The 57,671-nt window shown below is 60.3% G+C and carries 47 protein-coding genes (1 of these 47 running past the window's edge); 20 read left to right on the top strand and 27 right to left on the bottom strand.

Features of this window, described 5'->3' with window-relative positions; genetic code table 11:
- From DPM33_RS17570 to DPM33_RS17555, 4 genes are all read left to right on the top strand, one after another.
- Nucleotides 1–160, top strand: partial view of an ABC transporter substrate-binding protein gene (locus DPM33_RS17570; RefSeq protein ID WP_167449114.1) — the end only. It extends 692 nt beyond the left edge of the window; the window shows 160 of its 852 coding nt (coding positions 693–852); its start codon lies off the left edge, out of view; it ends in the stop codon at nt 158–160.
- A complete protein-coding gene (locus DPM33_RS17565) occupies nt 139–2,172 on the top strand; it encodes an ABC transporter permease (protein WP_112098714.1) in 2,034 nt (677 codons plus the stop codon). Before DPM33_RS17570 ends, DPM33_RS17565 begins: the two co-directional genes overlap by 22 nt.
- Before the next feature lie 214 nt (nt 2,173–2,386).
- Nucleotides 2,387–3,427, top strand: coding sequence for an agmatinase (gene speB / locus DPM33_RS17560; protein ID WP_112098713.1), 1,041 nt, complete (start codon nt 2,387–2,389; stop codon nt 3,425–3,427).
- A 40-nt stretch (nt 3,428–3,467) separates the two neighbouring features.
- The gene (locus DPM33_RS17555; RefSeq protein WP_112098712.1) at nt 3,468–4,898 is read left to right on the top strand and encodes an aldehyde dehydrogenase family protein; all 1,431 of its coding nucleotides are present in this window, start codon (nt 3,468–3,470) and stop codon (nt 4,896–4,898) included.
- A 183-nt stretch (nt 4,899–5,081) separates the two neighbouring features.
- Here DPM33_RS17555 and DPM33_RS17550 read toward each other — a convergent pair whose 3' ends face one another.
- A complete protein-coding gene (locus tag DPM33_RS17550; protein ID WP_146770274.1) occupies nt 5,082–5,501 on the bottom strand; it encodes a hypothetical protein in 420 nt (139 codons plus the stop codon).
- A 562-nt stretch (nt 5,502–6,063) separates the two neighbouring features.
- Between DPM33_RS17550 and DPM33_RS17545 the strand changes: the two genes are divergently transcribed.
- The 7 genes from DPM33_RS17545 to DPM33_RS37760 all read left to right on the top strand — a co-directional run bounded on the left by DPM33_RS17545 (nt 6,064) and on the right by DPM33_RS37760 (nt 11,573).
- Nucleotides 6,064–7,269, top strand: coding sequence for a quaternary amine ABC transporter ATP-binding protein (locus DPM33_RS17545; protein WP_167449112.1), 1,206 nt, complete (start codon nt 6,064–6,066; stop codon nt 7,267–7,269).
- Nucleotides 7,181–8,185, top strand: a complete 1,005-nt coding sequence (locus DPM33_RS17540) for an ABC transporter permease (protein ID WP_245442206.1) — start codon at nt 7,181–7,183, stop codon at nt 8,183–8,185. The genes DPM33_RS17545 and DPM33_RS17540 overlap by 89 nt, the downstream gene beginning before the upstream one ends.
- Nucleotides 8,182–9,366, top strand: a complete 1,185-nt coding sequence (gene proX / locus DPM33_RS17535; protein ID WP_245442204.1) for a glycine betaine/L-proline ABC transporter substrate-binding protein ProX — start codon at nt 8,182–8,184, stop codon at nt 9,364–9,366. Before DPM33_RS17540 ends, proX begins: the two co-directional genes overlap by 4 nt.
- Nucleotides 9,366–9,587 carry an amidohydrolase gene (locus DPM33_RS36280; protein WP_167449108.1) on the top strand — a complete coding sequence of 74 codons (222 nt, stop codon included), beginning with the start codon at nt 9,366–9,368 and terminating at the stop codon, nt 9,585–9,587. Before proX ends, DPM33_RS36280 begins: the two co-directional genes overlap by 1 nt.
- A 16-nt stretch (nt 9,588–9,603) precedes the next feature.
- Nucleotides 9,604–9,783: a hypothetical protein gene (locus DPM33_RS17530; protein WP_425373532.1), complete on the top strand. Its 180-nt coding sequence runs from the start codon at nt 9,604–9,606 to the stop codon at nt 9,781–9,783.
- Between the two features lie 13 nt (nt 9,784–9,796).
- The gene (locus tag DPM33_RS17525; protein WP_112098707.1) at nt 9,797–11,203 is read left to right on the top strand and encodes an aspartate aminotransferase family protein; all 1,407 of its coding nucleotides are present in this window, start codon (nt 9,797–9,799) and stop codon (nt 11,201–11,203) included.
- Nucleotides 11,204–11,435: 232 nt separating this feature from the next.
- Nucleotides 11,436–11,573 (top strand): hypothetical protein, encoded by a 138-nt coding sequence (locus tag DPM33_RS37760; protein WP_281004795.1) that lies wholly within the window; start codon nt 11,436–11,438, stop codon nt 11,571–11,573.
- Between the two features lie 46 nt (nt 11,574–11,619).
- Here DPM33_RS37760 and gabT read toward each other — a convergent pair whose 3' ends face one another.
- The 10 genes from gabT to DPM33_RS17470 form a co-directional block, all read right to left on the bottom strand.
- On the bottom strand, nt 11,620–12,900 hold the full coding sequence (gene gabT / locus DPM33_RS17515; RefSeq protein ID WP_112098706.1) for a 4-aminobutyrate--2-oxoglutarate transaminase: 1,281 nt from the start codon (nt 12,898–12,900) through the stop codon (nt 11,620–11,622).
- 38 nt (nt 12,901–12,938) lie between these two features.
- A complete protein-coding gene (locus DPM33_RS17510; RefSeq protein ID WP_112098705.1) occupies nt 12,939–14,396 on the bottom strand; it encodes an NAD-dependent succinate-semialdehyde dehydrogenase in 1,458 nt (485 codons plus the stop codon).
- A 17-nt stretch (nt 14,397–14,413) separates the two neighbouring features.
- Nucleotides 14,414–15,340 (bottom strand): 2-hydroxyacid dehydrogenase, encoded by a 927-nt coding sequence (locus DPM33_RS17505; RefSeq protein WP_112098704.1) that lies wholly within the window; start codon nt 15,338–15,340, stop codon nt 14,414–14,416.
- Between the two features lie 72 nt (nt 15,341–15,412).
- Nucleotides 15,413–16,021, bottom strand: coding sequence for an amino acid synthesis family protein (locus DPM33_RS17500; RefSeq protein ID WP_112098703.1), 609 nt, complete (start codon nt 16,019–16,021; stop codon nt 15,413–15,415).
- Between the two features lie 64 nt (nt 16,022–16,085).
- Nucleotides 16,086–16,400, bottom strand: coding sequence for an NIPSNAP family protein (locus DPM33_RS17495; protein WP_112098702.1), 315 nt, complete (start codon nt 16,398–16,400; stop codon nt 16,086–16,088).
- Nucleotides 16,397–16,786 (bottom strand): carboxymuconolactone decarboxylase family protein, encoded by a 390-nt coding sequence (locus DPM33_RS17490; RefSeq protein WP_112098701.1) that lies wholly within the window; start codon nt 16,784–16,786, stop codon nt 16,397–16,399. Before DPM33_RS17490 ends, DPM33_RS17495 begins: the two co-directional genes overlap by 4 nt.
- The gene (locus DPM33_RS17485; protein WP_112098700.1) at nt 16,779–17,591 is read right to left on the bottom strand and encodes an alpha/beta fold hydrolase; all 813 of its coding nucleotides are present in this window, start codon (nt 17,589–17,591) and stop codon (nt 16,779–16,781) included. The genes DPM33_RS17490 and DPM33_RS17485 overlap by 8 nt, the downstream gene beginning before the upstream one ends.
- A gap of 2 nt (nt 17,592–17,593) precedes the next feature.
- Nucleotides 17,594–18,670, bottom strand: coding sequence for an LLM class flavin-dependent oxidoreductase (locus tag DPM33_RS17480; protein ID WP_112098699.1), 1,077 nt, complete (start codon nt 18,668–18,670; stop codon nt 17,594–17,596).
- A 30-nt stretch (nt 18,671–18,700) separates the two neighbouring features.
- Nucleotides 18,701–20,212, bottom strand: a complete 1,512-nt coding sequence (locus DPM33_RS17475) for an aldehyde dehydrogenase (RefSeq protein WP_112098698.1) — start codon at nt 20,210–20,212, stop codon at nt 18,701–18,703.
- Nucleotides 20,213–20,234: 22 nt separating this feature from the next.
- Nucleotides 20,235–21,206 carry a flavin reductase gene (locus DPM33_RS17470; RefSeq protein WP_112098697.1) on the bottom strand — a complete coding sequence of 324 codons (972 nt, stop codon included), beginning with the start codon at nt 21,204–21,206 and terminating at the stop codon, nt 20,235–20,237.
- Between the two features lie 476 nt (nt 21,207–21,682).
- Between DPM33_RS17470 and DPM33_RS17465 the strand changes: the two genes are divergently transcribed.
- Nucleotides 21,683–23,488, top strand: a complete 1,806-nt coding sequence (locus DPM33_RS17465; RefSeq protein ID WP_112098696.1) for a helix-turn-helix domain-containing protein — start codon at nt 21,683–21,685, stop codon at nt 23,486–23,488.
- 362 nt (nt 23,489–23,850) lie between these two features.
- Here DPM33_RS17465 and DPM33_RS17455 read toward each other — a convergent pair whose 3' ends face one another.
- The 4 genes from DPM33_RS17455 to DPM33_RS17440 all read right to left on the bottom strand — a co-directional run bounded on the left by DPM33_RS17455 (nt 23,851) and on the right by DPM33_RS17440 (nt 27,739).
- Complete coding sequence (locus DPM33_RS17455) at nt 23,851–24,876, bottom strand: zinc-binding alcohol dehydrogenase family protein (protein WP_112098695.1); 1,026 nt, start codon at nt 24,874–24,876, stop codon at nt 23,851–23,853.
- A 136-nt stretch (nt 24,877–25,012) separates the two neighbouring features.
- The gene (locus tag DPM33_RS17450; protein WP_112098694.1) at nt 25,013–25,933 is read right to left on the bottom strand and encodes a sugar ABC transporter substrate-binding protein; all 921 of its coding nucleotides are present in this window, start codon (nt 25,931–25,933) and stop codon (nt 25,013–25,015) included.
- Nucleotides 25,934–26,021: 88 nt separating this feature from the next.
- On the bottom strand, nt 26,022–26,810 hold the full coding sequence (locus DPM33_RS17445) for an ATP-binding cassette domain-containing protein (protein ID WP_112098693.1): 789 nt from the start codon (nt 26,808–26,810) through the stop codon (nt 26,022–26,024).
- Nucleotides 26,807–27,739: an ABC transporter permease gene (locus tag DPM33_RS17440; protein WP_342634355.1), complete on the bottom strand. Its 933-nt coding sequence runs from the start codon at nt 27,737–27,739 to the stop codon at nt 26,807–26,809. Before DPM33_RS17440 ends, DPM33_RS17445 begins: the two co-directional genes overlap by 4 nt.
- Nucleotides 27,740–28,020: 281 nt before the next feature.
- Between DPM33_RS17440 and DPM33_RS17435 the strand changes: the two genes are divergently transcribed.
- Nucleotides 28,021–28,929 (top strand): GntR family transcriptional regulator, encoded by a 909-nt coding sequence (locus DPM33_RS17435; protein WP_112098691.1) that lies wholly within the window; start codon nt 28,021–28,023, stop codon nt 28,927–28,929.
- Between the two features lie 25 nt (nt 28,930–28,954).
- Here DPM33_RS17435 and DPM33_RS17430 read toward each other — a convergent pair whose 3' ends face one another.
- From DPM33_RS17430 to DPM33_RS17405, 6 genes are all read right to left on the bottom strand, one after another.
- Complete coding sequence (locus tag DPM33_RS17430) at nt 28,955–29,689, bottom strand: ribonuclease activity regulator RraA (protein ID WP_112098690.1); 735 nt, start codon at nt 29,687–29,689, stop codon at nt 28,955–28,957.
- A 24-nt stretch (nt 29,690–29,713) separates the two neighbouring features.
- Nucleotides 29,714–30,877 carry a mandelate racemase/muconate lactonizing enzyme family protein gene (locus DPM33_RS17425; protein WP_112098689.1) on the bottom strand — a complete coding sequence of 388 codons (1,164 nt, stop codon included), beginning with the start codon at nt 30,875–30,877 and terminating at the stop codon, nt 29,714–29,716.
- A gap of 29 nt (nt 30,878–30,906) precedes the next feature.
- Nucleotides 30,907–32,004: an ABC transporter ATP-binding protein gene (locus tag DPM33_RS17420; protein WP_112098688.1), complete on the bottom strand. Its 1,098-nt coding sequence runs from the start codon at nt 32,002–32,004 to the stop codon at nt 30,907–30,909.
- Between the two features lie 10 nt (nt 32,005–32,014).
- Complete coding sequence (locus DPM33_RS17415) at nt 32,015–32,905, bottom strand: carbohydrate ABC transporter permease (RefSeq protein WP_112098687.1); 891 nt, start codon at nt 32,903–32,905, stop codon at nt 32,015–32,017.
- Complete coding sequence (locus DPM33_RS17410) at nt 32,902–33,861, bottom strand: carbohydrate ABC transporter permease (RefSeq protein WP_112098686.1); 960 nt, start codon at nt 33,859–33,861, stop codon at nt 32,902–32,904. Before DPM33_RS17410 ends, DPM33_RS17415 begins: the two co-directional genes overlap by 4 nt.
- A gap of 77 nt (nt 33,862–33,938) precedes the next feature.
- A complete protein-coding gene (locus DPM33_RS17405) occupies nt 33,939–35,420 on the bottom strand; it encodes an ABC transporter substrate-binding protein (RefSeq protein WP_112098685.1) in 1,482 nt (493 codons plus the stop codon).
- A gap of 210 nt (nt 35,421–35,630) precedes the next feature.
- Between DPM33_RS17405 and DPM33_RS17400 the strand changes: the two genes are divergently transcribed.
- From DPM33_RS17400 to DPM33_RS17380, 5 genes are all read left to right on the top strand, one after another.
- Nucleotides 35,631–36,341, top strand: a complete 711-nt coding sequence (locus DPM33_RS17400) for a GntR family transcriptional regulator (RefSeq protein ID WP_112098684.1) — start codon at nt 35,631–35,633, stop codon at nt 36,339–36,341.
- Nucleotides 36,342–36,386: 45 nt separating this feature from the next.
- Complete coding sequence (locus DPM33_RS17395; RefSeq protein WP_112098683.1) at nt 36,387–37,553, top strand: mandelate racemase/muconate lactonizing enzyme family protein; 1,167 nt, start codon at nt 36,387–36,389, stop codon at nt 37,551–37,553.
- Nucleotides 37,554–37,610: 57 nt separating this feature from the next.
- On the top strand, nt 37,611–38,969 hold the full coding sequence (locus DPM33_RS17390) for a mandelate racemase/muconate lactonizing enzyme family protein (protein ID WP_112098682.1): 1,359 nt from the start codon (nt 37,611–37,613) through the stop codon (nt 38,967–38,969).
- A gap of 103 nt (nt 38,970–39,072) precedes the next feature.
- Complete coding sequence (locus DPM33_RS17385) at nt 39,073–39,399, top strand: NIPSNAP family protein (RefSeq protein WP_112098681.1); 327 nt, start codon at nt 39,073–39,075, stop codon at nt 39,397–39,399.
- Between the two features lie 9 nt (nt 39,400–39,408).
- Complete coding sequence (locus tag DPM33_RS17380) at nt 39,409–40,608, top strand: mandelate racemase/muconate lactonizing enzyme family protein (RefSeq protein WP_112098680.1); 1,200 nt, start codon at nt 39,409–39,411, stop codon at nt 40,606–40,608.
- A gap of 1,820 nt (nt 40,609–42,428) precedes the next feature.
- Here DPM33_RS17380 and DPM33_RS17370 read toward each other — a convergent pair.
- The 6 genes from DPM33_RS17370 to DPM33_RS17345 all read right to left on the bottom strand — a co-directional run bounded on the left by DPM33_RS17370 (nt 42,429) and on the right by DPM33_RS17345 (nt 53,106).
- Complete coding sequence (locus tag DPM33_RS17370) at nt 42,429–43,379, bottom strand: hypothetical protein (protein WP_245442201.1); 951 nt, start codon at nt 43,377–43,379, stop codon at nt 42,429–42,431.
- A 58-nt stretch (nt 43,380–43,437) separates the two neighbouring features.
- Nucleotides 43,438–45,651 (bottom strand): hypothetical protein, encoded by a 2,214-nt coding sequence (locus tag DPM33_RS17365; RefSeq protein WP_167449111.1) that lies wholly within the window; start codon nt 45,649–45,651, stop codon nt 43,438–43,440.
- Nucleotides 45,652–45,714: 63 nt separating this feature from the next.
- Nucleotides 45,715–47,187: a glycosyltransferase gene (locus tag DPM33_RS17360; RefSeq protein ID WP_112098678.1), complete on the bottom strand. Its 1,473-nt coding sequence runs from the start codon at nt 47,185–47,187 to the stop codon at nt 45,715–45,717.
- Entirely contained in the window at nt 47,184–48,260 is a 1,077-nt protein-coding gene (locus DPM33_RS17355; protein WP_112098677.1) for a tetratricopeptide repeat-containing glycosyltransferase, read from the bottom strand. Before DPM33_RS17355 ends, DPM33_RS17360 begins: the two co-directional genes overlap by 4 nt.
- Nucleotides 48,257–49,366 carry a tetratricopeptide repeat-containing glycosyltransferase gene (locus DPM33_RS17350; protein WP_146770271.1) on the bottom strand — a complete coding sequence of 370 codons (1,110 nt, stop codon included), beginning with the start codon at nt 49,364–49,366 and terminating at the stop codon, nt 48,257–48,259. The genes DPM33_RS17355 and DPM33_RS17350 overlap by 4 nt, the downstream gene beginning before the upstream one ends.
- A gap of 5 nt (nt 49,367–49,371) precedes the next feature.
- Nucleotides 49,372–53,106, bottom strand: coding sequence for a glycosyltransferase (locus DPM33_RS17345; RefSeq protein WP_146770270.1), 3,735 nt, complete (start codon nt 53,104–53,106; stop codon nt 49,372–49,374).
- Between the two features lie 788 nt (nt 53,107–53,894).
- On the opposite strand from DPM33_RS17345, the gene DPM33_RS17340 reads away from it, so the two are divergent.
- Both DPM33_RS17340 and DPM33_RS17335 read left to right on the top strand, forming a co-directional pair.
- Nucleotides 53,895–54,881, top strand: coding sequence for a DUF4347 domain-containing protein (locus DPM33_RS17340; protein ID WP_167449110.1), 987 nt, complete (start codon nt 53,895–53,897; stop codon nt 54,879–54,881).
- Nucleotides 54,785–57,671, top strand: a 2,887-nt coding sequence (locus DPM33_RS17335) for a DUF4347 domain-containing protein (RefSeq protein ID WP_342634349.1), incomplete at its 3' end; no start/stop codon positions are given. The genes DPM33_RS17340 and DPM33_RS17335, both read left to right, overlap by 97 nt.

Genomic DNA, 57,671 nt, shown 5'->3' with positions numbered 1-57,671 from the left:
AGAGCCCAACGTAACCGGTCTCTTGAAGAAATTTGTTCTGACCAATGACGATGTAGCATGGGGTATCCTCAAGCAGGATAAGGGCGGGCTTACTCCCGAAGCTGCCGCGGCTGAGTGGATTTCCGCCAACGAGAAAACGTGGTCGCCGTGGCTTCAATAGGCTTCGGCGCGACATCGGTGACGCCGCTGCTTCGCCCCAAATGGCTGCGGAGCAGCCGTTTGTGGGTGGCATTCGGCCTTATTTTGCTGCTCGCCGCCTATGTCGGGCGGGGTGTGCTGCCCGAAGGGTTGTATGTATGGCCGACGCAATGGCTGTTGCCATTGCTCAAGATGTCCAATGATGTGCTCAACCAGTTGCTTCGCCGAACTGAAGTTTTTGGCGAGCCACTCCGGATGTGGACGCGCGCGGGCGGGGAGGCGATCGGTCTTCCGATGCGTGGCCTTCAGAACCTATTGACCACCGGCTGGACCTTTCCGGGAAGCACCCCCGCCGAAACGCTTACGCTGCCGCCATTGTCGTGGGTGTCGGTCGTTCTTGCGGCAACCTACCTGGGTTGGCTCGCCGGCGGGCGTCGCCTGGCGGTCCTGGCCTTCGCTACTTTCGCGTATTTTCTTATCTTCGACCTTTGGGCTGCAGCAACATTGACGCTCGCATCCGTGGCTTTTGCAATCGTCGTCGGCGTGGTCTTTGGCCTGGTGCTTGGCGTGATGCTGTTTCGCTGGGGTTGGCTTGAAGCTGTATTGAACCCCGTCTTCGATGTCATGCAGACGATTCCGCCATTTAGCTATCTGGTGCCGGTCCTGATCCTCTTCGGCTTCGGCCCCGTCGCCGCACTCGTGGCAACGCTGATCTTCGCCTTGCCGCCGATGGCGCGAGCGGTGGTCTATGGCCTGCGCCGGCTACCGGACCATGCGTTCGAACTGTCCAGCATGACCGGCGCCTCCCGCTGGCAGGGCACGTCGAAGATACTCTTGCCAAGCGCGAGGGACGACCTCCTCCTGGGGGTCAATCAACTGGTGATGATGGCGCTGGCTATGGTCATTCTGGCTTCCATGATCGGCGCAGGTGGTCTGGGAGCGGAAGTGCTTCGCGCGATCCAATCCCTCAAGATCGGTCGCGGTTTGGAGGCGGGGATTGCGATAACTCTTCTCGCCGTCCTGCTCTACGGCTACGGACATTCCATCGCCGTGCGTCGGCCTTCTCATCTGTCTCGACCGCAACCGGTGAGGCACCTCGCGATCCTAGCCGCCATCCTGATCATTCCGACGGTCGCGGGAATCGCAATCGCACCTCTGGCGCAATATCCCGCCGCCTTGACGATCTCGACCGCCGATTTCTGGTCACGCGTCATCAGCTGGCTGAACAGCAATTGGGGCGATGGTTTCGAAGCCACCCGGTTGATCATCACGCTCGGCGTCATCCGGCCCTTGTTGACGATACTGAGAGATCTCGGCTGGGCGTCGATTGCTGCCTGCATCCTGTGTTTCGGTTTCGCGTTGCGGCGGCCCTCTCTTGCTGTCTTGTCTTGCGCCACACTCGTCCTCATCGCCGCCATCGGCTATTGGGACAAGTTGCTGATCACTTTCAATCTGGTGACGGTCGGAACGCTGCTCTCGCTTTTTGTCGGAGCGCCTTTGGGAATATGGGCCGGGTCTTCTCGCCGCGTACACGCGGTGTCGGAGGTTGTCGTCACGACCCTGCAGACGTTGCCTTCCTTCGTATACCTGGTGCCGGTCGTGATGCTTCTGGGTCCGGGCGATGCAACCGCGGTGATTGCCATTGCCCTCTACTCCGTGGCGACGACGGTCCGATACACCGACCATGCAATCCGCAATGTCGATCCGGCCACGATCGAAGCCGCGGTGGCGTTCGGGGCAACCCCACTTCAAACGTTCTGGAAGGTTCGTCTGCCTCTTGCCCGACCTGGTCTGATGCTGGGTCTCAACCAGACCATTCTCATGTGCGTTGGGATGGTGGTCATCACGGCGCTTGTTGGCTCGCAGGGGCTTGAACTGGAGACCGTGGATGCCATCGCCCGCGTCGAGGCCGGCAGAGGATTGGTTGCGGGCCTCGCAATTTCCGCGCTGGCAATCATCCTGGACCGTTATGTCGGCGCGGTCGCGCAGAGCTTGAACGCACCGGGGTCGTCAACCCGCGCCAAATCATCATGATCATCCACGCTACGGCTGCGGAAATGAGCGTTGAGGCTGGCCCACAAGAGAAACATTGAAGGCTGCGTCCGCGGGAAGGGCACGGCTGATCGGAGCCAGCGGAGAAGCAAGGGCAAGGGCAAGTCATTCCGGGCCTGATGGCGGGACGCGCCGTCGGCCAGTTTCATGTCTTTTGATACTTGGGCACAAAGCGACACAAGGAGAGGGTTTCGCAATGGTTGAGTTTAATGAGCGCCTTGCAGCGCTGCGGGCGCAGTTCGCCGACAGTCTCGAGTTTCATGATCCAAAATTTCGCAAGGTCGGTGAGAAGATATTCAGCGGGGGAACCCGTCTGGCGCCGTATTCCGGCATCTCAACCTTTGCCAGCCTGCCATTGAAGACAATCGATTTCAACGCGCCGGACTTCGGCGAACTCCAGGTGGCGGTGGTCGGCGTGCCAATGGACCTTGGCGTAAGCAACCGTCCCGGATCGCGTTTCGGGCCGCGGGCGATACGGGCAATCGAGCGGATTGGGCCGTACAATCATGTCCTCGAATGCGCTCCTGCGTTCGATCTCAGGATCGCCGACATAGGCGACGTTCCTTTCAAAAGCCGCTATCGCCTGGAGCAAAGTCACGATGATATCCAGACGGCGATTGCGACGGTCGTCGCTGCGGGCGTAATTCCCGTCTCGGTTGGAGGCGATCACTCGATCACTCATCCTATCCTGAGGGCCGTCGGCCGCGATCGCCCTGTTGGATTGATTCATATCGATGCGCATTGCGACACCGGCGGCCCCTTCGATCAGACCAAGTTCCATCACGGCGGCCCGATGCGTAACGCGGTCCTGGACGGCGTGCTCGATCCCGCCCGGACAATCCAGATCGGGATTCGCGGCCCCTCGGAGTATTTGTGGGAATTCTCCTATGCCTCCGGCATGACGGTCATCCACGCCGAAGAAATTTCGGGCCTTGCAATCAAAGCCGTGATCCGCAAGGCGAGGGAGATTGTCGGCGACGGCCCGACCTACCTTTCTTTTGATGTCGACAGCGTCGATCCGGCCTTCGCGCCGGGGACAGGCACTCCAGAGATTGGCGGGCTCACGACGCGCGAGGTGTTGGAGCTGATCAGGGGACTGAAGGGCGTCAATCTTGTCGGCGCAGACGTGGTCGAAGTGGCTCCGCAATACGATGCGACAACCAACACAGCGCAGGTCGGGGCTCAGGTGCTCTTTGAAATTCTGAGCCTGCTGACGTTTAGCCCTTCGCTCGCATGAGTCGGCCGTGAGCCTTTTCGAATTGCGCAGGAGCGTTGTCATGCTCGACAAGCGGAAGTTCTATATTGGTGGCGAGTGGGTATCCCCAATCGCGGCGCTGGACCTGGAAGTCCTCAACCCGGCAACCGAAAAGCCGATTGCCGCCATTTCCATGGGTTCGAAAGAGGATATCGCCAAGGCTGTCGAGGCAGCAAAGACTGCGTTCGCGTCCTACAGCCGAACTACTCTTGAAGAGCGACTCCGGTTGCTCGAAAGATTTCTGGCTATTTACAAGCGTCGTTACGACGAGATGGCGGAAACGATCACTTTGGAGCTTGGCGCCCCAATCACCATGAGCCGCGAGCAGCAGGCCGATGTCGGTGTTGGCCATCTGCAGGGGTTCATCGATGCGCTGCGCGATCTGAAAGTTCGCGAGGCGCTGCCGAATGGCGATATCGTTCTGCGAGAACCTATCGGCGTCTGTGGTCTGATAACGCCATGGAATTGGCCGATCAATCAAATCGCACTGAAGGTGCTGCCCGCCCTCGCGACAGGGTGCACCTGCATCCTGAAGCCCAGCGAATTCACGCCTCTCAATGCCATGTTGTATGCCGAGATGATTGATGAGGCAGGCTTTCCCTCGGGTGTCTTCAATTTGGTCAATGGTGGCGCCGATTGTGGCGCGGCACTTTCGAAGCACAAGGACGTCGACATGATGTCCTTCACAGGCTCAACGAGGGCAGGGATCGCAGTCAGCAAAGATGCCGCCGACACAGTAAAAAGAGTGACTCTGGAACTTGGTGGCAAGTCCCCGAACATCGTTTTCGAAGATGCGGATCTCGAAGAGCGCATTTCCGCCAGCGTCGCTGACTGCTTTAACAACTCAGGGCAGTCTTGCGATGCGCCGACGCGCCTTCTCGTGCAGCGCTCGGTCTATCAACGGTCAATCGAGATCGCGCGTCGCGCCGGCCTGGCTGCCGAAGTTGGAGATCCCATGAAGGAAGGACCCCACATTGGGCCTCTGGCGAGCGCCATTCAATTCGACCGTGTGCAAACCTTGATCAATGCTGCGATCGACGAAGGTGCGAACCTGATTGTCGGCGGACCAGGCAAACCGCAAGGCCTCGAGACTGGCTACTTCGTAAAGCCAACGATCTTTGTCGACGTCGACAACGAGATGCGTATTGCGCGGGAAGAGGTTTTCGGGCCGGTTCTTGCGATTATTCCTTTTGACAGCGAAGAAGAAGCCATCATGATGGCGAACGACACGACATACGGCCTTGCCGCCTATGTGCAAACCGGCGATCCGACGAGAGCGGAAAGAGTTGCTTCGCGTCTGCGAGCCGGCATGGTGCATATCAACGGGGCGCCGCACCGCTACGGAAGTCCATTTGGCGGCTACAAGCAGTCGGGGAATGGCCGCGAGGGCGGCAAGTTTGGCCTTGAAGACTTTCAAGAAGTAAAAGCAATTCATAAACCTGAGCCAGCCTGAGGTTTTGATTGCCAATTTGGACTGACCCGCCCGCGATACAATTCTCAGGTATCTACGCGGGCGGTGTCGAACCGAAGTTCGCGTGCCGGGTTGCCTTACGGGCAATGGGGCGCTTAAACTCCTGGACGTCATGGCGAAGTCGACGCAACCGTTGCTGGCAACATCATAGAGCTGAAACAGCTCTTAGTTGCTCGAACGAAGAGCGTTGTCCACATGCGGGGACAGGCCGATCTCATCGGCCTTGAAGTACCCGCAGGCCGCAAGGGCGCTGCGAAGATGTGCCTTCTCCCCGAGGTGAAAAAGGACAATGGGAAAACTCGAGATGCCCGCCAGTCCCTCAGGCTCGCATCCGGTGGCATGGCCGTGAAGTTGGCTCGGCGAGGAGAAATCGCCTACGCTCAGCACCAGGAACCAGGTCGACCGGCGGTGCCGCTTTTCCTGTACCTGGCCGAACAGTTTGCCGTAGCGGGTGAACGCCGTTCCCTCATAGACCATCCGGCGGGGCAATGAGATCGCTGGTCGCGCATAGCGCTCAATCTGCTTGATGATCAGGCCGCGCGGCGTTGCCGTCAGGCGCAGCAAGTTGCGGTAGTAGAGATCCACTTTCGGATCTGGGCGGAACAACTGACTGGGATCCGTCGGACGAGGTCCACAGCGTCTTTCCGGAGACCGACGGATTTCCTGCAAGGACGGTTTTGGGATCAAGGTGCTGAGGCGGAAGGGTGGCTTCGCGAGCCACCAATGCAAAAGCGTCAATCAATAGGTCGATCTCCATCGCGCTCGTTGGGCATGCGGTGCAGGCGAGTTTGCCCGATCGGCCCGAATCGCGGCGGCACTCCTGGGGTGCGGCGTTATCGATCGTGTCATGCCGCAGGGAGAGATAGCCTTGGCTTTGGCCGTTGTGTCTGACGCGGGAGAAGGCGGACAAGATCGTGCGCGCGACCGTGGGAGCGTCCTGTAAGGCGAAGAGGCCACGACGCTATCAAAACAGCCACCATTCGGGGTGGCGTGGCATACCATCTTTCATAGGGAGGCGAGGACGGAATTTCCTCCTGGTCATTGGAAGACGGATCGGCTGCTGCGATGCCTAAATGTTAGACCATAATGAACAACAAGTCGGGGGTGAGGAACATCCTAACGATTGGGAACAAAGTGGGAGCCACCATTGAACGAACGACTAAGGATAGAAAACCTCTACAAGGTCTTCTCTGACCGGCCCGAAAAGGCCATGAGTCTCCTGAAGGCCGGGGTCGGAAAAGAGCAGGTTCTGACTGAGACCAGGGCCGTTGTTGGGCTGAACGACGTATCCCTGACGGTGCCGGGCGGCGCGATGTACATGATCATGGGCCTGTCCGGCTCGGGAAAGTCCACCCTGGCGCGCTGCATCAATCGCCTTAACGAGCCGACCGCGGGCAAGATCCTGCTTGACGGTCGGGATATCGTGCCGCTGAAGCCGGCCGAGCTGCTCGAAATTCGCCGCCGCCGCATCTCCATGGTTTTCCAGCATTTCGCCCTGCTACCGAACAAGACCGTGGTCGAGAATGCCGAATTTGGCTTGAAGATGCGGGGGGTGCCCCTGCAGCAGCGCCGCAAGCGGGCCGAGGAGATCCTGTCGATCGTCGGACTTGGCAAATGGTGCAAACATTATCCGCACGAGCTTTCCGGCGGAATGCGTCAGCGCGTCGGCCTTGCCCGAGCGCTGGCAACGGATGCCGACCTGCTGATCATGGACGAGGCGTTCAGTGCGCTCGATCCGTTGATCCGCTCCGAAATGCAGGACGAGCTTTTGCGCCTGCAGCGCACGCTCAACAAGACCATTGTCTTCATCACGCACGATTTCCAGGAGGCCGTGAAGCTCGGCACCCGGATCGCTATCATGAAAGATGGTGCCGTGGTACGCGAAGGCACGCCGCAGGCGATCGTTGCCGATCCGGGCAATGATTACGTCAGCGCCTTCACGCGCGAGGTCGATCGATCGCGGGTGTTCGAGGCCAGCGCTGTCATGCAGCCATGCGAAGCGATTGGAAAATCTGGCGAAATCCAGATCGTCCGGCAGGCAACGGGCAAGATCAAAAGGATCGGCTTTGCGCTTGATTCTTCCGGCCGCGTCGTCGGCCTGTTGGACGAGGTGGCGTTTTCGAAGCTTGATGCAGGTTCAGCCTGCGAAGGCTTGATGTCGCGGGAGTTCGTCAAGGTCCGCGAGAATACCAAGTTGATCGACGCAGTACGGATGAACGGGCCGCAACAGCCCATGGCCGTTGTGGACGCGGACGACCGGTTCGTTGGCCTCCTTCAGGCCGAACACATCCTCGCCTTCATCGCCTCATCTCCCTCTACGGTCGCTTCGGCGCATGGTGTTCCCAATGTTTGATGCCAACGATCTTGCCGTATTCCCGGTCGATGTCTGGATTGCCGATGGCGTCCAGTGGCTCGCGCTCAACCTTCGTCCGTTGTTTCTCGCCATCAAATGGCCGATCGAAAACCTGCTGACGTTCAATGACCATGTCCTGCATGCCGTCCCGTTTCCGGTCTTCCTAATCCTGGCCTTCCTGATAGCCTACCGCCTTGCTTCTTTGGGCATCGCGCTCTTCACCACAATCGCCTTCGTCATCATCGCCTCGCTTGGCGTCTGGGACGAGTCCATGACGACGCTGTCGCTGATCAGCACGGCAATCGTGATATCGACGGCGATCGGCCTTCCGATCGGCGTCTGGTGTGCGCTCAACGACAGTGTCTGGCAGGTCGTGCGACCGGTTCTTGATATCATGCAGACCACGCCGACCTTCGTCTATCTCGTTCCGGTGGTCATGCTCTTTGGCGTAGGCACGGTGCCCGGCGAAGTCGCAGTGGTGATTGCCGCAGCCCCGCCGCTTATTCGCTTCACCAATCTCGGTATCCGCATGGTCGAGACCGAGATGGTCGAGGCTGGCCTTGCGTTCGGCGCTGACCGTCGACAACTGCTTTGGGAAATCCAGTTTCCGCTCGCGATCCCGACGATCCTTGGGGGTCTCAACCAGACGGTTCTGACGGCCATGGTCATGTCTGTCGTGGTAGCGATGATCGGCGCGGAAGGGCTGGGCCTCGTCGTACTGCAGGGGCTCGGCCGTCTTGACGTTGGCCGTGCGGCGGTTGGCGGTATCGCAATCATTCTTCTCGCGATGATCCTCGACCGGATAACCCAGAAGCTCGCACAGCCGGCAACGTCGAAGGCGAAGCGTTCCCTTTGGGCCGCTGTTTGCGCGGCACTGATAGGATTCCGTTCGAAGCCCGCTACCGGGCCGGCTTGAACCTCGCCGCCCTCGGGAAGGAGGTCATTCACGAAATCCAGGTGCTAGCGAGAACCTCGCATCCCACCTGTTTGCCTGAAGAACCGGAGGAAAGGCGAAAAAGCGCTCCTCCTGACATCAATCCAAAACAGATAGAGGGAACCATGAAACTTAACATCAGATCAATCGCTTTGCTGGCATCGACGCTAGCAGCGGCATATGCGCCGGTTGTGTCGTCCGCTTCGGCCGACGAACTTCCCGGCGATGGCAAGACCATCCACTACGCCCAGTCCGACAGTCTCGGCGCCAACTATGTGGTCGCCAAGATCATGACAAAGGGTTTCGAAGAACTCGGCTACAAGGTCAAGCTTAGCACGGTCAACACGACGCTGTTCTTCCAGGCGGCCGCTCAAGGCGACCTTGATCTTGCGACCGACATCAATTTTCCGCAGCGCGAGCCTGGTTTCCGCAAGGTGGCCGACAAGGCCGACATGATCGGCAAGGGCCTGATCGAGGGCGGCGGCATCAACGGTTATCTGATCGACAAGAAGACCGCCGACGCCTACAGCATCAAGACCCTCGACCAGATGAAGGACCCGAAGATCGCGGCCCTTTTCGGTGATGACGGCAAGGCCGATCTCATCAACTGCGATCCTGGCTGGAGCTGCGGCGATGTCGTCGAGTACCAGCTCGACAAGTTCGGCCTGAAAGACAACGTCAAGTCCGTTCGCGGCAAGTACGAGGCACTGATGGTGGAAGCCGTTGCCCGCGTGAAGCGCGGCGAGCCGGTCTTCTTCTATGCCTGGAGCCCGTCCTGGATGAATAAGGCGCTACAGCCCGGGAAGGAAGTCGTCTGGCTGCCCACGCCATTCGACGCTCTGCCGCCGAGCGTACCGAACAACGGCACCAATGCAGTTCCGAATGTCGAGGGTTGTGCCGCGGGCGCCAACCCCTGCCGTATGGCCATGGCCGCATGGAACTGGACAGCGGTCGGTAACAAGGACTTCTTGAAGGATAATCCGGCCGTGAAATCGCTTGTCGAACACGCCTCTTTCCCGCTTGCCACCTGGTCCAACTGGGAACAGGCGATTAGTCAAAAGGGCGGCAGCGATGCAACAATACGCGGTCTGTCAGATGCGTGGCTGAGCGAGAACAAGGCTCTCCTCGACGGTTGGGTCGCAGCGGCAAAATCCGCGCATTGATGCATATTGATCCCGACATTTTCGACATGGTGGTGGAGGTGCGAAGGCACCTCCACCATTTTCCCGAGCTTTCCAATGAGGAGAGCGGGACAAAGCGTTTCCTGCTCGATCGGTTGAAGGTGGCGGGAATATGGGACGCCCGGCCGGCGGCCGGATATGGCTTGCTGGTCGACGTCTGTGCAGAAGCGGCGCCTGTGACTAGCGGCCTATGTTTACACTAACGATCTAGGCCGTGCGATGCGTCTTACCGACCGGCCTAAATACGGCACGATCGCCGCTAACACGCCGAAATTCACCGGTGGCCCCATTCCCCTCGGTAGCTGGAAGCAATTCGGCCTTGGTCGTGAGGATTCACATCATGGCCTCACGGAATATCTCGAAGGAAAATTCGTTCGCTGCGGCAATCTCGCTGCTTGAAAGGACTTCTGGCATGACAATCGACATCACCAAGATCGCAGAAATGGATCGCAATAGCGTTCTCCATCCCTTTACCCAACTGAAGGATTTTGCCAGCGGCAAGATGGGCGATCCCACGATCGTTGAAACCGGCAAAGGCATCCGTATTGAGGACGCAAGCGGCAAACAGCTCATCGATGGTTTCGCCGGCCTTTATTGCGTAAATGTCGGTTACGGTCGCACAGAAGTGGCTGAAGCAATCTCACGCCAAGCGTATCGCTTGGCCTACTATCACTCCTATGCGGCGCATACGACCGACGAGCTGGCCATTCTTTCCGACCGCCTGGTGAAGATGGCGCCCGGGAAGATGAGCAAGGTTTTCTACGGTATGTCCGGCTCCGACGCCAATGAAACACAGGCTAAGCTTGTTTGGTATTACAGCAACCTGCGTGGCAAGCCCAACAAGAAGAAGATCATCTCCCGCGAGAGAGGATATCATGGTTGCAGCGTGATCTCCGGCTCCATGACGGGTATGAGTTTTTACCACGATCATATGGATCTCCCGCTTACGGGCATCATTCACACTGGCACGCCACATCATTATTGGGGTGCCGAAGCTGGTGAGACTGAACTTGAATTTTCCAAACGTCGCGCTGCCGAACTTGAAGCACTAATCCTGCGCGAAGACCCGGATACAATTGGAGCTTTTATTGCCGAGCCAGTCCTTGGCACGGGCGGAATCACGCCCCCGCCGCAAGGTTATTGGGAGGAAATACAAACCGTTCTGAAGAAATATGATGTTCTGCTGATTGCCGACGAAGTTATTACCGGCTTTGGCCGTACGGGATCGATGTTCGGTTCACAGCATTACGGAATAGAGCCCGACTTGATCACCGTTGCCAAAGGCTTGACGTCGGCATATTTCCCGCTATCGGGCGCTATTGTTGGCGAAAAAGTCTACAAGGTCATGGAGGAAGGGGCGGATCGCGTAGGGGCCTTTTCGCATGGCTACACCTATTCAGGTCACCCAATCGGCGCAGCTGCCGCCAATGCCGTTCTCGATATTGTCGAAAAGGAGGACTTGCCGGGCAATGCACGCGATGTTGGTGGATATTTCCAGGAGCAACTGAAGGCGAAATTCGCTCAACTTCCCATCGTAGGTGAAGTCCGCGGAGTGGGTTTGATGGCCGCCATTGAATTCGTTGCAAATCGTCAAAAGAAACAGCGTTTTGCGCCCGAGCTTACCGTAGGTGCACGTATATCGAAGGCCACTCGCAGCCGTGGGCTCATTGCCCGCGCCATGCCGCAGGGCGATATTCTGGGGTTCGCCCCGCCACTCGTTACGACGAAACAAGAAGTGGACGAAATCGTTTCTATTGCAGAATCCGCGGTGCGGGCTGTCATGGACGAACTCGTTCAGACTGGGGAAAAGATTTTATGAAAGTCGAGCGCCAACCCAAATAGCAGTTGGCAGCAGGTATTCATTGTAAATTCCCACTTCCACTTTCGGAAGGTCCGGCGTGAACAAATCTCGAGGGAAAATCGGCTTCGGCCTGTCCCTCGGATCTGGTCCACCTCGATGTGCAAAACCCGTCGGCAGCCTGAACTCCGTGTTCCGAGGGATCGGCCCTACGAGGTCCATTGGCAGATCAAAAAAGTTGCGGTGTAACGAGATGAACGACCTCCACTTCGAAGCGCTCGGCATCCAGCGCAAAGCCGCGCCTCGAGGCAGCCTTCTGAAGGACGATCCAGGCAGCGTCAACGACTTCGACGCCGATGCCGTCTCCCGGTATCACGGCGATCCTATATGATTTCATGGGAATGATTCCTCGGTATCGCCGGTCGTATCGCCAGCCGTCAGGCTGCGGCCAGTGCCTTGTGGACGATTGCCAGCGCTTCCTGGATTTGTTCGCTGGTGGTGACCAGCGGCGCAAGAAAGCGAACGACGTTGCGATGTACGCCGCATTTGATGACCAGGAGCCCGGCCTTGCAAGCCTCTTCGAGAATGCGCTGGGTGCGATCTGCATCCGGTGCCTTGCTCTTGCGGTCCTTGACGATTTCCATCGCCAGCATGAAGCCGAGGCCGCGCACTTCTCCTACGAAATCATACTTCTGCTGTAGGGATTCCAGACCGACCTTCAACTCGGCGGCGCGTTGTCGGCCGTTTTCGAGGAGGTTGTCCTGTTCGAACGCCTCAACTACGGCCAAAGCTGCGGCACAGGAAATTGCGTTTCCGCCATAGGTGCCGCCGAGACCGCCGGGCAGCGGCGCGTCCATGATTTCGGCCTTGCCGACCACGCCGGACAGCGGGAACCCGCCGGCGAGGCTTTTTGCGACTGTCACCAGATCTGGTTCGACGCCGGAATGCTGGAAACCAAACATCTTGCCGGTACGACCGAAGCCGGTCTGGATCTCGTCGGCGATCAGCACGATGCCGTGTTTCCGGGTGATTTCACGCAGGGCCTGCATGAATTCGACAGGGGCTGCCAGGAAACCGCCGTCGCCCTGTACCGGCTCGATGATGATAGCGGCGACGCGTTCCGGCGTCGCTTCGGTGGCGAAGACTTCCTCGAGGGCCGCCAGCGCATCTTGTGTCGCCACGCCGCGATAGGCGTTGGGATAAGGAATGTGGAAGACCTCCGGAGCGAAGGGGCCGAAATTCTGCTTGTAGGGCTGGCTCATGCCGGTCAGCGTGATGCCGAGCAACGTGCGGCCGTGGAAGCCGCCGCGAAAGGCGATGACGGCCGGCCGATTCGTGTAACCGCGGGCGATCTTCACCGCGTTCTCGACAGCTTCTGCGCCGGTCGTGAAGAACACGCTTTTATAGCCCTCGCCGACGAGGCCGTTCAGCTTTTCCGAGAGGGCGACATAGGGTTCGTAGCTCACCACCTGGAAGCATGCATGCGTGACGTTGTCGAGCTGCGCCTTTACGGCCTCGACGACACGCGGATGGTTGTGGCCGATGTTCAACACGCCGATTCCACCAACGAAATCGAGGTAACGGCGGCCTTCGATGTCCCACAGTTCACTGCCCTTCGCCTTCGCGGCGACTACCGGATGGGCGGTGGCGATGCCGCGCGGGATGTTGTCCTGCCGGCGGGAGAGGAGAAAGGCGGTTTTTGATGCGGTTTCAGCCATCAGAGGGGCTCCATTCAGGATTGGGATGTTTCGAAAAATCAGAGGCCGGCAATGTGGAAGCTCTTGGTTTCCAGATATTCGTCGATGCCGACCTGCGCGCCTTCACGGCCGAGGCCAGATTGTTTGACGCCGCCGAAGGGCGCGACTTCCATGGAGACGCTGCCGGTATTGAGACCCACCATGCCGAATTCGAGTGCCTCCGCGACACGCCAGGAGCGCTTGAGATCCTGTGTGTAGAAATAGGAAGCGAGGCCGAACGGCGTGCTGTTGGCGATCTCGATTGCCTCTTCGTCTGTATCGAAGCGGAAAAGCGGGACCAGCGGCCCGAAGGTTTCCTCGTTGGCGAGGCGCATGTCGACCGTCGCATTGCCGATCACGATCGGGGTGACGAAACGTCCGGCATCGTCCGGAGTCTCGCGGGTGAGAAGGCTTCCCCCTTTGGCCAGGGCGTCCGTGGTATGGGCGCGAACTTTTTCGACGGCGGCACCGTTGATCAATGGGCCGAGATTGCTGCCGCTGTTGAGGCCGTCCCCAACACTGAGCTTTGCGACTTCTTCCAGCAGGCGGGCGGCGAAACGTTCGTATATGCCGTTCTGAACGAGCACGCGGTTAGCGCAGACGCAAGTCTGGCCGGCATTGCGGAACTTGCTGGCCATGACGCCGGCGACCGCCAGGTCGAGATCGGCATCGTCGAATACGATGAAGGGCGCATTGCCGCCAAGTTCAAGGCTGAGGCGCTTGATCGTGCCGGCACACTGTTCCATCAGCAGCGCCCCGACCCGTGTCGAGCCGGTGAAGGAGAGTTTGCGCACCGTTTCGCTGCCGGTAAGTGCGGCGCCGATCTCCTGCGGCAGGCCGGTGATGACGCTGAGCGTACCGCGTGGAAAGCCGGCGCGTTCTGCCAGCAGCGCCAGAGCCAGCGCCGAATACGGGGTCAGCTCCGACGGCTTGACGATGATCGGGCAACCGACGGCGAGCGCCGGCGCGCATTTGCGGGTGATCATTGCGATCGGGAAGTTCCACGGCGTGATCGCGGCACTGACTCCGACCGGCTCTTTCAGCGCGATTATGCGGCGATCCTGCGAGGGGGAGGGGATCGTATAGCCGTTGACGCGCCGCGCTTCTTCGGCGAACCATTTGATGAAGCTTGCACCGTAACGCACTTCACCGGCGGCTTCGGCCAGCGGCTTGCCCTGTTCGAGCGTCATGATACGGGCGAGATCGTCGAGGTTTTCGATGACGAGGTCGTACCAGCGCTCCAGCAGGGCGGCGCGCTGTTCCGCGGTGGTCTTGCGGTAGCTCTTGAAGGCAGTGTCGGCCGCCGCGATCGCGGCGTTCGTCTCAACGGCCCCGCAGGCGGCAATGGTGCCGATGGTTTGGCCGTTGGAAGGGTTGTCGACATCAAGCGTATTGCCGGAAACGGCATCCTGCCATCCCCCGCCGACATAGGCTTTCTCGATAAACAGCGAAGGGTCTTTCAAACCGTGCCTGGTCATGGTCGTCCTTGAAATGTTCAGTAAAGGGAGTTGCGGTCGACGAGACCGACCATCGTCTTGCCCGCGCGGTGACGGCGGATGTTGTCGATGACGGCATCGACCGCCGTATCCGGCTGGGTCACGCTGGCGGTATGCGGCGTCAGGAAGATCTTCTCGTGGCTCCAGAACGGATGCCCCGGCCCCAACGGTTCGGGATCGGTGACATCGAGGATCGCTCGTGAGAGTTGCCCGGTGGCCAGCGCATCGATCAGATCGTCCTGTACCAGGTGTTGGCCGCGTCCGCAGTTGATAAGGGCTGCACCCTTCGGGAGCTTCGAAAACAGCGCACCGTTCAGCATGCTGCGCGTCTCCGGCGTCAGCGGGAAAAGGCAGACGAGGATGTCGCATTGCGGCAGGAAGGCGTTCAGCCCGTCTTCTCCCTGGTAACAGGTGACGCCTTCGATCGCCTTTTCGCTGCGGCTCCAGGCGCTGAGCGCAAAACCGAACGGCCGCAGCATGGCAATAGCCGCCTGAGCAAGCACACCCGCGCCGAGAAAGCCCACCCGCAGCCGGGAGGTTGGATGAAACCGCTTCAGCCTCCAGATTTCGGCCCGTTGCTCGCCCACATAATCCAGGAAATGCCGGTGCAGCAGCATGACGGAAAGCGAGACATATTCCGCCATCCCCTGTGCAATGCCGGGCTCGACCATGCGCACCAGCGGTAATCCGTGGGGAATGTCGCCGAGATCGAACTGATCGACGCCGGCACCCAGGGAGAAGAGGACCTCAAGATTGCTGTAGCGCTGCAACATGCCGACCTGGGGATGCCAGACGGCGAGAAAACGAACAGCCTCCGGCGCGATTGCATCCGGACGATACTCAAAAGCAATTTCAGGCGCCCTTTCGGCGAACAACGCAGCCCATTCGGCGCCGCGCTCGGCATCTGCGTGATACAATAGGGTCATCTGATGGGCCTTGAGGCTGTCGCGCCGACCTTTTGGGTGCAGGCCGGCATGCCGAAGAGAAGCTTGTCGAGATCAGGATGGCTTGGCGGCGGCGTCCTTCGCCATGTCTTCCATGTCCTGGAACCGGTCCGAAATGCGCGGATGAGCGCGCGAACCGTCACTGGCCCCGATCGCAACCAGGATTTCGTCGGGAGCCGGGGCGTCGACCATCTGGAAGGTAGCTGTGAGAAAGTGCGAGCGCTTGCCGGTTTCGCTCTTGTGGATCATCGGCAGCGAAATGAGTGCGCCTGGCGCGGTGCGGATGTTGGTGAAGCTAAGATAGGTCGTGCCATTCACGGCCTCCCTGAACATGTTGCCGAAACGGAGTGTGTGAATCAGGCCGGATGCGTGCTCGATCTCGCCGTTGACGCCGACGACGGCGGCTTTGCCATAGGCCTCGACCTGGTCGGCGGACATCAGAGCGGTCAGCCGGGCGGTCAGTTCGCGGCCGAGCGGCGGGGCAAGCGAGAGGATTTCCGGGCGCAGGTTCTCGACCCAGCCACGGTCGGCCCAGGGATTGCGCAGTACGGCGGCGACGACGACCGAGCGGATTGGCCGGTCGGCGGCCTTGCCGCCCTCGATCAGCGTTTCTTCAACGAAGGTTGCGTATTTGCGAACGTTGAGCTGGACCATCTCGGTCATTCCTTTGTTAGATGTTGGGCACGGCATGGCGTGCAAGGTCGTTGCGGTGCTTGCGCGCGCTGGCTCAGCGCAGCGGCGAAAAATCGGTCGGCAGCAGGATGCGGTTTTCGGAGCTTTCGATCAGAGCCGTCAGCCGCGGGATGAACGCCTGCCAGCGTGGATCTTCCGCTAGATTGCTGCGGCGTACGGCACGGTCGTCGAGGCTCGCATAACCCCACATGTGGACCACATGGCTGAGCGGGCCGATCTCGGTGACGAAGTATCCGATCAGGTTGCCGAGGATCGGCGCCTGAATGGCAATGCCTTCCTCGCGGACAAGTTTCAGATACTCCTGCATCTTGCCGCCGCGAATGCGGTAGATGCGCTCTTCGACGATCATGCCTGCGCTTCCTTATGCATTTCCGCGCGTACTTCCTGGGCGGCGCGAAAGGCTTCGACGCCGGCCGGAACGCCGCAATAGACGGCGATCTGGGTGAGTGCCGCACGCAGTTCCGCCTCGGTCAGGCCGTTGCGCACGGCGCCGCGGAAATGGATGCGGAACTCATGCATGCGCCCGAGCGCGACCAGCATGCCGAGATTGAGTAGACTGCGCTGCTTCAGGTCGAGGGCATCATCAGTCCAGGCCATGCCCCAGCAATATTCGTTGAGCATGTCCTGGAACGGCCGCGAGAAATCATCGGCGTTGTTGAGCGCGCGATCGACATAGCTGTCGCCAAGGACCTTGCGACGAACAGCTTCGCCGGCCTGCTGCAGAGACTTATCCATGAGCTTCCCTCGTCTTCTCCAGAAAATCACGCATGATGGACGCGACGAGTTCGGGCGCTTCCGTCAGGATGGAATGGCGCAAGCCCGGAAGGATCCTGAGCTCCGAGTTCGCGATCCTGTCATGGATGAAGCCGGCCATGCGGGGATTGGAGCCGCTATCGTCTTCGCCAGTGGCAACGAGCGTCGGGATGCTAATCCCTGAAAGCTCGTCCCCGAGATCGGTTTCCGCCAGCACCCGATAGGCTGCTGCATAACAATCCGGCTCGTTTTCGGCATTGCGCTCACGCAACTGCGCGATCTTTTCGGGATTGTTCTTCTGGAACTCTTCCGTCAGCCAGCGCGATAGTGAAGCGTCATAGTGAGAACCGGGCTCGCCTGCCATCAATGCCGCAAGTCTGCCTGCCACACGGTCCTTTTCCTCCTGTGTACGGCCGGCGACGGTCGACAGCAGGATGAGATGGTCGACGCGATCCGGATAGGTCAGCGCCAGTTTCTGGGCAATCAACCCGCCGAGAGAAAAGCCGGCAAGCGAGAAGGTTTTGAACCCCACATGGTCGGCGAGCGCGATCACCTCCCGCTCGAAGTCCTCGATCTCGTAGCGGCCTTTGATGCGGGACGATGCGCCGTGGCCGCGCAGGTCGAAGGTCAAGATAGTGAAGTCGTTCTTCAGCCCTTTCACCACTCCGTCCCACGCCTCCTTGTAGGAGCCTACGCCGTGAATGCAGAGCAGGGGCCTACCGCCTTCGCCATCAAGCCGATAGGCGAGTTTCACCTCACCCACCTTGAGGGTTCCAATGGAGCCCATGATCAGCCCACCGATGCCGTGCGCTTCCTGTCCTTTTCGCGCGCAGTGAAAACCGGCATGACCTCGTCGATGAAAAGGCGCAGGGTCTGCCGCTGCAATTCGAAGGGCTGGTTGAACGAGAGACCCAGGCAATACTGGTCGACGCCGGCGGCCTCGTAGTCCATCAGCTTTTCGATGACTTCGTCCGGCGTGCCGAACATCAGGTTTTTGCGGATGTTGTCCGGATTGTAATTGTCCTTGTTTCGGACGAGTTCGTAGGGCACGGCCTCCGGGAAGCCGTCCTTCACGGTGCCGATGTTCTGCATCAGGTTTTCGAACGTGCGGCCGTAGTCGATGCTGTAACGGACCGGAATCTCCCAGTCTTCAGGCTTGGCATAGACCGAGGTTCGGCGCTGCATCATGAAACGTGGGCGAGGCACTTCCGGATGATCGGAGATCGCCTTGCGGAATTTTTCGGCCAGCACGTAGATTTCCGCGGCAGGTGAGGAGAGTGGCGTTGAGAGAATATTGGCGCCGATGCTGACGGCCCAATCAAACGTACCGGGATCGCGTGCGGCAACCCAGATCGGCGGCAGCTGTTTCTGCAGGGGCTTCGGCACGGCGGCAGTCTTCGGAAATGTCCAGTAGTGGCCGTCATGGGCATAGTCGCCCTGCCAGAGCTTTTTGACCGCCGGCACAAGCTCCTTCATGTAGCCGACGCCTTCCTGCTGCTGAGTGCCCGGCAGCATGCGGTCGAACTCGTATTGATAGGCGCCGCGGGCGATGCCGAATTCCAGGCGGCCACCGATCAGGTGGTCGCAGAAAGCGGATTCGCCGGCAAGCCGGATCGGATTCCAGTAGGCAGCGGCGAGCGTGCCGGTGCCGAGGCGAATGCGGTCCGTGTGCTGACCGAGCCAGACCAGCGTCTGGAACGGGTTCGGCGCAATGGTCGCTTCGATCGTATGGTGTTCGGAGGTCCAAAGCGTCTCAAACCCGCCTTCGTCAGCCATCCTGGCCATCTCGAGCATGTTGTTCTTGACGGTGTGCATCGAGGCATCAGGCGATCCGCGCTCCATGCTGATGGCGACTGCAAACTTCATCGGTGTCTCCCGAAATTTGTTTTGAATGAGTTAGCGAAGACGGATCACGAACGGGTCCTGCATGGCGCCCGAGTAGTCGATGACGACGTTCTTCGCCCGGGAGAATTCGCGCATCACGTCAAAGCCGCCTCGGCGGCCATAGCCGCTTTCCTTGAAGCCGCCGTTGGCGGACATGTAGGCGGCCGACCGGTAGGTGTTGATCCATACGGTGCCGGCATCGATCTGGTTGGCGAACCGCATGGCGCGGTCGATGTTCTGCGTCCAGATGCCGGAGGCGAGGCCATAATTCGTGTCGTTGGCAAGCGTGATCATCTCCTCTTCCGAGCAGAACGGCATCACGCCGACCATCGGGCCGAAAAGCTCGTCGCGCATGAAGCTCATGTCGTTGGTGGCGTCGGCCATGACAGTGGGCTCGAAATACCAGCCCTTGGAAAGTTCTTGCGACTGCGGACGCTTGCCGCCGATCGCGATGCGGGCGCCTTCCCGCACGCCGGATGCAACGTAACCCTCGAGCTTCGGCAATTGGCTTTCAAGCGCAAGCGGGCCGATATCTGTTGAGTCATCCATCGGGTCGCCGAGCCTGATGGTCCGGGTGCGCTCAACCAATGCCTCTACGAACCTGTCGTAGATATTGGCCTCGACGAAGCAGCGCGATCCCGCAACGCAAGTCTGCCCGGCGGCAGCGAAGACGCCCGAGACCACTCCGTTGACCGTCTTTTCGATATCGACGTCCGAGAACACGACATGCGGGGACTTGCCGCCCAGTTCCATCTGGCATGGTACCAGATTGGCCGCTGCATTGGCCGCGATCCGCCGGCCGGTCGCCGTGCTGCCGGTAAAGACGAATTTGGCAATGCTCTTATTCCGGGTCAAAGCCTCGCCCGTCACCGCGCCGCCACCCGTAACGACATTGACGACGCCGGCAGGGAACCCGGCCTCGACGATCAACTCGGCAAGGGCCAGCGTCGATGCGGTTGCGTGTTCGGAAGGCTTGATCACCACCGTGTTGCCGATCGCAAGGCACGGGGCGAGCGTTCCGGTGAGCAGCATCAGCGGCGAATTCCACGGCGTCACCATGCCGACGACGCCAAGCGGCTCGCGCATGTTGAAGTTCAGCTGGTCGAGCTTGTTGACCGGGATCGTGTCGCCCTGCAGCTTGTCGGCCATGCCGGCGAAGTAGATGTAAGAGTCCGGAATCGCCCGCATCTGGGCGCGCATCTCCTTGATCAGCTTGCCGTTGTCGCGGGTCTCCAGCAAAGCGAGATCTTCAGCATGCTCCAACACGAGATCGGCGAGCCGGCGGACCAGCTTGCCGCGAGCAGTCTGCGTCATGCGCCGCCATGACGGATCACGGAAGGCGCGCCGGGCAGAGGCGACGGCAATGTCGACATCATCAGCGCCGCCCTCGGCAAACTGGTACCAGGCTTCGCCGGTCGTCGGATCGAAGCTGTCGACGAATTTGCCGCTTCGAGGTTCGACGAAACGACCGTCAATGAACAGGCCGAGACGCTTACCCTTGATGGCTTCGGCGGTTGTTTGCATTCCCGTCTCCCCAAATCCGATTTTACTTGATGATCGCGTTGGACCAGGGCCGCGCCTGACCTTCGATGGTCGCGAACCGGCCGCCGTCGCCCGAGTCCATGTAGATACCGAAAGATCGATCCTGCCTTTCGCGCGCGTAGCGGCGCAGGACCGACTGCAACTGGCGTGTCGGGATCAGGTCGTAGGGGATCTCGTCGACCGGGAAGAAACGATAGCCTTGCGGAAGCTCCGGAACAGCCGCATGGCTAGATAGCTCGGCACGGTAGATCAGATGGCCCGGGTCGGTGTCCGCCACGTCGTAGACCGAATAAAGAAAAGTCGCGTCGGGATGCAGGGAAAGCGCGCTGTCCTCGCTGAGCTTCAGTTCTGTATCCGCCTTGCGCTTGCGCCCGACCGGCAATACCCAGCCGCCCCTGCCATCCGCGCGCAGGAGCACGGATTCGTTGGCCTCGACCAGATAACCGATCACCATGCCTTGCGCTTCCAGCCAACCTTCCGGCAGCGGATCCTTTACGTTGGCGTAGCGACCACGACAGAAGCCGAGAGGGGCTTGCGGGCTGGTTCCGAAGGCGCGGACTTCACCGATCAGGATAACGTGATCGCCGGCCTCGACGCGATTGAAGACGGTGCAGTCGAACCATGAAAGGCTGTCGGCCAGGATCGGCGCGCCTGTATGTACCCGGTGATGGCGTACCGAGCCAAATTTGTCGGCGGTTTTAGACGCGAAGGTTCCGGAAACATCTACCTGTCCTTCGTGCAGGAAGTTGACGGCGAAACTTTCCGTCTGGCTGAAGGCATTATAGCTTGAAGCGGATTTTCCGATGCAGATCAGAAGCAAAGGAGGATCGAGCGAAACCGACGTGAACGAATTTGCTGTCATGCCGCGCGGGTTGCCATCGCAGTCGTAGGTGGTGACGATCGTCACCCCGGTGACGAATGTTCCAAACGCCTTTCGGAGGGCGATCGGGTCGATAGCTGGGTGAATCTCGGTCATGGCGAGACGATTTCCTTTCGTTCTGCCATTCAACGTAGATGCTAGGTTTCGCGCCATCTTCCATCGCCACCTAGTAAAGTCCGGCCAAGATTTTACATCGTTTCGATGGAACGTCGGGGGATCTTCAAGGGTCCGGCTTACGCAAGTCTGGGGATACGCGATGACCAGAAGCGGAGCGGCGTTTTGAGCCCTATCAAACTGCGGCGATGGAGCGTTGAAAGAGCAGGAGCCTTCGCTCGCGATGGTCTCAAAATGGCGGGGGAAGGATCGTCAGCTGACTGCATAGGTGAAGTAGCGACCCACGTTGCGAGCCATGCCGACCCGACAACCTGCCTGCATTCTGTATCGGGCCTAGCGCGTCAAAAAGATCATTCTTCCAATGAAACAGAGAATTGGATGCTCACCTCTTCCATCGGAAGATAGTAGACAAGCATGGTCGCCCGGTGCATTATCGTGCGATAATGACAGGAAAAGGCTTGGATCAGAAATCGAAGATACTTTCCCTTCGCGAGGTTGCGAGCCAGATCAACAGTGGCGGGGATATCATCACCATCCTGACGCAACTTGTCGCCGCGTCCTGCAGGCACGGCAACTGGACGCTCGGTTCGATCATGGGCATCGATGCGGCGAACGGTTATGCCTATGTCATCGCCCGGCACGATCCCGGTATCATTCCGCGAAATTTGACCGATCGTTGGGAACTGGCAACCAGCCCCTCGCTGATTGCCCTGCAACGCAACGAGCCCGTCTACATTCGCGACGTGCGAGAATCGGAAGAATTTCCCGGCTATCGCAAGGAAGCCTTCGAGCGGGATTACCGCACGGTTCTCGTCATGCCGATGAACTGCATCGACGAACAAAACCGGCCGATGGTGTTGACCGTGGTTTCGCGTTCCGTCACGGAAATGACCGAGGAAGAGCTCGCTTTCATGGGCACGATCGTGCATCTGGGCGCTATCGCGGTGGAAAAACAGCGCCGCCTGGCCGCGGAAGAGAAGGCCGCAGGGCGCCTGGACCGGGCACTGGCAGCCCATACGTCGATGCTGGAACACGTGCTGAGCGACGGCTCTGTTTCCTCGCTTGCCTCGATGGCTGGAAGGCTTTTGCCGGATCCCCTGATAGTTGTGGATTTTACCGCCAACCAGATCATCGCTGGTCGTTCGCCGCTTCCCGATACTCTCGATGATGACGCCTGGCAGGCTGCAGCTAGTGGCGCATTCGCCGGGACTCTGACCAAGGCTGCGCGGGAAAGTATCGATGCCGTCAGCGCCAAAATGGTACCGATCCTTCTCGATACAGGTTCGACACGGTTGAAGGTGGCGGCTCGAATGGAGCCGCTCATGGTGGACAAACAGCATGTCGGCGCGCTCATTATCTTCTCTAATCCGGCGACGTCGGGCGAGCTGGATCAGATCATGCTGGACAGCGCGAAATTCGCGCTCAGCGTTCAGATGATGCGCAGCTTCCTGCGCTTCCGCTTCGAGACAAGGACGCAGAGCGAGCTCTTTTTCGAGGTTGTGGAACGGCGCTGGCGTAATCCGGCCGACATATCCCAGCGCGCCACGCGGCTTGGGCTGGATTTCGCCTCGCCACAGCAGATGATCGTGGTGGATTTTCCCGAAAAGGCGAAGGCTTTCGGTGGAGGTTCGGTCGATGTCGAGCACACCATTTCCCGGGTGATGCAGCAGGCCGGGCTTACGACCAATCTCGTGGCGATCGAAGGCGGCCTCGTCTGCCTGATGCCGTACGAGACGGCGCGGCGGCGGGAAAAGACCGGTAAAGTCATGCAGCGGATCGCCGAGGAAATGGAGCGCTATTTCGACGAAGCGCCGATCGTCGTTGCGAGCACACGCTGCGCAGGGTTGGACGACTATCCGTCTGCCTGGGACCGCTGCAATCGGATGATCCGCATCGGACGCTCGTTCGGTCTGACCGGCGCGGTTTCGACACAGGATTTCGGTCCGCTTCCGATGCTGGTTTCGGCTGCAGATGTGGGTGATGTCAGGAGCTTCGTCCGCGAAAGCGTCGGTGCGATGGCCGAGCATGACCGCGAGCACGAGACGCCCTATTTTGAGACGCTCTCGGCCTTTTTGCAGGAAGCTTGCCGGGCGCAGGCCTGCGCAGACCGGATGGGCTTGCATGTGACGACGCTCCGTTACCGGCTGGCGCGTATCCAGGAATTGTTCGGCATCGATGTCGAAACGCCCGACAAGCGGTTCGCGTTAGAATTGGCGATCCGTCTGCATCGAGTCATTGATAATCCGGTCTTTGGTGAGAGATAGAGGGCAGCCGCCCAACCGGCGGAACGATACGGGAAGATTTCTGATTTTGGCCCACGAAAAAGCCAACAAAATCAATGAATTCAAGACGCCCTCCGGGCCCACCATTATCGTTATTTATCAATGCTTTATAGGGTGGTTCGCCACGAGGTTCGCCAAGCATCGGCTTGCGCGTCACAAGGCGTACGACTCGATCCATCCCTTGGACTGCCACCGGTCTCCCAATCCCGTGGCACGGCTGACGCCGCCGTGCTCAACGGACGTGTCGGCAGCGGCGCCGGCACGATCGGCCCTTCCAAGTGAAGGAAAACCTGGAGCAGGGCAAAATCTAGTCTGGCGGGCATCTGTAACGACAGCAAATGCGGTCAGCCATGCCCTTGTACCTCGATGACGGCTTTGATCAGCCCGGACTTGTGGCGTGACCAGTGAGGGATATCGCGCGGGCTTTCGGCGAGGGTCGTGCGATGCGTCAAGAGTTTCGCGATCGGTATGAGGCCGCCCCGGATCGACGCGATGACCTGGTCGAAATCGGCCTTGGCGGCGTTGCGGCTGCCCGTCAGCGTCATCTCGCGCTTGTGGAATTCGGGATCCGAGAAGGTGATGTCGTCCTTGACGACGCTGACCATGACCAGCGTGCCGCCATGCGCCACATGGGCGAAGGCGGCCATGATCGACGCGCTGTTTCCGGTGGCGTCGAAGACGACGTCAAAGTTCTCGCCGCGCGTGCGAATGCGCAATGTTTCGGCGCTGTCAGCCGAAGAGCCGTCGATCACCGTGAGCCCAAGCCCCTGCTCGGCGAAGTCCAGCCTTTCCCGGTCGATATCGAGCAGCACGACGTCCTGGCCCGCTATCTTGGCGAATAGAGCGGTGCCGAGACCGATGGGTCCTGCGCCGATGACCAGAGCGCGCTTCCCGTGGCCGGCCGCGGAGCGTCGAACAGCATGTGCGCCTATCGCAAGAAACTCGACGGCCGCGGCATCGCGCAAGGACAGGCCATCGGCGGGATAGAGGTTGCCGGCTGGCACCAGAATCTGCTCACACATGGCGCCGTCGCGATGGACGCCGAGCACTTCGATGGCCAAACAGCAGTTCGGCTTACCCTGGCGGCAGGCAATGCAGCGGCCGCAAGCCAGATAGGGGTTGACGATTACTGGCCGGCCGATCTCAAGATCCACGCCTTCGCCAACCGCTGTTATAGTGGCGGACACCTCGTGACCCATCACGCGGGGATACGTCAGAAAAGGATGCTTGCCCTCGAATATGTGATAGTCGGTTCCGCAAATTCCGACATGGCTCACGCTCAGCAATGCCCAGCCCGGCGGTGGCGCAGGAGGCAAGGACAGGTCCGCGAGAGTCAGGCTGCCCGGCGAAAGACAGACGACGGCTTTCATGGCAAGGACACTCCTCGTCGATTGGGCGGGCGGACCAGCAGGCTGACATCCGCTCCCGTGCGCTTGGTCGGGCAATCACCGCCATAGCGTGGCCACCGCCGGCGGCCGATCACTGGGCCGCCAGGCGGTGGTTCGCCTACTCGAAGTCCTTGACGTTGGCTGCCGTCACCAACCCCGCGCCGGTGTCGACGTTCGCTTCGACAGGCTCACCGCGTACCGCCTTGACGGCGGTGTCGATACCAAGCTCACCCATCTTGGCTGGAAACTGCGCGACGCTTGCGTCCTCCGCCCCTGATTTGATCGCTTCGATCTCACCGCAGCAGGCGTCGAAGCCGACGAGGATGAACTTGTCGTTGGCAATCCCGGCATTGGCAATCGCCTTCGCTGCGCCCGGAATAGGCGGTCCGCAAGCGGCGTAGATTGCCTTCAGGTCGGGGTTGGCGGTGAGGATGTCCTCCGCGACTGATGTTCCCAGTTCCAGGGTGCAGTTGGTCGCTCCCTTGCCGACGACCTCCACCTTGAGATCGCCGAGGCCTTGCATCATCCCGGTGACGCGATCATCGAGCGCTGGAACGCCCGGCACGCCCTGCAGGATGCCGATCTTGTCGCCGGACTTGAGAACCGTCTTGAGATACTCGCCCGCGATCTTTCCGCCATTGAGATTGTTGGTGGAGACCAGCGCGGTCGAGCCCTTCCAGTTCGGTATGCCGTTGTCGACCAGCACCACCTTGATGCCTGCCGCCACGGCCTTGTCGAGAGCCGGAGCCACGGTCGGATCGACAGGCGTGATGGCGAGGCCCTTGACGCCTTGCGTTATCATAGACTCGATCAGGGCGATCTGGCCTTCGATGTCTGTCGCCGATTGACCCTGTCCGGTCACCAGTTCGACCTCGGGATGGGCTGCCGCATATTTTTTGGCGGCCTCCTCCATCGTCGAATAGAATGGAACAGGGAACTTGGTGATCAGGCCGATTTTGATCTTGTCGGCCGCATGGGACGGCAGCGCGAATGCCATTGCGATCGCCAGCCCTCCCAGAAGTCTTCCTTGCCATTTCATGCTCGTTCCTCCCTTTTGGGTCCCTTCCGGAGGAAGGGTGACCCCCTCACCTGCGGACTGCCCCTGCAGCCCCGCAAACTCGTTGTTCTCAGGCCCCGACGATCATGGCTACCAGCTGCTGCTTGTTGTCAGGCGTGGGGATAAGCTCGCCAACCTTGCGCCCTTGCCGCAGCACGACTGCCCTGTCGGCGAGCTCGATCACATGTTCCATGTTGTGCGTGATCAGGATCACCGCGTTGCCCTGGTCCCGGAGCCTCGCCACCAGATCCAGGACCTGTCGGGATTCGCGCAGACCGAGCGCCGCGGTGGGCTCGTCAAGGATGACCACCTTGCGCGCGAAAACCGTCGATCGCGCCACGGCGATGGCCTGCCTCTGTCCGCCCGACATCATCGCCACGACGGCGTCGTTTCTCGGCAATTTCACCTTGAGATTGGCAAGCAGGGACGCCGTCTCTGCATCCATCCGTCGTTGGTTGAGGAAGCGCAAGCCGCGCGGTAGCCATTGCGGCCCTGCGATCTCGCGGCCAGCAAAGAAGTTCTGAGCCGGTGTCAGATTGTCGAACAGCGCAAGGTCCTGGTACACGGTCTCGATGCCCGCGGCGCGCGCTTCCGCAGGCGATCGCATGGGCGTGACCACCCCGCCGATCTCGATCGAGCCCGAGTCCAGATGGTGCACGCCGCTGATGCATTTGATCAACGTGGACTTGCCGGCCCCGTTGTCGCCAAGAAGGCACAGGATTTCCCCGCGCCGCACCGTGACGTCGATTCCACTGAGCGCCAGCACCGAGCCGAACCGCTTGGTCGCCCCCGTGACGGACAGTACCGGCCGGTCCGCATCACTGCCGTGGCGATGGAGTGGGGAAGGGGTCGCGCTCACGATTGTTTCCCTGCCTGAAGCACCCGCACTCGCCCTTCGAGGCGATTGCGAAGGACGTCACCCTCGACCGCGATCACGATGACCACGCCGATGACGATGAGCTGGAAAAAGATGTTGACGTTGAGCAGGTTGAGCGCGTTGCGGATGACGCCGATCATCAAGGCGCCGATCAGCGCATTGCCAAGATGTCCGCGGCCGCCGAGAAAGCTGGCGCCGCCGATGATGACGGCTGCGATCGTGTCGAGCTCGAGCAGATTGCCGAACAACGGCGAGCCGGCATCGGTCCTGCCGGCCAGGATTACGGCGCCGATGCCCGCGCAGGTGCCTGACACGACATAGGTCGAAACCAGCACCCACGACACCGGAATGCCCATACGCAGCGCGGCATCCGGCCGGCCGCCGACGGCGTAGATCCAGCGGCCCCACACCATCGTCCTGGTGACCACGAAGAATGCGGCCGCCACGGCGAGCACCACGAAAACCGAGCCGGGCAGCCCGCCGAGTGCGTCCGTGCCGAGCGCGCTTATCTCGGGCGGCATGCCCGGAATGGCGCGCCCTTCGGCAAGCTGCAGCGCCAGTCCCTTGGCTATGCTCAAGGTGGCAAGCGTGATGATGAAAGGGTGCGGCAATCGGCCGAAGACGTAGAAGCCGCCATTGACCGCGCCGACCGCGGCGCCGGAAACGATCATTACCGCGATCACCAGAGCGGCCGGCGCTCCCGCATGAAACGACAGGGCTCCCAAAACCGATGCCAAGGCCAGGTTCGACCCGACGGAGAGGTCGATGCCCCGGGTCAGGATCACCAGCTGCTGCCCCATCGCAACGACCGAGATCACAGCCGTCTGCGCCAGGATATTGCTGATGTTGCGAGGAGTGAGAAAATAGGGCGATGTCAAGCTCAACATAGCTATGAGAAGCAACAGAATCAGCGATGGTCCAAAATTCAGTATAGACAGCAAGATAGACAGCTTGCTCGGCTGAATGGATTGAGCGTGCGTGGTAATTCTATCGGAGTTTTCCGAAGAATTATTTGTTATTTCAGGCAAATGATCCCCCATCGTCGGGGAGTTATGCTCCACGACTTGCGCTACGCCCTGTACTTTGCTCTTCCTCTTATCGATAAAAATCAATACTATCCGCAGCTGCGTCAAGTTGTTTTTTATGGATAAAAATTCGCCAAAAAGGACAAGCCTGGGGAGGATTGGCCTTAATGAAAACCGACACCGTGTTCAAAAAGGCCTTCAACCGCACGCTCGATTTCATAGCGCAGGGCGAGATCGAGGATCCGCTGCCCTCCGAGAACGAGCTCAGGCGACGGCTGGGCGTAAGCCGCACGACCATTCGCAAGGTTCTGAAGGAACTAGTTTGTCGCGATATCGTCTCTACAGCGAGGTCGAGAGCCGAAGAAAGGCAGATCCGACCAACCGACTACTTTCCAGATGTCGAGACGATGTCGCGCAATCTCCATGTCGAACAGCAGTTCATGGAATGGATGCTGCGCGGTGACACCAAACCAGGGACATTGATCAACGAGCTTGATCTCGCGCGGCAATTCGGCGTCGCAACAAGCGGAATTCGGGAATTCCTGATCCGCTTCAGTCGGTTCGGTCTGCTCGAGAAGCGGCCGAACTCGGGTTGGATCTTCGAGGGCTTCACAGAGGATTTCGCGCTCGAGCTGTTCGAGATCCGGGTGATGTTCGAGCTTCGGTCAGCAAGACTCTTCGCCAGGCAACCGGACCAGTCTCCGCTCTGGGCCAAACTGGAGGCGCTGAAGCGCGCGCATCTCGACCTGCTTAGCGAGATCGAGCACCGGTTCCACGATTTTTCCAGCCTCGACAACCGGTTTCACCGGCTCGTCAACGAGGCTTCTCCAAATCGCTTCATCAACGACTTCTACGACATCATAACCTTCATCTTTCACTATCACTACCAATGGAACAAGCGTGACGAGAAGCAGCGCAACCACGCAGCGTTGATCGAACACCTGGCCTATATCGACGCGCTGTTAAGTCATGACCCCATCGGCGTGGAACTGGCCGCGACCGCTCATCTGTCGTCGGCCAAGGAAACGCTTATGCGCTCGCTTGTGACGATGGGACGAACCGACGGGAGCGCGTAGCTATGTGCCGTGCCCCTGGGAGCCGCTATCGCCTTGTCTTGCGCCATGCCTCATACTCTCCGCGGGCATCGTCATGCAGCGGATAATAGCGTTGCAAGGGCGCACCCTGCATGAGCTTCTCTCGGGAAAATTCTTCCCAATCATGATGCTTCCGCGCCTCCTCGATCACCATGGGCGCCATCGAGACGGGAACCACCACGGCGCCGTCATCATCGGCGACGATGATGTCGCCGGGGATCACCGTGACGCCGCCGCAGGCGATCGGAACGTTGACGGCATTAGGATAGATGCTGGTCTGCACATGATAGTTGGGTGTCCAGCCGCGCAGCCATAGCGGCAGGTCGAGCTTCTCGACATTGGGCCGGTCGCGCATGCATCCGTCGATGACGATGCCCGCGCCGCCCCGGCCCTTGAAATAGGTCGACATCATATCGCCGAAGACGCCCGACCTCATGTCGCCGCGCGCGTCGACCACGACGACATCGCCCTCCTGCACGTGATAGAGCACGTGCCGGTGCAGCTGCGTTTCCGGATCGGTATATTCTCCCTCGTCGAACAGGTCCGGCCGCTGCGGCAGGAATTGCAGCGTCAGTGCCGGACCGACGACCGACTTGCCGTGGTTCTGCGCCACGGGGCCGACCATATGCGGGCTGCGGAAGCCCATATGGCCGAGCGTGCCGGCAACCGTCGCGGCGCCGATCTCCTTCAGCGCGTCGATCAGATCCTTGGGCGGCCGCTTGATGTCGGGGGTATGGGTCATTATCGGACTCCGGATGAGATGGAATTACCAGTTGGTGACGGAACCATCGCGGCGCTTGAGATGCGGCGCTTCCCAGAAATGAAAACTCTGCGCCTGGATCGCCGCCTCGTTGACCTCGACGCCGAGACCCGGCAGATCGCCGACCGGGTAGTCGGTCCCGTCAAGTCTTGGCTGCACAGGGAAGAAGTCTGAATTGTCGAAGCCCAGCTTCCTTTCGGGCGCCCGGGTTTCGAGCCAGGCGAAGTTGGGCACCGCCGCGCCGAGATGGATGGTTGCGGCCGTGCACACCGGGCCAAGCGGATTGTGCGGCATCAAATCCACATAATGCGCCTCGCTCCAGCCGGCGACCTTCATCGCCTCGGTGAGCCCGCCGACATTGCACACATCGAGCCGGTTGAACTGGTGGATGCCACGCTCGACGTAGGTCAGGAATTGCCATTTGCTGGCAAACTCCTCGCCGATGGCGAAGGGGATGTCGGTCATCTTGCGCAGGCTCTCATAAGCCTCCGGCGTCTCGTCGCGGATCGGTTCCTCGAGGAAATCGAGCACGCCGCGGCCGAGCTTGTTGCAGAAGCTCGCCGCTTCGGCCACCGACAGCCGATGATGATAGTCGATGCCCAGCACGACCTGGTCGCCCAGCACTTCACGAGCCTTGTTCAACATGGTCGCGGTAGCGCCGATCGACTCGCGCGGCTCGAAAATATCCTTGCTGCTTTGCCCGGTGGGGAAGAAGCGGATCGCCTGCCACCCTTCGGCTCGCAGTTCGCGAGCCCGTTCGATGGCGGCGTCGCCTTCGGCCTCGTCTCCGGTCGAGGCAAAGGTCGGGATGCGGTCGCGCTGCTTGCCGCCAAGCAGCTCGTAGACGGGAACGCCCAGCGCCTTGCCCTTGATGTCGTGAAGGGCAATGTCGATGGCTGAAATCGCGGCCTGCAGAACCCGACCGCCCTCGAAATACTGGCTGCGATAAAGCTCCTGCCAGATCCGGCCGATCTGCATGGCGTCGCGGCCGGTGAGAAACTCGCGATAGTGCTCGATCGCGCCAGCCACGGCCTTCTCGCGACCGCTCAAGCCGCTCTCGCCCCAACCGAAGATGCCCTTGTCGGTCTCGACCTTGACGAGCATCTGGTTACGAGTCCCGGCCCAAACCGGATACGGCTTGATCGCGGTGATCTTCATCTTCGTGGTCATTGCCCCTCGTGCCCCATGCGTTCGCTGTCTCAGTTGGCTTCGAGGGCCATTTCGGTTTCGCTGTCGAAAAGGTGCATGCGCTCCTGGTCGAACTCGAGCCAGATCTGCTCGTCGGGTGTGACGGTGATGTTGGGGGACACGCTAATGTTGACGATGGCGCCGGAGAGGAACGCTTGCACGAAGGTGACGTCTCCGGTCGGCTCCACCGTGTAGGCCTTGGCCGGAATGGCACCGGCAACGGAGCTCTTGTGCAGCTTGATCGTTGAATGCCGGGCACCTAGCACGACCTTCCTGGTCGTTGCTCGAGCGACCTTCTGAGCATTGCGCGGCGACAGCGCGAGGCTCCAGCCTTCGGCGCTCGTCAGGATGGCGCCGCCGTTTGCCGTGGATGCCTCCAGCGGAATGAGGCTCATCGCCGGGCTGCCGACGAAGCTTGCGACGAACATGTTGGCGGGATGGGCGAAAACCTGCGCCGGTGAATCATATTGCTGCAGATAGCCGCCATTCATCACCGCCATCCTGTCCGCCATGGTCACGGCCTCGAGCTGGTCGTGCGTCACATAGATGATCGTCGCCTTGAGGTCCTGGTGGAATCGCTTGATCTCGGACCGCATCTGCACGCGCAGCTTTGCGTCGAGATTTGAGAGCGGCTCGTCCATCAAAAACACCGCCGGATCGCGAACGAGGGCGCGGCCGAGCGCCACGCGCTGCTGTTGCCCGCCCGAAAGCTCGCGTGGCTTGCGCTCGAGCAGCTGCGTCATGTCAAGCACGCGCGCTGCTTCCCTGACCTTCCTGTCGATCTCGCCTTTGGGCAGCTTGCGCATCTGCAGCGGGAAGGCGAGGTTCATGTAGACCGACTTCTGCGGATAGAGCGCATAGTTCTGGAACACCATCGCGATGTCCCGGTCCTTTGGGTCGAGATCGTTCACCACCCGATCGCCGATGGCGATGTCACCCGATGTGACCGAAGTCAGGCCCGCGACGAGATTGAGCGTGGTTGTCTTGCCGCAGCCCGAGGGGCCGACCAGCGCAACGAACTCGCCGTCATTGACCGTCAGCGAAACCTCGTTGACGGCTTTGAAGCTGCCATAGGTCTTGACGAGATCTTTGAGGACCACATGGGCCATCGGCAACTCCCTAGTGCTTGACCGCGCCTTCTGTGAGCGCGCGTACGAAGTATCGTTGCAGGAGAAGGAACAGCACCACGACGGGCACGCTCATCATGAAGCTGGCCGCCATCAGGCCGGGAAAGTCCGTACTGTTCTCCGAGAAGAAGCGCTGGATGCCGACCGGCAGCGTCAGTTGCTCGTTCTTGGAGAGGAAGGTGTAGGCGTAGATGTATTCGTTCCAGGCGCCGATGAAGGAATAGATCGCCGTGGCGATGATGCCCGGCGCCGAGAGCGGCATCACGATCAGGACGAAGGCCTGGAACCGCGTCGCGCCGTCGATGCGTGCCGCCTGCTCGAGCTGCACCGGGATGTTGTCGTAGAAGCCCTTGAGCAGCCAGATCGCCAGCGGCAGGCCGAAGGTGAGGTAAGTGAGAACCAGCGAGCCGTGCGTGTTCACCAGTCCGATCGCGCGCATCAGGATGAAGAGCGGCACGAGAAAGATCACCGCCGGGAACATGTTGCGCAGCAGGACGGCGAAGAACAGGAAGTTGCGGCCCGGGAAGGTGAAGCGCGAGAACGCGTAGGCCGCGGGCACGGCCACGATCACCGAAAGGATGGTCGTGGCGGTCGAGACGATGAGACTGTTCCAGAAGAAGCGGAGGAAATCCTGGCCGACGCTGTTCTGCGGATCGAGCAGTTTCTGGTAGCTGGCAAGGGTTGGCTGGTCAGGCCACCATTGCGGCGGAAACTGCATCGCCGCGAAGCCAGACTTGATCGAGGTGAGCAGCATCCAGATCATCGGCAAGGCGGTGTAAAGCAGCATGAACACCAGGAAGGCACGCCCGCCCCATCGCCATCCGTCGATGCGCATGCGGCGCGCGGATTGGCCTCGTGGGGCTGTCTCGGAAACCGTGCTCATGCGTCGCCATCCTTCCGCTCGTTGCCGCTCAGCGCACGGACGTAGAAGTAGCCGAGCGTCATCAGGATGATGAACAGAAGCACCGAATAGGCCGAGGCCACGCCCCACCGCTGACGGCCGAAGGCAAGCTCATAGATATGGGTGATCCAGATATGCGAAGCGTTCGACGGGCCGCCGCCGGTCATGATCCAGGGGATGATGAAGGAGTTGAAGTTGGCGACTGCGAGCAGCAGGATCGTAACCGTCGAGACATTGCGCAAATGCGGGAAGGTGACGTGCCAGAAGCGCTGCCATGCGTTGGCGCCATCGACTTTCGCGGCGCGCAGTAACTGCTCGGGGACGGTCTGGAGGCCGGCCGTCATCATGATCATGGCGAAAGGGAACTCGCGCCAGATGTTGACGACGATGAGCGAGGGCAGGACCGTTGAGACGCTGTCGATGAAATTCGGCGGCCGGCTGGCCCATCCGAGCTCGACCAGCACCGCGCCGATGATGCCGAAATCCGAATGGTAGATCCACTTCCAGATATAGGAGGCCGCGACCGCGCTGATGACCCAGGGAATGATCAGGATGGCGCGCAGGGCGCCGCGCCCGAAAAAGTCGCGGTGGAGCGCCAGCGCGGCGGCAAAGCCCAGGACAAAGGAGATGAAAGTGGAGGCTGCGGTCCAGATCAAGGTGTTCAAGGTGACTTGCCAGAACACCGGACTGGTCAGGATGGCCGTGTAGTTGTTGAGGCCGACGAAGATCTTGTCGCGGAGCTGGAGGCCGGGTGGCGTGTTGAAGAACGAAAGCTCGATCGTGTAGTAGATGGGATAAGCTATGACGACAAGCATCACGGCAATCGCCGGAAGCACATAGGCGTAGTCGGCACGATGCTCCCACATCTTGCGGAGCACATCGGGCCTGGCGGATTGCAATCTTCGGCGAGCCTCGGCCTTGCCGCTCACGATCGTCACTTTGGCGTGCCCTTGTTCTTCGGAACGGACCGGCTGCGTCGTCGGCGCAGCCGGTGAGATCGCAGCTCAGGCCTGGACTAGAGTCCGCCGCCCATCAGGTCTTTTACCTTCTTGGCCGCGTCGTCCGCCGCCTGGTCGACGGTCATCGCTCCTGTCAGGGCATTCTGCAGCATGTCCGGGACGATGATGTTCATGATCTCGGGCGACTGCGGCAGGGCCGGGAACGGGATGCCGTATGGCAGCATCGACGTCGTGACATCGAGAAACTTGATGCTGTCCAGACGCTCCTTCATCCATTTGGTCTTGAAGCCGTTGAGGTTGCCGGGGTTCGAGCCGGCATAGGCCATCTTCAGCGACCATTCGGGACTCGTCCACATGCAGATGATGGCCTTTGCCGCCGGCTCGTCCACCTTGCCGCCCTCTACATATTCAGGCTTCAGGATGTGAATGTTCGAACCGCCGAACACGACGGCGCGCTTGCCGTCGGGGCCGGTCGGGATGAGGCCGTAGCGCATGTTGTCGATGACGGTCTGCGCCTTGTCCTTGTCGGTGCCCGTCGCCTTCTTCTGCAGGTCGAGCATGACGTTGTAGTCGGACGGATGCGAGATCATCATGCCGAGCTGGCCGGCTAGGAACAGCGGCTGGTTGTCGGCCTGCTGGTTGGTGAGCGCCGAAACCGGAACCGACTTATCGCGAACATACATGTCGTAGGAGGCCTGCAGCGCCGCTTTGCTCTGCGCGCTGTTGAGTTCGATGTCCTTGTAGGTCGGGTTCGCCGTGGCTTCGTCGAAGACGCCTCCGCCATAGGCCCATAGCTGCGGCATGAAGCGGTAGGGCGTGTTGCCGGCATTCTTGCGCGCCACCAGACCGTAACCGGCGATGCCGAGCTTGTCGTGGATCTGCTTGGAATATTTGACGACGTCGTCCCAGGTTGCCGGAGCCTTGTCGGGATCAAGGCCCGCGCGCTTGAAGATATCGGCGTTCCAGATGAACGCCATCGTCTCGTTGTTGGTCGGAATGCCGTAGGTCACGCCGTCCCAGGTTACGGCCTTCATGGCGCCGGGCCAGAAATCCTCGGTCGAATAGCCGACGTCCTCGGGCTTGAGCGGCTGCAGATAGCCCTTTGAGGCAAACTCGGTTCCGCCCAGGATTTGCAGGCGGACCGCCATCGGCGCCGCGTTGCCGAGCAGCGCGGTGCGGAACTTGTCGAGCAGGTCGTTATAGGTAAGGGCCTGTTCCTCGAGCTGGATGTTCGGGTAGGTCTTGCGGAAGGTTTCGAAGAAATCCTTGTAGTATTGGCGCAGGAGGTCTGGGTCGCCCTCGAACACACCCTGATACCAGAAAGTCAGTCGCCCCTTGTAGTCGAGCGGGGTGACCTTGGCGCAGTCGCCCGCCGTATCAAAATCCTGCGTCCCGGCAATCGAGCGCACATATTCCGGCGACCACTTGCTCAGGTCGACCGGCGGCGCTGCCAACGCCGGCGCCGACATCAACGATGCCATTAAAGCAGTGGAGACAGTGCCGCGCAGGACGGCACCGCCGAGCGTACTCCTCGTCATAGGTCTCCTCCTTGTTTCTCTCCCGTGCCGCGCTGCGACTAGGCAGGGCGGCCCTTGCTCGTTCGGTCCGTGGGCATGCTTCTGTGTATCGGTTCGAGCATTTTGTACGTTTTCAGATCACAGATTGTCTGTCAACGCACGAAATCGTACATTGTTTTGTCGAAGCCATGCGTGATATAGGGCAGTGTGTGTATTGACTTGGGGGCTGCCTTGGCCGAAACGAACGATTTCAAAGCGGAGCCACCCGAGGGGATCGACGCCCTCGGAGCCTCGAGCGAGGGCGCCTCGCTTTATGAACTGATCAGGGAAGACATCATCGAAGGACGGCTAGCCGCCAACGAAAGGCTTGTGGTTGCCGATCTCGCGCGACGTCACGGCACCTCGACCAATCCGGTGCGGGAGGCCCTGCAACTGCTGCGCGGAGAAGGCTTCGTCACCTTTCTTCCCAATCGCGGGGCGCGCGTACGGCCCATAGATCAGGATTTTGTCCGCGATATCTACGAGATCGGCGTTCTGATCGAGCCCGCCCTGACGCGCTGGTTTGTAGGCATGGCGACCGACGAGGACATCGCCGAACTCGAACGGCTCCAGGGGCTGATCGAGGAGAACAACTTTGCCGACACATTCAGGCACAGTGAGCTGGATACGGCCTTCCACACGGTGATGTACCAGCGGCACTATAACCGCCACGCCGCCGAGCTCTGGTGGAAGCATCGCGAGGTGCTGCGGGCCGTGAGCCGTCGTTTCAATTTCACGCTCGCCCGCCGCGCCGCGATCATCCGCGAGCACCGCGAGCTCATAGCGCTGGTCAAATCGGGAGAAGTCGACAAGGCGGCCGAACTGATTGCTCGCCATGTCGAGGGCTCAGGCCGGCATGTCCTCGAACACATGCGCGCGCGCAGCGCCGCCCGGGCAGGATAGCCGATCCGCAACGTCAGCCTGGCCATTTCAGAAAGGGTAGTCCAGATGAAAATCACGAGCATTCGGCCGTGGCTGGTCAGGTCCGACGCTTCCTACTGGGGAGAGTACCTGTTCGTCGAAGTGACGACCGACGAAGGGGTCAGTGGCTGGGGCGAGATCACCACCACGACGAAGCTCGCCAACCGCGCGCTGTGCACGATCCTGCGCCAGATCGGGATTGCCGTGGCAGGCGAGGATCCCGCGCGCATCGAGCATCTGTGGCACAAGGTCTTCCGCAGCTTCACCTACATGGGCAGCCGTGGCGCCGCCGTCGAATGCGTGAGCGCCATCGACATTGCGCTCTGGGACATCCGCGGCAAAGCGCTCGGCAAGCCGATCTACGAGCTGCTTGGCGGACCGGTGCGCGATGAAATCTCGCTTTACACCCATCCCAACCAGGCCAAATTCACCAGCAAGGAAGCAGTAGTCCGCGAAATTCGCGACATCGTCGACTCCGGCCACACGGGGCTCAAATTCGACCCGTTTCCCCACCAGGGTCCCGGCGTCGATGGCGTGGCCCGCGAAAGGCGGGACGGCTATCTCGACGGCGGCATGACCCGCAAGGACGAGCGCGAGGCGGCCGAGCTCACGGCGCTGATCCGCGAAACGGCCGGGCCTGATGTCGATATTCTCATCGATGCGCATGGCCGCTTCGACGTCCCGACCGCCATCCGCCTTTGCCGGAGCCTGGAGGAGGCCGGCCAGATCGACTGGTTCGAGGAACCCTGCCCACCCGAAAGCCTCAATGCGCTCAAGCAGGTACGCGACAAGGTCAGCGCCGCCATCTCCTGGGGCGAGCGCGGCCACACGAAATGGGATTTCGTGCCGGTGCTCGAGAACAAGCTCGCCGATTACATCATGCCTGACGTCACCTGGACCGGCGGCATCACCGAGCTCAAGAAAATCTCCGCCCTTTGCGAAGCCTACTACGTCCCGGTCTCCCCGCATGACGCCGCCGGACCGATCAACGTGGTCGCGGGAGCGCAGGTGATGATGACCGTTCCCAACTTCTACAAGCTTGAAACCTCGGAGTGGGATCTTTCCAAATACGATCACCTCATCGACACACCGCTCGACGTTTCGAACGGTAACCTCAAGCTGACGTCGAAGCCCGGTCTCGGCGTCGAGATGAACCGCGAATACCTGCAGGCCCACGAGATCGAGCTGGCCTAGCAACCCTCCATGCCGGCCAGCATATGGGGCGACAAGCCCGCCAAGCGAGGATAGGCCATGCCAAAAACGGATGGAGCCGATGAGGCTCTCAATCGAGTCAACACCAATTCCAGGCCGTCAGAGCTTCGCATCACCGACATGCGGGTGGCCGAGATCGTCGGCGCGCCGTTCACCTCGGCGCTGCTCAAGATCTACACCAACCAGGGCATCGTCGGGCTTGGTGAGGTGCGGGACGGCGCCAGCGCCACTTTTGCGCTGATGCTGAAGAGCCGGCTGCTCGGCGAGAACCCTTGCGACATCGACCGGCTGTTCCGCCGCATCAAGCAGTTCGGCGGACATGGAAGGCAGGGCGGCGGCGTCTCGGCGGTCGAGATCGCGCTCTGGGATCTCGCCGGCAAGGCCTATGGCGCGCCGATCTACCAGATGCTGGGCGGCAGGTTTCGTGATCAGGTGCGCGTCTATTGCGATACGGACGCCGAGAAGCCGAGCGGCACCGAAACCGGCAAGCGCCTCAAGGCACGCATGGAGCGCGGCTTCACTTTCCTTAAGATGGACCTGGGCCTGATGCAGATCGCGCACATTCCGGGCGCTGTGACAGCGCCCGCCGGCGCGCTCGAAGGATTTCACGCCAATCCGCGCGGCCGGGGCGGCACACTCCAAGAACGCAGGGCCCGCAATCTCGCCTATGACGCGCAGAACGTACAGCACCCGTTCACGGGCCTGCATTTCACTGAAAAGGGCATCGACCTGCTCGAGCAATATATCCACGAGGTCCGTGAGGTCATCGGCTACGAGATCCCCTTGGCCATCGATCATGTCGGCCACATCTCGCTGCAGGACGGCATCCGCCTGTCACGCCGTATCGAGAAATACGTCCCGGCCTGGCTCGAGGATGTGATCCCGTGGCAGTACACCGAGCAGTACCGGCAGCTGCAGCAAGCCACCACGGTGCCGATTTGCACCGGCGAGGACATCTACCTCAAGGAGGGCTTCGAGCCTCTGCTCAAGAGCGGTGGTCTCTCCGTTATCCATCCGGACCTGCTCACCAGCGGGGGCATCCTGGAAACCAAGAAGATCGGCGACATGGCGCAGGACCACGGCGTCGCCATGGCGATCCACATGGCCGAAAGCCCGATCGCGGCGATGGCCGCGGCACATGTCGCGACCGCGACCGAAAACTTCATGGCGCTCGAATACCACTCCGCCGATGTCGACTGGTGGGACGACATCGTCACCGGACTTCCCAAGCCGCTCGTCAAGGACGGCTTCATCACCGTGCCCGACAACCCGGGGTTGGGCATAGACGATGTGGTCGACGAGGTGATCAGCCAGCATCTGCAGCCCGGTGTCACCGGGATATGGCAATCCACCGAGCATTGGGACAATGAATATAGCTGGGACCGGACCTGGAGTTAGCCCAGGCACTCTGCCCTCATTCCCTCAGGCTCATGCGGCCAACGACCGACCATTCGCGTCGACCTTTCCTAAGGGAAAGGCGAAGAAAGAAACGGACGAAACGATGATCTACGAACTGCGTATCTATGACTGCCTGCCGGGCAGGCTGCCGGCTTTGCTCAAGCGCTTTTCCGACCAAACGCTGGCCATCTGGGAGAGGCTTGGCATCCGCCAAGCCGGGTTTTTCACCACAGTGATCGGCGAAAACAGCAATCGCCTCACCTATTTCCTCGCCTGGGAATCGCTGGCCGAGCGTGAGGCGAAATGGGCGGCTTTCGTCACCGATCCGGCATGGCACAGGGCCCGGGACGAATCTGAGCGCGACGGGCAGATCGTTGCCAATATCAGCAGCCAGCTGCTCACGCCGACAGCTTTCTCGTCTGTGAAATAGGACTGCGCCATGAAGATCACCGACCTGCGCTGTGCCGTCATAGGCAAGCACCCGATCGTCCGCATCATTACCGACGAGGGCCTCTACGGTCTGGGCGAGGTCGAGTACACGAAGACCTATCTCAAGCCCTTTGTGCTGCATTTCCGCGAGGCGCTGATCGGCGAGGACCCGACCGACGTCGAGCGGGTAATGCTGAAGATCCGCCAGCGCGGTTCTTTCAAGCCTTATGGCGCGGCGGTGAGCGCCATCGAACATGCGCTGTGGGATATCGCCGGCAAGGCCGCGGGCGTGCCGGCCTACAAGCTGCTCGGCGGCAAGGTGCGCGACAAGGTGCGCGTCTATAACGGCTCGATCCGCCGCAAGCGCACGGGCGACCGGCCGGAGGATTATGCCGCCGACGTCAAATGGATGATGGAGCAGCCGCAGAACTTCTTCATGGTCAAGCAGGGTATCTCGTTCCACTCCAACATGAAGGACTCAATCGAGGGTTTCCACTACGGCGTGACGCAGAAGAAGGCCGGCTATCACGGCGCCATGGATCAGGGCGTGATCAGCGAGCGCGGTTTCAATCATATGCTCGACTGCGTGATCGCGATGAAGGAGGTGCTGGGCGACAAGGTCAGCCTGGCGCTCGACTGCGGCCCGGGCTGGATGCTGCCCGACGCGATCCAATTCGCTCGCGCGGTTGAGAAATACAATTTGATGTGGCTCGAGGACATGCTGACCGGCGATTATGTGCCGTGGGTCAATCCGCAGGCCTATCGGGAATTGACGACGTCCACCTCGACGCCGATCCATACAGGCGAGCAGATCTACCTGCGGCACAATTTCAAGGAGTTGATCGAGACGCAGGCGGTCCGCGTCATCGGCCCCGATCCAGCCGATATCGGCGGCATCGCCGAGCTCAAATGGGTCGCCGAGCACGCCTATATGCACTCGATCCTGATGGCGCCGCACGGCACCGCGAACGGCCTGCTCGGCCTCGGCGCGCTGATCAATGTCTGCGCCACCTTGCCCGCCAACTACATAGCCTTCGAATATCCGAGCGCCTCCGACCCTTGGTGGGAGGATCTCGTGATCGGCCTGCCGAAACAGATCGTGAAGGACAGCATGGTGGACCTGCTGGAAGCGCCGGGGCTCGGCCTCGATATCGATGCCGACGCGGCACGGAAATATCTCAGCGAAGAGGATGCGGGCTTCTTCGACTGAGTCATCCTTCTTTCGGTGGCATGCCCCACGCGGCCACTCAGGCGCTAGTCTAGCCTGGGAACGACCATCCCACGACCCCGCAATCAAGGTGCCCAAAAGTGTCGTCAGGCTTAAAGCTGCCAGTCTGCTCTCAAAGCAGCAATCGGCCGAGGCTGGAAAGAGTGGGAACCGTTCGAAGCTTGGTTAGGGGGCGGCGAAGGGGGAAGTCGCCAGGACATACGCTGGAATTTCCTCTAAGTTTGGATCATTTCTTCCCTTCGTCACTAGGTTCGCCAGACCATACGAGAGCATACGAAGGAAACGGGTTGGCGAACCACCCACCAACGTATTGATTTCCTGTAGAAAACGATGACCCTCCGGGCCCGCCAAAATATCCATTTAAGTAACTTGATTTCGCTGCATATTTCAGAGGCGGCCCACAACGTGGACTCGAACCCCTCTTTCTGACCAAATTATCCCCAGTGATTTTCCTTGCAATCTCAGAATCACCTGCGGCGATATTGCATTGTTCGGGGGAGCGAAACGTTCGCCAACAAACGTGGCAAAGTGCCAGTCTTTTCAAGGGAGGAAGGTAGCGAACTAGCTGTTCAACCGGACTGCACCGCCTGGAAGCACGTCACCGTTCGGCAATAGTCTGTCGAGAACCAATAGTTGATAGGCGGCCGCGCAGAGCGCATGCATCAAATCGAAATACACGGAAAAGCAGGGGCGCCAGCCGCGCAAAGACACGGGTCAAGAAAAGCAGGATGCGGCCGCCAAGACGCCCGACAAGACCAACGACCGGGACCGCGACGCAGTGCATGGGGACGGCGACAGTCGGCATTGAACCTGACTCCGAATAGCCTGGGAGGGGAGTGTTTCGTCGGAACGGTGGGCGCCGTCCACTCAACATGTGGGAACTCTGGAAGGGCAACGGTCGGTTGCAGAGCGCCGCGAACAGAACGGTCAAACTTCGCGCGCGCTCGGAAGATCACCTTTCATGTGTTCGACCCGCGCCACATCGAAGATGTGCTCGATCGTGACCGGTTACCGTCTAGCGGGAAGAAGACGCCGCGAGAGCCGTCGAAAATAGGCGCCGGGCGGCCGCGAAGGCCGCCATGAAGCGTGCCCAAGGCCGTGCGGCTGCAGATTCGAGTGGCAGTAGTCGCGACGCAGCTCGCACCAACCTGCACGACTGGGAAGATTTCGAAGGAGAGGGCCTGCTGCGCTGATGGCTTGAACTTCGCGCCGGGCGCATCCGCACCGACCGGCTCCTTCCCGCCCATCGCCAGCCCTTTCGAAGGCCATCGGCGGCATCCGAAATCTCTTCTCCCCAACAGAATGCAGAAATTACTTCTCAGCCGCGGGATATGGACTCACATGAACGTCCGACGCTCTAGCTCGGGCCGGTGCGCTTTTTTTTTGGCAAAACGCGGGCAAATGAAGCCGAATGAAACAGCGTTGGGGCGGCCTTTTCGCTTGGTAAATCTGGCGAGTGCGCCACCGTGGAGCGTATACGCTAAGTCCCTCGTCGCGAAGGCTATGACGCTCAGCAACTGACGGGTAAGAACCTTATGAAGCAGCCCAGGGAAATCACGCGCTGGGCGCAGTCGAGTGGAGCTTAGAAGACCAGATAGCCTTCTCATACATGAGCACACGAGGCAGTCCGTCGCCGAAGGAAGGTTTGTCATAGGGAGCTTCAGATGAGCTTCAAACGACACCCCCTTTAAGGCGCCTCCATTGCGGTAATTCGAAGCACAAATTGAGGAGGGATGGAAAAACAATGGTTTCTCGCTTGATCGGTTGTGGACCGATACGGCGTCCAAATAAATGTGTTATGCCTAGCGGGCCGAAATTCCTAGCAGTTCGCTCAACCGGTTTGGAAGTTGAGGCGAGGCCTGCAACTCGGCGCAGCTTTCTTTCCAGCGCCGGAAATATTGGCTGGCTGGAACAGCTGTGCGCTTTGGCCAGCGGTTGAGCGTGCCAAGTGCCTCGACGCTCTCCGGAGCCTGCTCGTACTCTCCAAGGATGGTCAATGACATGGCTTGCGCGAACGGATTGAGACCCGGGATTTCGATTTCGCTTCGGTGATCGGCGAACCATGCTGGGGCGTCGCGGGTGAGCCCTTGGCTGTCGGCCAGCGCGCGATAGTGATTGACGATGTTGTCGCGATACTCGGCAATGGCATCGCCGAAAGCGTTGTCTCCGGCAAAGGGCGGGTCCGCCTTCCAGCCTTTTGCCAAAAGTGCCAGACCACGCAACGAGAAGGCCTCCACCATCGCCTCCTCGAGCCACTGGCAAGGAGGCGCCGGCTTGGCGTCCGCCTGCCAGCTGTTGGCTGTCACATGGCCGAGTTCATGACCGAACTGGTAGGCGAGCTTCGACCAGTCCCGCTCGCCGATGTCGACGATGATCCATGCCATGCTGTTCCCATCAGGGTGCAGCCATATGGAGGGTGGACCGGCGGTATGCTCTTCGACGCGAAGCTTCGTCGGTTGATGATCGGAGACGAGGCGGACGCCGTCCAGGCATGCATGGCGCATGCGCTCGAGGACGAGGTCGGCGGAGCGAGGAAGCATGCGGCCCCAGTCGCCGGCGAGTTCGATGGGGGCGGAGCGGAGGGTGTAAGACCTTAAGGAAGACAACGCAGCTGCCTCTGCAGGCTTAGTGGCCGAGCGACCGAAATGTGTCAATGTCTCCAGGTTTGAAACGAAGGGTGCCGAGCCAGCAACGCCTGCCAGCAAGCCTCGCCTCGTCATGACTTTCGACTCTGGGATATTGCCCACCTTCATTCGGCCCCACCAATCGAAAGACGCGCCAAGATCCAACTGCAAAACAGGCCGGTGCTATTCAGTGCCAAGCCGATTCAAATAGCTCTATCCATGAATCCACCGTGAACTTCCAGTCGAACTTCTTGGCAGCCTCTTTGCCCTTCGCGCATTTTTCCATAAATTCCTTTGGATTCTCTGCATAGTAACGCAAAATTTCAGTAGTAAACTCTACATATTTATCAGAATCAATCGGTGCAACTATCCCGATCCCTTCGTATGCTCTCAGCGGAAATACACCGACTGGTGTGCTTATGACAAGCCTTCCAGATGCTGCGGCCTCCGTTGCTGGCATCGGGCCACCAGCCTCCGTAAGAGAGCAAATGAGCACGGCGTCAACCGACTGATAATATTTTGGCATCTCATGAATAGGAGTGTTTCCTCCGGTCCAGAAGCCAGCAGGTTTGAATTTTAAACCAGACCTATCTGCACAGTCTTTAGCGAGGTCACCCCGTTTGATCTCGACACCAAATTTGTTCTTCGCAGAAAATGAGCTCGCGCAGCCGACTGTAAGTAGCCGCTCGGGAATTTGTCCCTCGAACTCCGAGTAGTCTATCCCCAATGGCACTATTTTTGGAATGGTAGGGACCCCAAGTGTCAGAGAGTCCCAAAGCAATGTCTGCCCTACGACGCCGTATCCGGCCAGTTTTGTAAAAATATCACTCCCGTATCTCCCGATTATATCCTGTATGTCGAACGTCCAGTGTGATATCCCCACAATCTTCTGTGGCGATATGCCGTAAATATCCCGCAATATGTGAATGGTATCCAATCCTGCCACTATGACATCATAAAACTCTTCTAATGTCTTGATGTATGAACCGTGCGCTTTACGATAATCTATAACGTCAGCAATATATCCTCGTTTATATAATATATTGCATAAATCGTAATACACGCGACCATTTGACCATTGTGTCGGCCCGAAGAAGGCTATCTTTCTTTTTTTTGAAGCGACGTTAGCTCTGACGCGGGCTAGCGGATGCACGACGGTGGCCGCGATTCCTAGCTTGTCGATGCTTTCTGTGGCCATGTGCGGCGTCGGCAGCGCGTCAGTGGGCCATACTCGGGTAGACCATTCCTCGGATGTGACAAAACTTTCCCATGCCGAGCAGACCGCTCTCGATAAAGTTACTCGCCCATCGGGTTCCGCGCAGACAAACGCGCTTCTTGCGGTGAAGCCGACAAGGCCCCTTTCAAGTTGAATAGCCTCGAGACGCGTCCCCTCAGTTGTTTCGGTATCTCGCGAGGCCAGACATGAGTGGTGAGGAAGGCAAGCGATAGGCTCCCAAGTCGCGCCGTTGTCAAAGGCCAGCCAGCCACCGCTAGTACTGGCCGCCAACGTTGCATCCACGACGAACACTAAGTTCGCAGGGCTGGTGGACGCATCTCCATGCCTTAACTCTCCAGCGGGCAGATCAACATACAGTACCGTACCGCCTGAGGTGAACACCTGTGTGCGCGGCGCAGTTGACGAATACAGTTTCGCCAATGAAGCGGGAGCGCTCGTTTGGGCCAATCCCCCTGTGTCTCCATGGTTATGTTCTGTACGATGCCTCCGCATTACGATCAGCCGGGTTGGGCCTCCGGCGCCGTCGAAGGGTGGAAACTGAGCGAAGGATGCGATGAGCGCATCCGATTCTGCCATAAATTTAGGTGAAAGCAATTGATTATCAATATAAGTTCGTTTTTCAAAATAGGAAACAAAAAATTCTGCCGTCTTAGGCACTTCTGGGAGGGTTGACTCGTACACTTGCGGCTGCCACCCAAGATCTTCTATGATGTACAAACCTCCTGGCCTTAAGTGCGGGAATAAAACCTTGAATGACAACTGCTGATGATATGATGCATGGGACGCATCATCGATGATAACATCAAAGCCATCTGTGGCCTCAGCGATTTTGCGTAGGTCTGCTTCCTTGCCGGCATCTCCTTGTACGAATGTGAATCGCGGATCAACGAAATGCGAGAAGTCCGAGATGTCAAAACCAAAGATCTGGGCTTTACTGAAATACTTAAGCCACATCTGCACAGATGGTGGGATGACTTTGCGCTCTTTCGGTCCGCCAACCTCCGGGCCGCCAACTGCCAAGCCCAACTCCAAGAAATTTATGCTATCGTTCCTAAAAACATCAAAAATAAGTTCGTAAATATATGTATATTTGTTAGGGGATAATCCAAGCGGCGTTATCGTTGACCCTTTGTCTGAGCCAAAATTGTTTGCCAGGTCGGTCAAGTTAGGGATAGTATCGTTCACTGTTCTGCCTAAATTCTACGCTGCTCCCAGCTGATACGTTCCTTAGGAATTGGCGTACTTGGATGCTGTGTCTATCAGGTCGACCCATTCATTTATTTGGTACTTCCAGTCAAACACCTGTGCTGCCTCTTGTATAGAGCTGCATTTTTTTACAAACTCTTTGGGGGTGTTTTTGTAGTAACTGAGCGTGGCTGCAGTAAACGCTCGGAATTTTCCGGCTTCGATCGGCGCTATGATGCCAGCGCCTTGATAGGCTTTGAGGGGAAAGTGTCCAACAGGCGTCCCTATCACTAGTCTGCCCGCAGCCGCCGCTTCCATCACTGGCAACTGGGCAGCCTCGCTAATCGAACTGGTCACAATCGCATCAACGCTGCGATAGAAGGCGGGCATGTCGTGAAACGACGTCTGGTTTCCCGTCGAGCCTGCTATTTTGAAAGTGAGACCGGCGTCGGCAGCTGCGGCCTCCGCTAGTTCGCCACGCTTCCATTCCACGCCGAATGTCCTGACCGACATCGACGAGGCATAACCCACTGTTGCCAAGGTTTCGGGAAGGTCAGCATAAAACTCATCAAAATTTATGCCGAGAGATGCGACCATTGGAGCCCTGCGAACGCCGCGCATCATTGATGCGCAATACACGTATTCGCTCACCACACCGTAGTTGGCGAATTTGTCGAAGACTTCAATTCCTTTCTGCTCGATTAACATCCGTATATCGAATTCGTGATGCGATATGGCGATGATCTTGTCGAAGGGGACACTGTATTGGTCGGTCAAGGTAGAAATACCGTCCAAAGCTGAAATGATGAAATCGTAGTAGGGGAAAAGTTCTGTGGCGTATGCAGCGTGGTTTTGCTGCCAATCAAGTATGTCGACCAGATGGCCTCTGTCATGAAGATGTCTGGACAGATCATAGTAGACCCGACCGTGCGACCACTTTGGGTAGCCGTAAATTAAAATCTTCCTGGCTGGTGGCTGGCGGGTCGATTTCATTCTCGTTACAGGATGAACGATATGGCTTGCCACGTGGCCTTTGTTGATATCCTTGTAGCGGCGCCAGGCACCGTTCAGCGCAATTCCAGGGCTGTCGGTGCACCAGTTCTCCGAGGCGATGAACAATTCCCAGGTGCTACAGACCGAGGCCCGATGCATCACCCGGCCGTCGGGTATCGCCGACAGAAAATTACCTCCGGCTCGCAGCCCGAGCAGGCCGCGCTCCAGGGGGATCAATTCCAGCGTTGTGGGGGCATCTGACGGAGCTTTTCCCTGCGATGCCAGTAAGGCGTGGCATACAGCATCGGAGCAATGAACCGTCTGGCGCAATCCGTCTGCAGCATAGATCAACTGACCCCGCCTATAGCCATCGGTCGACGCGTTTTCGGCCTCCAAGAACGCATTTACAGGGCTATCTTCGATGCCGCCATGGCGCAATTCGCCGGTGGATGGATCGACGAAGAGTACCGTTCCGAAGGCCGTAAACAATCGCGCCGGCGAAGTCTCTCGATGCTTGATCATTTTTGCAGCCGCATCTCTTCCCGCCGCCCGACGAAGAAGTTCAGATTGTTCTTCAGGCGCTGATTGTTTTGGTCAAGCTCCAAGGCCTTCCGTGCCCATTCCACCGCGCGATCCATGGCATTGAGATGCCAGGAAGCGATCGCCCCGAGATCGTGAAGTCGGAATCCCCAGCAGCTCGGATCGTCCAGATAGCTTCCTGTGCGGCGCGCATTCTCGATCCCGTTGCTGGCAGCCCAGAATAGATTGAGCCAGTCGGCTCTGCTGTGGAACTCCTCGGCGAGGTCGAGCCAGATTTCTCGACGGTGGGGGGCCTCAATTCGCGCACGGTCCAGCCATGAGGCTCTTTGCTCCGGAACCATGCGGGCCAGGTAACGCATTGCTTCCGATCGTTCATCGGTCCATTTGCTAGTCGGAAGCTTTAGATACCGCTCGAGCAACTCGACGCTTTGTTCCGTCTGATTTTTGTACATATGCTCACGCCCAAGCCAAAAACAAATTTGAGAATCGTGAGGGTCCTCTGCCAGAGCGAGTTCCATCAAACGTAAGTATTTCTCATGGTTTGTTTCGTTGTGCCTGAGGTGATGCATAACGATTTGGTCTGTATTTGAAGGGATTTCTTCGCCAGAAAAAAATAGGGCCTCGTGGATGGGTCTTCTGAACCGGTAACCCCATCGACTATGAAAGCTTTTTGATGGATAGGCGCGGATCGGATTAGGGTCGTCGAAGCTCGACCTGATCACCATTCGACAATACAGCGCCGTAGTTTCTGCTTTCCAGGCGGATTCCAGCTTCGAACGCCATCCTCGTTCGAGAAACATATCCATATCCATCGTGCAGCAGACGTCGACATCAGGCGGGATCAGGGCCATGGCCGCGTTGCGTGCATCATCAAACCGCCAAGGCCGCACTGCGATGCGATGAACCGTCACTCCAGCGTTGCTGAGACGTTCGATGGTGTCGTCAGTACTGCCCGTGTCCGCGACGATTCGGTAGTCTGCTTCTGCAGCCGACTCCGCCCAGCGCTCTACGTGCACGGCCTCGTTCAATGCGATCGTATAAACCGCCACTTTCATCGAAACGCCCTATCTGGCGCGGTTAAGGTATCGTTCCGCGGCTCGGTTCGGGCCCCAGCGAAGAACTCCAGGTTGTTCTTTAGTCGTTCGTCGTTTGGATTGAGGTCCAGTGCCTTTTGGCACCATTCGATTGCTCGGGGCATCGAGTCCATTCGCCAAGCTGCAATCGAACCCAAATCAAACAGGCGGAATCCCCAGCTTTGGGAATCGTCCAAATATGTGTTTGTTCGCCGTGTAGTCTCGATTCCATTTGCGCAGGCCCAGAATAGCCCCCGCCAGTCGGCCCTGCCGTGAAACTGCTCTGCCAAATCGAGCCAAATCTCGCGGCGATGCGGCGCTTCGATACGGGCTCGGTCGAGCCACAAGATACTCTTGTCAGGCTCCATTCGGGCCATGTAGCGCATTGCTTCGGACCTTTCCTCGGCCCAAGTGCTTGTCGGCAAGGCGAGATAGCGTTCGAGTAGACCGATAGCCTGTGCATAGCGATTGGCCCACATATAATCGCGTCCGAGCCAGAAGCAGATTTGAGCGTCGTCAGGGTCTTCCCTATGAGCCATTTCCATCAAGGGTAAGTACGCTCTGCGAGTTTCCTTGCTTGGATCCTGAACTTCGCGCATCACAATGTCGTGGCCGGACCTTTCGACCTCCGCGCCTCCGTTGAACAGCAGAGCCTCATGCACCGGCCGCCGGAACCTGTATCCCCAACGGTGATGGAAGTTCTTCGCCGGCCAGCCGCGCAACTCTACCGGGTCATCGACGCTCGACCGGTAAGACACTTTGCAGAACAACGCCGTCGTTTCAGGCGTCCAGGCAGCCTCCAGCTTTGCACGCCAGCCTGGCTCGAGGAACCGATCCATGTCCATGGTGCAGCAGACATCGACGTCGTCGGGGATCAGCGCCATCGCAGCATTGCGGGCAGTGTCGAAACGCCACGGACGAACTGCAATGCGGTGCACTGTGACACCGGCCGCGGTCAATCGCTCAACCGTATCGTCCGTGCTGCCGGTATCGGCGGCGATGCGGTAGTCGGCATCGGCGGCGGACCCAGCCCAGCGTTCCGCGTTGGCGGCTTCGTTCAAAGCGATGGTGTAGACTGCGACTTTCAAGACGTTTACTCGCCCAAGTCCCATGCCGATATGTCTGACGGGCCACGCTTGCGAATAGCCACCAGTCCCCCCATCAATTTCGCTCGACTGAGCTCATAGTGGCTGTCGAAGAACAGAATGTCGGCGAACTGCCCGGCTAGCCCGCTGATGCCGAATGGGTCGACCGAGCGCGCGGCCCCGTGGTCCTTGATTTCGCGCAGCAATGTCTTGGTGAGCGCCACCTTGCTGGGATCCTCGCCCGGCGGCTGCCAGTCGAGATCCTCGATGAAATACCATCCGCCGTCCGCAAGCAGCGGGAAGAATTCACGCAGGGTGAGCTGTTCGTCGAAGGAGGCGTGACTGCCATCGTCGATGATGACGTCAAGCGAGCCCGGGTCGACGGCTTGTGCTACCCGGCGGAGGTCGTCCACCTTGGACTGGTCGCAAATGAACGATTTGAACGTGTCATTGTTGAGCCGCGAAAAATCCGTCAGGTCCACCCCGATCACCCGGCAGAAGGGGAAGTAGCTCTGCCATAACGCCACGGAGGGAGTCTCGCTCTGATTGCCTTCCGCCAATCCGCGACATAGGCCGATCTCCATCAGGCCCCGCATCGACAGGCGCCGGTTCGCCAGCAGGCGATCATAGGTCCTGGCGTAGAAATGCCGGTTGCCGGTGTGCCGGTTCTTATCGGTGTTGAATCTGTCGGCCAGGGTCGTGAACGAGGGAAAGCCCTCCAGCGGGTTGATCAGTTGCGCTATGAGCGGGGTGCCCGTCTCGTCGGGTCTTGGCGCATTGCGCGCCGTCCACAGATGCAGGCCGAACACGCGCTCGTCGTTCAGGTGGTCGGCCAGCTCCCCGATCGGCTTTTCAAACCTGTCGAGCTCCATCCAGTCGATCGAGTTGAAGAACATCGGCCCGAAGACCTGGCTGCGCAATTCGGCGCCTTCGTCCGAGCCAACATAGTCGGAGAGAAGCTTGGGGCCGACGTCGCCGAAATCCTTGCCTTGCCCGGCGTGAAACCGGTCGATCGACAGTTCGTAGAGCGCCCGCATGTGCTTGCTGTACGGCTTGGCGTACATCACGTTGCCGCAGATGAAGTGGCCCTTGTGCGAGCCGCGCCATTGCAGGTTCAGGAAGTGGTCGCCCTGGAACGGGAACGGCCGCAGCAGGATCACGTCGGTGTCCATCCACAGCCCGCCATGCTCGTAGAGCACGGCGTAGCGAAAAACGTCGCTGAAATATCGGATCTCGGAACCGGCGACGATCCGCTCGAACAGCGCGCGCGGCACTACGTCTTCCGCGCCCCGCACCTCCACTCCAAGCTTGAGCAGGAATTCGAGCTTGTTGGGGGTGTAGCTCCATACCCGTACCGGGTGGCCGGCGGCGCGCATCGACGTGACGGCGGCAATAAGCGTCCTATGCTCCGCCGTCTCGGACATGACTTCATAGAAGCAGTTGATCCGCGGCAGTGCCGCGTCGTCGGTTCCGAGGAACGGCGCTATCCTGGCATCGAATTCGCGCGAGCGGTCGGAACGCTCTCGCTGCGAGGTGACGTCGCGCAGGAACGGCGCCAACGCATGAAAGATCTCGTCGGCCGATCTGCCGCTGCCGGGCCCGCCATTATCGTCCGTCGATAGGTCGCGTCGGTCGCCGGTCACCGGGCCATCAATGCCGTTAGACTGGTCCGCCGCCGCCCCTGGAGAACTCGCGTGTCCCGAAGCGGGCAAGCCGGATTGCAGGTTGCTCACATCTTCCAGTGAGGCGTCGACCTCCGCCGCATCGACCGTCGCGAGCCAGGATTCGCTGTCGGCAACGCTGTAGGAAATCAACAGCCGCCGCTCGTCCGGATGCCATGCCAGGCCGGCAACGAATTCGACGCCTTTTCTGTTGAGGAAGAACTGACGGCTTACCTTGCGCAAACCGTTGTTCTGATCGAACCAGACAAACCGATGCAGATAGTAACGCCGGTTCTCGGAAGCTCTCCACTGCACCTCATGGATCAGAGTGAGCCATCCTCCGGCGAATTCGATCGCCTGGCTGCCCCCCCTGAACAACTTGGCGGAAATCGCGGGTGACGTTTCGCTGACCGTGGCGGCGTTTTCATCGACGATGCGGGTGGGATCGCAGAAATAGATGAACTGAAGTTCCTCCGCGCCGGTCTCCGTGTTGCGCCTCACGCGAGGCATCCAGTTTTTCTCGTGCACTCGTGGCCCTGACGGACGAAGCACGCGCCAGTCCGTGAGTCGGCAGGGTCCGCTCTCGTCGATCCGGGCGACAACCTGCTCGCACCACGCTTCGGGCGTGAACTCGCGAACACAGGCAGAGCCCCAAAGTTCGCCATTCCATGCAAACAGCCGAAGGTCCTCGAAACCTCGGACACCTTTGTAAACAGGTTCTGGCATGTCGAGAGGCGCCAGAATCTCGGTGGCCGACTGCACTTCGAGCTGATTGTTCAACCGGAGAAGAAAATTGCGGGTGCGGATCGCATCGCCGTTCTTCGTTTCATAACGAAGGCCGTCCTCTGTCATCTCGTAGTTCACCGTCCTCTGTGAAACTACAATCTGCCGACCCAGTCGTGTCACTGACGGATTGAGGGCCCGGTAGCCATCCGGCGCGGTGAAGTCGATCCGGCGGGCGTTGAAGGACGGCATCGTCGTCTTGGCCGGCTGGGCATAATAATAGAGATTGGACCACGCCAGGTCCCTCGGTCCGTCGCCGATCTCGCGGTTCAGAGCCAGCCAGTTGCAGGCCGCGAAGCCGCGATCCTTGCGGACTGGATCGCGGGCATAGTTCGCGGCGATCGCATATTCCTCCCGCAGGCCGGTCGTGTAGACCGTATCCTCGATGAACAAGATGTCCTGCTCGGGCCGGCCCACCGCCAGTCCTGCTTCGCAAAACAGCGCGCTGGCGTCGTTCATGCCCTTCTCGCGGTAGTACCGCGCCAGGTCGTAGAGCGGCTCGGCGCGCTGCGGTCGCTGGTTGAAGGCGGCCAGCGCGTGGCGGATGAAACCTTCGTCGTCGCCCAATTGCCGCTGGCAGCGCGCCTGCTGCAGGCGAGCGTTCCAGGCTTCCTCGTCCCATCCGCCCATGCCGGCGCGCTTGGCATAGGCGACGGCCGCCTCGGTGGTTCGTCCGGCGTCGCGATAGGATTGCGCCAGGTAGAACCAGTAGCGGTGGTTGTCGGGATCCTTCTCGAGCGCCTCCGAGAGCAGTCGGGCGTCGCGCTCGAACTTGTCGACGCGGTTCGATCCGCTGGCGTGATCCTTGTACCAGGCGCTGCGCAGCTCCTCCACGCCCCCCGGAACGTCGAGATACTCGTGGGTGACGCCGTGATAGCGCGCTCCGGCGTCGCGCCTCACCAGGCGCGTGTTCCAATAGGCGAGGCCGGATCCGGATCGCTGCAGCAGCCTGTAGCCGGCGCCGTCGAGCTGCTTGCGGAAACCCGGATCCTCGACGATGAGCTCCATGTCGGCGTCGTCGAACAGGATGTAGTCGTATGGCAAGGCCGAGGCGTAGGCATGGTCGAGCGCCTCGTTGCGCGCCTGCTCGAAATTGTGGAAGGGGAATTCGTGTAGCTCGCCCGGCAGGTTGCGGGCCGCGAAGAACGATCTGATGAAATCCTGCGTCCCGTCGGTCGATCCGGTATCGCCGATGACCCAGCAATCGATGTGGTCGGCAACCGCGCCGAGGCAGCGCTCGAGATTCGCCATCTCGTTCTTGACGATCATGTTGAGGCAGAGGCGCTTGCCGTTTGTCATCCGTCGCTCGATGAGACTGTCGATTGCGGAGGCTGCCGAACTGCCTTGCGCTGCCGCGACCGGCCTCGAAACCATCCCGGCCCTGTTAGTCTCATGGTTCATGCCGAGCCGTCCCGGGTCATTCTTTGTTAACCTTAGCGATCATGGTTAGCGGCACGCAACTGCAACTTCCTGCCGGTTGCTCGCCGGGCGGTCGGCGTCGATACCGCCGACGCTCGCATCGGCTGCGCGAGGATCGCCCCGAAGCCATTGTGTCGGCGACATTTTCGCCCGTGGCGAAGGCATCGAAGCCGCTCCTGGTTTGGGGGGTTTGGGCAAAGCCGGTCACCCGGGTTTTAACCAAAGGTTGCACTTTCGTTAACAAATTGCCTGTCCCAATATTTACAAACCACTAATTTTCTAATTTACTAATATGCGTGGTGTCCACAGGCCTTTCGCTGCGATGTCGAAGGTTGTGGGCTTGGGTTGAGAGGGCTGGGGGAAAGAATCCTTCGCAGGTGAGGGGATGTGGTGTGCCTTGGCGCACCACTATAGGCTGCGTTTTATCTGCTTCGCGGCTGAGGCAGATGGTTCCCATTCCGTAGTTCCTCATGGGTTGTCGCCGTTGCTCGGCGACATCGGGGTGGGAGTGCGTTTTGTATCGAGCGAGATCTCGTGCGGGCATAACCCGCGACTTTGGCAAATTTGAACGATCTTGGGCTCCGGCAAGGGGACCGTCGGCCGCGCTGACGCCTTGGCGCCGGCGGCGCTCGATTGCCGCGCAGAGGGCCGCATCGAGCAAGACCGGCGTGACGCCGGTTCGAGATCTTGTCAGGCCTTCGATCTCGCCGCGTTCGCTTGTCGCTGGCGCGGAACATGCCGGCGGGCAGCTCGACGCCGTAGCGGGTTGCACCAAGCCAGGCTTCCCCGAAGTGCTTTTCCTCGATCCGTCCGTCACCGATCTCGGCACGATCCTTTGCAACTTGAGGCCGGGGATCGAGGCGATCGTGCTCGACGGCGCGATCGCGCCCGCGCGGCAGATGGCGGCGGCGCTCAGCTCCCGCGAGCGGCTGCGGGCCGTGCACGTGATGGCGCATGGCGCGCCGGGCCGCGTGAGCTTCGCGGCCGGCGAATGGACGGCCGACAGCATCGCCGACGACAAGGCCGATCTTGCCGTCGTCGGCCAGGCCCTCGGTGCAGAGGCTGAGCTCAACCTGTGGAGCTGCGAGGCCGGCGCCGGAACCGCCGGCCAGGTTTTCCTGAGCGAGCTGTCGCGGGCGGTCGGGGCGCCGGTGGCGGCCGCGACGGACCGGGTCGGCTCGCAGGCATTCGGCGGACATTGGGAATTGGAAGCAAGTTCGCTTCGTGGTGCGGCGCCGCCGCTGACAGATTTGGGTATGTCCAGCTATAAGGGAGTGTTTTCCGTGGCATTGACCTCAACAGGCCGTGGTGAACGGTTCACCGTTTTTGGACAGTGGGCTGCCGGTACGGCGGCAGGCACATATTTCATAGTCCTGAATGAAGGCGGGACGCTGAATGTTATCGGCCAGTTTATTGTCCCGACGAATTTTGGCGGCACTTTTGCCATCTCCGAAGCACTCCCGGCCGGGCGATACACCGTGGCTCCCAGCGCCCCGGGACCGAATACCATCGCGGTCTACGGTGGCCGATGGAGCTCCTCAGCCAACAATGCTGGGACATGGTCGGTCGGAGATTTCAATTCGGCGATAACGGAATCCCTGAGCTATACCGGCGATGTCGCCCCGAGCCTGACCGACCGGGGGACTGCAAGATGAAAAACGCTCGCGAAATCGTCTTCATCGATCCGTCAGTCGCCGACGTTGCCGTTCTGATTGGAGGTTTGAGACCAGGTGTCCAGCCCAGGCTTCTCAGCGGCGCAATGACCGCTGTTCAAGAGATTGCGCAGGCTTTGCGCGGTCGCGAAAACCTTGCCGCAATCCACGTTGTTGTCCACGGCCGCCCTGGTGAACTGAGTTTCACCGGTGGCGCTCTCTCGTCTGCTAACATCGACCAGCATTCCGAGGATCTCGCGACGATCGGTGATGCCTTGGGGCCGAATGGCGATCTCTTGCTGTGGAGTTGCAATACGGGCGAGGGCAATCGCGGACAGGCGTTTGTGAATGCACTTTCGCGAGCGACCGAGGCGCACGTAGTGGCAGCAAAGGGCCTCGTCGGCGCGGAGGCGCTCGGCGGAAGATGGCAGCTAGAAGGCCAGCGGAGTCGGGCATCGCTTCCTCCACCACTGACGGCGGCCGGAATTAGAGCGTTTGGCGGCATCTTAAACAACAGCGTATCTGCTCCTGCTGGCTTAAGTTTTGTAGAGATTACCTACCCAAGTAACGCTAGTGGGGGTGTCTATTTTATTACTGCAGTTATAGGATCAAACACAGTAGTAATTGGATCGTTCACGTTACCTTCCGGTATTTCAACCAGTGGCACAGTCGTAGTTCCGATATTTCTTAGCTCAAGCGCCACTATTACAGTTAATTCTGGCGTCTACAATAACGGTCAAGGAACTTGGGCGGTTGGAGCTGCGGTAGCCACGGGAAGTTGGACTGTTGTCGACGCAGTTGACGCAGGCCCAACTGGCCCGACTGGCGCCACAGGTTCGACTGGCGCCACGGGGGCGACGGGTGCGACCGGCGCCACAGGTGCGACCGGCGCCACGGGTTCGACCGGTGCCACAGGTTCGACTGGCGCCACGGGTTCGACCGGGGCCACAGGTGCGACTGGCGCCACGGGTTCGACCGGGGCCACAGGTGCGACTGGCGCCACGGGTGCGACCGGCGCGACCGGCGCCACGGGTGCGACCGGTGCCACAGGTTCGACTGGCGCCACGGGTGCGACCGGTGCCACAGGTTCGACTGGCGCCACGGGTTCGACCGGCGCCACGGGTGCGACCGGTGCCACAGGTTCGACTGGCGCCACGGGTGCGACCGGTGCCACAGGTTCGACTGGCGCCACGGGTTCGACCGGCGCCACGGGCTCGACCGGCGCCACGGGTGCGACGGGCGCCACGGGTGCGACCGGCACCACGGGATCGACCGGCGCCACGGGTACGACCGGCGCCACGGGTGCGACCGGCGCCACGGGTGCGACTGGCGCCACAGGCTCGACCGGCGCCACGGGTGATACGGGCGCTCCTGGCTCGACTGGAGCTACAGGTGCGACTGGCGCGACGGGTGCGACCGGCGCGACCGGTGACACCGGAGCCACGGGTGCTACCGGCGCAACGGGCGCCACAGGTGCGACTGGCGATACCGGCGCGACAGGCGCCACCGGCGCAACGGGTGCGACTGGTGCAACTGGCGATACCGGGGCCACGGGTGCCACCGGCGCAACGGGTGCGACTGGTGCAACTGGCGGTACCGGAGCCACGGGTGCCACCGGAGCGACCGGCGATACCGGGGCGACTGGTGCCACGGGTGCGACCGGCGATACCGGAGCGACAGGTGCCACCGGCGCGACAGGCGCTACGGGCGCGACCGGCGATACCGGAGCAACTGGAGCGACCGGCGCCACAGGTGCGATCGGCGATACCGGAGCCACGGGCGCGACCGGCGATACCGGAGCGACAGGAGCCACCGGCGCGACAGGCGCCACGGGCGCGACCGGCGATACCGGAGCGACAGGTGCCACCGGCGCTACGGGCGCCACGGGTGCGACTGGCGATACCGGGGCAACGGGTGCCACCGGCGCAACGGGTGCCACGGGCGCGACTGGCGATACCGGCGCAACTGGTGCCACCGGCGCGACCGGCGCCCCGGGTGCGACTGGCGATACCGGCGCAACTGGTGCCACCGGCGCGACCGGCGCCCCGGGTGCGACTGGCGATACCGGAGCGACTGGTGCCACCGGCGCAACCGGCGCCACGGGTGCGACCGGCGATACCGGAGCGACAGGTGCCACTGGCGCTACAGGCGCCACAGGTGCGACTGGCGATACCGGAGCAACCGGCGCCACCGGCGCAACGGGTGATACGGGCGCTACCGGTTCGACTGGTGCCACGGGTGCCACCGGCGCAACCGGCGCCACGGGCGCGACTGGCGATACCGGAGCGACGGGTGCCACTGGCGCAACGGGTGCCACAGGTGCGACTGGCGACACCGGAGCTACTGGTGCCACTGGTGCAACAGGCGCCACGGGTGCGACTGGCGATACCGGAGCCACGGGCGCCACCGGCGCGACAGGCGCCACGGGTGCGACCGGCGATACCGGAGCCACGGGTGCCACCGGCGCAACGGGCGCCACGGGTGCGACTGGCGACACCGGGGCCACTGGTGCCACCGGCGCAACGGGCGCCACAGGTGCGACCGGCGATACCGGGGCCACTGGTGCCACCGGTGCCACGGGTGATACGGGCGCTACCGGCTCGACTGGAGCTACAGGTGCTACCGGAGCGACGGGCGCCACAGGTGCGACTGGCGACACCGGCGCAACTGGTGCAACCGGCGCAACGGGCGCCACGGGCGCGACCGGCGATACCGGAGCTACGGGTGCGACCGGCGCGACGGGCGATACCGGGGCAACTGGCGCTACCGGTGCAACGGGCGCCACGGGTGCGA

The sequence above is a fragment of the Mesorhizobium hawassense genome (assembly GCF_003289945.1).
Taxonomy (GTDB): Bacteria; Pseudomonadota; Alphaproteobacteria; order Rhizobiales; family Rhizobiaceae; genus Mesorhizobium; species Mesorhizobium hawassense.
The sequence above is the reverse complement of the archived record's forward strand: the minus strand, read 5'-3'. Positions and strand labels throughout refer to the sequence as shown.

Coding starts and splice junctions, on each gene's coding strand:
- speB (WP_112098713.1), top strand. CDS start 2,387: ATGGTTGAGTTTAATGAGCGCCTTGCAGCGCTGCGGGCGCAGTTCGCC.
- DPM33_RS17555 (WP_112098712.1), top strand. CDS start 3,468: ATGCTCGACAAGCGGAAGTTCTATATTGGTGGCGAGTGGGTATCCCCA.
- DPM33_RS36280 (WP_167449108.1), top strand. CDS start 9,366: ATGCATATTGATCCCGACATTTTCGACATGGTGGTGGAGGTGCGAAGG.
- DPM33_RS17530 (WP_425373532.1), top strand. CDS start 9,604: ATGCGTCTTACCGACCGGCCTAAATACGGCACGATCGCCGCTAACACG.
- DPM33_RS17525 (WP_112098707.1), top strand. CDS start 9,797: ATGACAATCGACATCACCAAGATCGCAGAAATGGATCGCAATAGCGTT.
- DPM33_RS37760 (WP_281004795.1), top strand. CDS start 11,436: ATGAACGACCTCCACTTCGAAGCGCTCGGCATCCAGCGCAAAGCCGCG.
- gabT (WP_112098706.1), bottom strand. CDS start 12,900: ATGGCTGAAACCGCATCAAAAACCGCCTTTCTCCTCTCCCGCCGGCAG.
- DPM33_RS17510 (WP_112098705.1), bottom strand. CDS start 14,396: ATGACCAGGCACGGTTTGAAAGACCCTTCGCTGTTTATCGAGAAAGCC.
- DPM33_RS17505 (WP_112098704.1), bottom strand. CDS start 15,340: ATGACCCTATTGTATCACGCAGATGCCGAGCGCGGCGCCGAATGGGCT.
- DPM33_RS17500 (WP_112098703.1), bottom strand. CDS start 16,021: ATGACCGAGATGGTCCAGCTCAACGTTCGCAAATACGCAACCTTCGTT.
- DPM33_RS17495 (WP_112098702.1), bottom strand. CDS start 16,400: ATGATCGTCGAAGAGCGCATCTACCGCATTCGCGGCGGCAAGATGCAG.
- DPM33_RS17490 (WP_112098701.1), bottom strand. CDS start 16,786: ATGGATAAGTCTCTGCAGCAGGCCGGCGAAGCTGTTCGTCGCAAGGTC.
- DPM33_RS17485 (WP_112098700.1), bottom strand. CDS start 17,591: ATGGGCTCCATTGGAACCCTCAAGGTGGGTGAGGTGAAACTCGCCTAT.
- DPM33_RS17480 (WP_112098699.1), bottom strand. CDS start 18,670: ATGAAGTTTGCAGTCGCCATCAGCATGGAGCGCGGATCGCCTGATGCC.
- DPM33_RS17475 (WP_112098698.1), bottom strand. CDS start 20,212: ATGCAAACAACCGCCGAAGCCATCAAGGGTAAGCGTCTCGGCCTGTTC.
- DPM33_RS17470 (WP_112098697.1), bottom strand. CDS start 21,206: ATGACCGAGATTCACCCAGCTATCGACCCGATCGCCCTCCGAAAGGCG.
- DPM33_RS17455 (WP_112098695.1), bottom strand. CDS start 24,876: ATGAAAGCCGTCGTCTGTCTTTCGCCGGGCAGCCTGACTCTCGCGGAC.
- DPM33_RS17450 (WP_112098694.1), bottom strand. CDS start 25,933: ATGAAATGGCAAGGAAGACTTCTGGGAGGGCTGGCGATCGCAATGGCA.
- DPM33_RS17435 (WP_112098691.1), top strand. CDS start 28,021: ATGAAAACCGACACCGTGTTCAAAAAGGCCTTCAACCGCACGCTCGAT.
- DPM33_RS17430 (WP_112098690.1), bottom strand. CDS start 29,689: ATGACCCATACCCCCGACATCAAGCGGCCGCCCAAGGATCTGATCGAC.
- DPM33_RS17425 (WP_112098689.1), bottom strand. CDS start 30,877: ATGACCACGAAGATGAAGATCACCGCGATCAAGCCGTATCCGGTTTGG.
- DPM33_RS17420 (WP_112098688.1), bottom strand. CDS start 32,004: ATGGCCCATGTGGTCCTCAAAGATCTCGTCAAGACCTATGGCAGCTTC.
- DPM33_RS17415 (WP_112098687.1), bottom strand. CDS start 32,905: ATGAGCACGGTTTCCGAGACAGCCCCACGAGGCCAATCCGCGCGCCGC.
- DPM33_RS17405 (WP_112098685.1), bottom strand. CDS start 35,420: ATGACGAGGAGTACGCTCGGCGGTGCCGTCCTGCGCGGCACTGTCTCC.
- DPM33_RS17395 (WP_112098683.1), top strand. CDS start 36,387: ATGAAAATCACGAGCATTCGGCCGTGGCTGGTCAGGTCCGACGCTTCC.
- DPM33_RS17390 (WP_112098682.1), top strand. CDS start 37,611: ATGCCAAAAACGGATGGAGCCGATGAGGCTCTCAATCGAGTCAACACC.
- DPM33_RS17385 (WP_112098681.1), top strand. CDS start 39,073: ATGATCTACGAACTGCGTATCTATGACTGCCTGCCGGGCAGGCTGCCG.
- DPM33_RS17380 (WP_112098680.1), top strand. CDS start 39,409: ATGAAGATCACCGACCTGCGCTGTGCCGTCATAGGCAAGCACCCGATC.
- DPM33_RS17370 (WP_245442201.1), bottom strand. CDS start 43,379: ATGAAGGTGGGCAATATCCCAGAGTCGAAAGTCATGACGAGGCGAGGC.
- DPM33_RS17360 (WP_112098678.1), bottom strand. CDS start 47,187: ATGATCAAGCATCGAGAGACTTCGCCGGCGCGATTGTTTACGGCCTTC.
- DPM33_RS17355 (WP_112098677.1), bottom strand. CDS start 48,260: ATGAAAGTGGCGGTTTATACGATCGCATTGAACGAGGCCGTGCACGTA.
- DPM33_RS17345 (WP_146770270.1), bottom strand. CDS start 53,106: ATGACAAACGGCAAGCGCCTCTGCCTCAACATGATCGTCAAGAACGAG.